The sequence below is a fragment of the Rothia sp. CCM 9416 genome (genome assembly GCF_048513535.1).
GTDB lineage: Bacteria > Actinomycetota > Actinomycetes > Actinomycetales > Micrococcaceae > Rothia.
In genome coordinates this window covers 1-55,962 of record NZ_JBLXXR010000004.1, presented here as the reverse complement: position 1 = coordinate 55,962, position 55,962 = coordinate 1, and the positions used below count along the sequence as shown (strand labels likewise).

General features: G+C 58.4%; 56 protein-coding genes (1 of these 56 only partly in view). 21 read left to right on the top strand and 35 right to left on the bottom strand.

The window, feature by feature from the left end; all coding sequences use genetic code 11:
* On the bottom strand, positions 1-7 hold the 5' portion of the coding sequence (pdxS, locus tag ACN080_RS03220) for a pyridoxal 5'-phosphate synthase lyase subunit PdxS (protein WP_419111038.1). It extends 908 nt beyond the left edge of the window; 7 of the gene's 915 nt are visible here — the first part of the coding sequence; it begins with the start codon at positions 5-7; its stop codon lies beyond the left edge, outside the window.
* Positions 8-207: 200 nt separating this feature from the next.
* Positions 208-804: a hypothetical protein gene (locus ACN080_RS03215; protein WP_419098867.1), complete on the bottom strand. Its 597-nt coding sequence runs from the start codon at positions 802-804 to the stop codon at positions 208-210.
* A 397-nt stretch (positions 805-1,201) separates the two neighbouring features.
* On the opposite strand from ACN080_RS03215, the gene ACN080_RS03210 reads away from it, so the two are divergent.
* From ACN080_RS03210 to ACN080_RS03200, 3 genes are all read left to right on the top strand, one after another.
* Positions 1,202-2,755, top strand: a complete 1,554-nt coding sequence (locus ACN080_RS03210) for a PLP-dependent aminotransferase family protein (protein ID WP_419113031.1) — start codon at positions 1,202-1,204, stop codon at positions 2,753-2,755.
* A gap of 156 nt (positions 2,756-2,911) precedes the next feature.
* Positions 2,912-3,508, top strand: coding sequence for a hypothetical protein (locus ACN080_RS03205; protein WP_419113030.1), 597 nt, complete (start codon positions 2,912-2,914; stop codon positions 3,506-3,508).
* A 94-nt stretch (positions 3,509-3,602) separates the two neighbouring features.
* Positions 3,603-3,986 carry a hypothetical protein gene (locus ACN080_RS03200; protein WP_419098870.1) on the top strand — a complete coding sequence of 128 codons (384 nt, stop codon included), beginning with the start codon at positions 3,603-3,605 and terminating at the stop codon, positions 3,984-3,986.
* A gap of 80 nt (positions 3,987-4,066) precedes the next feature.
* Here ACN080_RS03200 and ACN080_RS03195 read toward each other — a convergent pair whose 3' ends face one another.
* From ACN080_RS03195 to ACN080_RS03180, 4 genes are all read right to left on the bottom strand, one after another.
* Complete coding sequence (locus ACN080_RS03195) at positions 4,067-5,413, bottom strand: flavin monoamine oxidase family protein (protein ID WP_419113029.1); 1,347 nt, start codon at positions 5,411-5,413, stop codon at positions 4,067-4,069.
* Between the two features lie 41 nt (positions 5,414-5,454).
* The gene (locus ACN080_RS03190) at positions 5,455-6,927 is read right to left on the bottom strand and encodes an APC family permease (RefSeq protein WP_419113028.1); all 1,473 of its coding nucleotides are present in this window, start codon (positions 6,925-6,927) and stop codon (positions 5,455-5,457) included.
* A gap of 26 nt (positions 6,928-6,953) precedes the next feature.
* Complete coding sequence (locus ACN080_RS03185) at positions 6,954-8,828, bottom strand: FAD-binding monooxygenase (protein ID WP_419113027.1); 1,875 nt, start codon at positions 8,826-8,828, stop codon at positions 6,954-6,956.
* A gap of 270 nt (positions 8,829-9,098) precedes the next feature.
* On the bottom strand, positions 9,099-9,485 hold the full coding sequence (locus ACN080_RS03180; RefSeq protein ID WP_419105397.1) for a hypothetical protein: 387 nt from the start codon (positions 9,483-9,485) through the stop codon (positions 9,099-9,101).
* A gap of 173 nt (positions 9,486-9,658) precedes the next feature.
* Here ACN080_RS03180 and ACN080_RS03175 point away from each other — a divergent pair, with 173 nt between their 5' ends.
* The 10 genes from ACN080_RS03175 (at position 9,659) to ACN080_RS03130 (ending at position 21,346) form a co-directional block, all read left to right on the top strand.
* Positions 9,659-11,137: a fumarylacetoacetate hydrolase family protein gene (locus ACN080_RS03175; protein WP_419111034.1), complete on the top strand. Its 1,479-nt coding sequence runs from the start codon at positions 9,659-9,661 to the stop codon at positions 11,135-11,137.
* 4 nt (positions 11,138-11,141) lie between these two features.
* Positions 11,142-11,801, top strand: coding sequence for a GntR family transcriptional regulator (locus tag ACN080_RS03170; RefSeq protein ID WP_419098876.1), 660 nt, complete (start codon positions 11,142-11,144; stop codon positions 11,799-11,801).
* 44 nt (positions 11,802-11,845) lie between these two features.
* Positions 11,846-13,351: a 5-carboxymethyl-2-hydroxymuconate semialdehyde dehydrogenase gene (gene hpaE / locus ACN080_RS03165; protein WP_419098877.1), complete on the top strand. Its 1,506-nt coding sequence runs from the start codon at positions 11,846-11,848 to the stop codon at positions 13,349-13,351.
* A 73-nt stretch (positions 13,352-13,424) separates the two neighbouring features.
* Positions 13,425-14,537: a 3,4-dihydroxyphenylacetate 2,3-dioxygenase gene (gene hpaD, locus ACN080_RS03160; RefSeq protein WP_419098878.1), complete on the top strand. Its 1,113-nt coding sequence runs from the start codon at positions 13,425-13,427 to the stop codon at positions 14,535-14,537.
* 158 nt (positions 14,538-14,695) lie between these two features.
* Positions 14,696-15,481: a 2-oxo-hept-4-ene-1,7-dioate hydratase gene (gene hpaH, locus ACN080_RS03155; RefSeq protein ID WP_419098879.1), complete on the top strand. Its 786-nt coding sequence runs from the start codon at positions 14,696-14,698 to the stop codon at positions 15,479-15,481.
* On the top strand, positions 15,466-16,290 hold the full coding sequence (locus ACN080_RS03150) for an HpcH/HpaI aldolase family protein (RefSeq protein ID WP_419113026.1): 825 nt from the start codon (positions 15,466-15,468) through the stop codon (positions 16,288-16,290). The genes hpaH and ACN080_RS03150 overlap by 16 nt, the downstream gene beginning before the upstream one ends.
* Positions 16,291-16,318: 28 nt before the next feature.
* Complete coding sequence (locus ACN080_RS03145; RefSeq protein ID WP_419113025.1) at positions 16,319-16,582, top strand: hypothetical protein; 264 nt, start codon at positions 16,319-16,321, stop codon at positions 16,580-16,582.
* Between the two features lie 331 nt (positions 16,583-16,913).
* The gene (locus ACN080_RS03140) at positions 16,914-18,470 is read left to right on the top strand and encodes an ATP-binding cassette domain-containing protein (protein ID WP_419113024.1); all 1,557 of its coding nucleotides are present in this window, start codon (positions 16,914-16,916) and stop codon (positions 18,468-18,470) included.
* A 245-nt stretch (positions 18,471-18,715) separates the two neighbouring features.
* Positions 18,716-19,933 carry an ATP-binding protein gene (locus tag ACN080_RS03135; protein ID WP_419113023.1) on the top strand — a complete coding sequence of 406 codons (1,218 nt, stop codon included), beginning with the start codon at positions 18,716-18,718 and terminating at the stop codon, positions 19,931-19,933.
* Between the two features lie 879 nt (positions 19,934-20,812).
* A complete protein-coding gene (locus tag ACN080_RS03130; protein WP_419113022.1) occupies positions 20,813-21,346 on the top strand; it encodes a hypothetical protein in 534 nt (177 codons plus the stop codon).
* Positions 21,347-21,477: 131 nt separating this feature from the next.
* Here the strand turns inward: ACN080_RS03130 and ACN080_RS03125 are convergent, their stop codons facing one another.
* The 6 genes from ACN080_RS03125 to paaA all read right to left on the bottom strand — a co-directional run bounded on the left by ACN080_RS03125 (position 21,478) and on the right by paaA (position 26,244).
* A complete protein-coding gene (locus ACN080_RS03125) occupies positions 21,478-22,248 on the bottom strand; it encodes an enoyl-CoA hydratase/isomerase family protein (protein ID WP_419113070.1) in 771 nt (256 codons plus the stop codon).
* Positions 22,249-22,265: 17 nt separating this feature from the next.
* Positions 22,266-23,417: a 1,2-phenylacetyl-CoA epoxidase subunit PaaE gene (gene paaE, locus ACN080_RS03120; RefSeq protein WP_419098883.1), complete on the bottom strand. Its 1,152-nt coding sequence runs from the start codon at positions 23,415-23,417 to the stop codon at positions 22,266-22,268.
* Between the two features lie 14 nt (positions 23,418-23,431).
* Positions 23,432-24,028: a 1,2-phenylacetyl-CoA epoxidase subunit PaaD gene (paaD, locus tag ACN080_RS03115; RefSeq protein ID WP_419113021.1), complete on the bottom strand. Its 597-nt coding sequence runs from the start codon at positions 24,026-24,028 to the stop codon at positions 23,432-23,434.
* Positions 24,029-24,101: 73 nt separating this feature from the next.
* Entirely contained in the window at positions 24,102-24,929 is an 828-nt protein-coding gene (paaC, locus tag ACN080_RS03110; protein ID WP_419098885.1) for a 1,2-phenylacetyl-CoA epoxidase subunit PaaC, read from the bottom strand.
* The gene (gene paaB / locus ACN080_RS03105) at positions 24,926-25,237 is read right to left on the bottom strand and encodes a 1,2-phenylacetyl-CoA epoxidase subunit PaaB (protein WP_419098886.1); all 312 of its coding nucleotides are present in this window, start codon (positions 25,235-25,237) and stop codon (positions 24,926-24,928) included. The genes paaC and paaB overlap by 4 nt, the downstream gene beginning before the upstream one ends.
* A gap of 2 nt (positions 25,238-25,239) precedes the next feature.
* Complete coding sequence (gene paaA, locus ACN080_RS03100) at positions 25,240-26,244, bottom strand: 1,2-phenylacetyl-CoA epoxidase subunit PaaA (protein WP_419113020.1); 1,005 nt, start codon at positions 26,242-26,244, stop codon at positions 25,240-25,242.
* A 296-nt stretch (positions 26,245-26,540) separates the two neighbouring features.
* On the opposite strand from paaA, the gene ACN080_RS03095 reads away from it, so the two are divergent.
* The 4 genes from ACN080_RS03095 to ACN080_RS03080 all read left to right on the top strand — a co-directional run bounded on the left by ACN080_RS03095 (position 26,541) and on the right by ACN080_RS03080 (position 30,321).
* Entirely contained in the window at positions 26,541-27,614 is a 1,074-nt protein-coding gene (locus ACN080_RS03095) for a 3-hydroxyisobutyryl-CoA hydrolase (protein ID WP_419113019.1), read from the top strand.
* Between the two features lie 216 nt (positions 27,615-27,830).
* Positions 27,831-28,247, top strand: a complete 417-nt coding sequence (locus ACN080_RS03090; protein WP_419099436.1) for a PaaI family thioesterase — start codon at positions 27,831-27,833, stop codon at positions 28,245-28,247.
* A complete protein-coding gene (locus ACN080_RS03085) occupies positions 28,244-29,617 on the top strand; it encodes a phenylacetate--CoA ligase family protein (protein ID WP_419104072.1) in 1,374 nt (457 codons plus the stop codon). Before ACN080_RS03090 ends, ACN080_RS03085 begins: the two co-directional genes overlap by 4 nt.
* Before the next feature lie 77 nt (positions 29,618-29,694).
* Positions 29,695-30,321, top strand: coding sequence for a TetR/AcrR family transcriptional regulator (locus ACN080_RS03080; RefSeq protein WP_419111785.1), 627 nt, complete (start codon positions 29,695-29,697; stop codon positions 30,319-30,321).
* A 135-nt stretch (positions 30,322-30,456) separates the two neighbouring features.
* On the opposite strand, the gene paaZ is transcribed toward ACN080_RS03080, so the two are convergent.
* Positions 30,457-32,538 (bottom strand): phenylacetic acid degradation bifunctional protein PaaZ, encoded by a 2,082-nt coding sequence (gene paaZ / locus ACN080_RS03075; protein WP_419113018.1) that lies wholly within the window; start codon positions 32,536-32,538, stop codon positions 30,457-30,459.
* Between the two features lie 146 nt (positions 32,539-32,684).
* On the opposite strand from paaZ, the gene ACN080_RS03070 reads away from it, so the two are divergent.
* Entirely contained in the window at positions 32,685-33,104 is a 420-nt protein-coding gene (locus ACN080_RS03070; RefSeq protein ID WP_419113017.1) for a hotdog fold thioesterase, read from the top strand.
* A gap of 171 nt (positions 33,105-33,275) precedes the next feature.
* Here ACN080_RS03070 and ACN080_RS03065 read toward each other — a convergent pair whose 3' ends face one another.
* The 5 genes from ACN080_RS03065 to ACN080_RS03045 all read right to left on the bottom strand — a co-directional run bounded on the left by ACN080_RS03065 (position 33,276) and on the right by ACN080_RS03045 (position 39,310).
* On the bottom strand, positions 33,276-34,142 hold the full coding sequence (locus ACN080_RS03065) for a 3-hydroxyacyl-CoA dehydrogenase family protein (protein ID WP_419113016.1): 867 nt from the start codon (positions 34,140-34,142) through the stop codon (positions 33,276-33,278).
* Between the two features lie 9 nt (positions 34,143-34,151).
* A complete protein-coding gene (locus ACN080_RS03060; RefSeq protein WP_419113069.1) occupies positions 34,152-34,850 on the bottom strand; it encodes an enoyl-CoA hydratase/isomerase family protein in 699 nt (232 codons plus the stop codon).
* 62 nt (positions 34,851-34,912) lie between these two features.
* Positions 34,913-36,121 (bottom strand): thiolase family protein, encoded by a 1,209-nt coding sequence (locus tag ACN080_RS03055; RefSeq protein WP_419113015.1) that lies wholly within the window; start codon positions 36,119-36,121, stop codon positions 34,913-34,915.
* 176 nt (positions 36,122-36,297) lie between these two features.
* Positions 36,298-37,629: an MFS transporter gene (locus ACN080_RS03050; protein ID WP_419098895.1), complete on the bottom strand. Its 1,332-nt coding sequence runs from the start codon at positions 37,627-37,629 to the stop codon at positions 36,298-36,300.
* Between the two features lie 265 nt (positions 37,630-37,894).
* Positions 37,895-39,310: an aldehyde dehydrogenase family protein gene (locus tag ACN080_RS03045; RefSeq protein WP_419098896.1), complete on the bottom strand. Its 1,416-nt coding sequence runs from the start codon at positions 39,308-39,310 to the stop codon at positions 37,895-37,897.
* Positions 39,311-39,458: 148 nt separating this feature from the next.
* On the opposite strand from ACN080_RS03045, the gene ACN080_RS03040 reads away from it, so the two are divergent.
* Positions 39,459-40,418 (top strand): helix-turn-helix domain-containing protein, encoded by a 960-nt coding sequence (locus ACN080_RS03040; RefSeq protein ID WP_419113014.1) that lies wholly within the window; start codon positions 39,459-39,461, stop codon positions 40,416-40,418.
* Between the two features lie 37 nt (positions 40,419-40,455).
* On the opposite strand, the gene ACN080_RS03035 is transcribed toward ACN080_RS03040, so the two are convergent.
* From ACN080_RS03035 to ACN080_RS02985, 11 genes are all read right to left on the bottom strand, one after another.
* On the bottom strand, positions 40,456-40,866 hold the full coding sequence (locus ACN080_RS03035; RefSeq protein WP_419098898.1) for a hypothetical protein: 411 nt from the start codon (positions 40,864-40,866) through the stop codon (positions 40,456-40,458).
* A complete protein-coding gene (locus tag ACN080_RS03030) occupies positions 40,859-41,431 on the bottom strand; it encodes a hypothetical protein (RefSeq protein ID WP_419113013.1) in 573 nt (190 codons plus the stop codon). Before ACN080_RS03030 ends, ACN080_RS03035 begins: the two co-directional genes overlap by 8 nt.
* A gap of 1 nt (position 41,432) precedes the next feature.
* Positions 41,433-41,996, bottom strand: coding sequence for an RNA polymerase sigma factor (locus ACN080_RS03025; RefSeq protein WP_419098900.1), 564 nt, complete (start codon positions 41,994-41,996; stop codon positions 41,433-41,435).
* 100 nt (positions 41,997-42,096) lie between these two features.
* A complete protein-coding gene (locus ACN080_RS03020; protein ID WP_419104080.1) occupies positions 42,097-42,714 on the bottom strand; it encodes a hypothetical protein in 618 nt (205 codons plus the stop codon).
* A gap of 1 nt (position 42,715) precedes the next feature.
* Complete coding sequence (locus ACN080_RS03015) at positions 42,716-43,369, bottom strand: DUF6286 domain-containing protein (RefSeq protein WP_419104081.1); 654 nt, start codon at positions 43,367-43,369, stop codon at positions 42,716-42,718.
* Complete coding sequence (locus ACN080_RS03010; protein ID WP_419098903.1) at positions 43,366-43,737, bottom strand: hypothetical protein; 372 nt, start codon at positions 43,735-43,737, stop codon at positions 43,366-43,368. The genes ACN080_RS03015 and ACN080_RS03010 overlap by 4 nt, the downstream gene beginning before the upstream one ends.
* 69 nt (positions 43,738-43,806) lie before the next feature.
* Complete coding sequence (locus ACN080_RS03005) at positions 43,807-44,001, bottom strand: hypothetical protein (protein ID WP_419098904.1); 195 nt, start codon at positions 43,999-44,001, stop codon at positions 43,807-43,809.
* The gene (locus ACN080_RS03000) at positions 44,001-44,480 is read right to left on the bottom strand and encodes an Asp23/Gls24 family envelope stress response protein (RefSeq protein WP_419104082.1); all 480 of its coding nucleotides are present in this window, start codon (positions 44,478-44,480) and stop codon (positions 44,001-44,003) included. The genes ACN080_RS03005 and ACN080_RS03000 overlap by 1 nt, the downstream gene beginning before the upstream one ends.
* A gap of 203 nt (positions 44,481-44,683) precedes the next feature.
* Complete coding sequence (locus ACN080_RS02995) at positions 44,684-46,942, bottom strand: heavy metal translocating P-type ATPase (RefSeq protein ID WP_419113012.1); 2,259 nt, start codon at positions 46,940-46,942, stop codon at positions 44,684-44,686.
* A gap of 153 nt (positions 46,943-47,095) precedes the next feature.
* Complete coding sequence (locus ACN080_RS02990; RefSeq protein WP_419104084.1) at positions 47,096-47,308, bottom strand: heavy-metal-associated domain-containing protein; 213 nt, start codon at positions 47,306-47,308, stop codon at positions 47,096-47,098.
* 15 nt (positions 47,309-47,323) lie between these two features.
* Positions 47,324-47,650 (bottom strand): metal-sensitive transcriptional regulator, encoded by a 327-nt coding sequence (locus ACN080_RS02985; RefSeq protein WP_419113011.1) that lies wholly within the window; start codon positions 47,648-47,650, stop codon positions 47,324-47,326.
* Between the two features lie 98 nt (positions 47,651-47,748).
* Here ACN080_RS02985 and ACN080_RS02980 point away from each other — a divergent pair, with 98 nt between their 5' ends.
* A complete protein-coding gene (locus ACN080_RS02980) occupies positions 47,749-49,794 on the top strand; it encodes a glycoside hydrolase family 15 protein (RefSeq protein WP_419113010.1) in 2,046 nt (681 codons plus the stop codon).
* A 44-nt stretch (positions 49,795-49,838) separates the two neighbouring features.
* On the opposite strand, the gene ACN080_RS02975 is transcribed toward ACN080_RS02980, so the two are convergent.
* Positions 49,839-50,561: a LysE family translocator gene (locus ACN080_RS02975; RefSeq protein WP_419113009.1), complete on the bottom strand. Its 723-nt coding sequence runs from the start codon at positions 50,559-50,561 to the stop codon at positions 49,839-49,841.
* Positions 50,562-50,717: 156 nt separating this feature from the next.
* Here ACN080_RS02975 and ACN080_RS02970 point away from each other — a divergent pair, with 156 nt between their 5' ends.
* Positions 50,718-51,242, top strand: a complete 525-nt coding sequence (locus tag ACN080_RS02970) for an NUDIX domain-containing protein (protein WP_419113008.1) — start codon at positions 50,718-50,720, stop codon at positions 51,240-51,242.
* Positions 51,243-51,347: 105 nt separating this feature from the next.
* Here the strand turns inward: ACN080_RS02970 and ACN080_RS02965 are convergent, their stop codons facing one another.
* The 5 genes from ACN080_RS02965 to ACN080_RS02945 all read right to left on the bottom strand — a co-directional run.
* Positions 51,348-52,322, bottom strand: coding sequence for a bile acid:sodium symporter family protein (locus ACN080_RS02965; RefSeq protein WP_419113007.1), 975 nt, complete (start codon positions 52,320-52,322; stop codon positions 51,348-51,350).
* 11 nt (positions 52,323-52,333) lie between these two features.
* Positions 52,334-53,791: a M48 family metallopeptidase gene (locus ACN080_RS02960; RefSeq protein ID WP_419113006.1), complete on the bottom strand. Its 1,458-nt coding sequence runs from the start codon at positions 53,789-53,791 to the stop codon at positions 52,334-52,336.
* Between the two features lie 100 nt (positions 53,792-53,891).
* Complete coding sequence (locus ACN080_RS02955) at positions 53,892-54,152, bottom strand: hypothetical protein (RefSeq protein WP_419098914.1); 261 nt, start codon at positions 54,150-54,152, stop codon at positions 53,892-53,894.
* Between the two features lie 247 nt (positions 54,153-54,399).
* Positions 54,400-55,539, bottom strand: coding sequence for an acetate/propionate family kinase (locus ACN080_RS02950; RefSeq protein ID WP_419098915.1), 1,140 nt, complete (start codon positions 55,537-55,539; stop codon positions 54,400-54,402).
* A gap of 27 nt (positions 55,540-55,566) precedes the next feature.
* Positions 55,567-55,962 (bottom strand): phosphate acyltransferase (locus tag ACN080_RS02945; protein WP_419113005.1); only part of this gene is annotated, 396 nt, incomplete at its 5' end.

The window sequence follows — 55,962 nt, the reverse complement described above, 5'->3', positions numbered from 1 at the left end:
CAGTCATGGTGACCAGTCTGCGCCCAGATCTGGTCTAAGGAAAGGTCCAGACAAACACATTCTTTTTAGACCAGATAGTTTAAGGCCTGGGTTTACCCCAGGCCTGGATTTTCTGCCCCTCTCAAACTCCAGGCCAGGCACTTAGTCTCTGGGGGTGAGACTGGAGTGCCTGGCCTGGGAGGGGTTCCCTGTAAACCTGGGAACTTTTTAGGCTTCGGGGCGGTAGAAGTACTGATCTGGTGATTTCATGCTTTCCTGGCCGTTAACGGTGGCGGTGTACTTATAACGGTACTTAACCCTCAAAGTGCTCCAGTCACGATCATCTTGGCCGGTTGCAACAAAGAGGTAGCTTGGGAAGGGCGTGGTGCCCTTCCTGGCTGCCAGACTTCCCTGGTAGTAGGAGGTATAAGCGTATTCTGTAATACCTTGACGTGTGACCACGTTACCCTGGGTGTAGTCGCGGGTAGGGGTGGCCCAGCCATTGGACTCTACGCTAGTGAACTGCAGATTATCTTCTGGTAGCCAGTAAGTCACCGCTACGTTGGTGATGATATCTGTAGGAATGGTGAAGTAAACAGCTACGCTGTAAGGATTTCGCTCATCGAAGGTAGTCAGCCAGTAGCGCTTACTGCCGTCGTAGTTAGCGTCCTGATCTGAATTGTGGTAGGCGTGACCGTTGCCGCTGACAGCGGGCTGCTTCTCGCGGGTAGAAGCGGCATAGGCCGGGATGCTGGCGGATGCTAGGACCATGGGTGCGGACCAGGCCAAGGCCCGGCGGCTAACATGAGGGGTGGGGGAGGACATCTTTACCTGCTTAGAGATATTTAGGATAGTTTAAGGTGTTTGGCCCATGCTATCAGCTCCTTCTGGTTCGGGTGATGGAGATAGGCATCTCTCGGTGAGATGTTGGCAACAAATAATAAATTATTCTTTGCATCTGTAATGCCTAATAGGAGCCATATTTACAGATATAGCAAATAGGGCTGGGTGCTCAGAATCCTTCCGAGTTCGTATCCGCAGCCTGGGAATAAGGGCAGGCCCCTTACGAGACCCCCAGCACCTCACTGGGCCCAGGGGGAAGGAGCCCAGGAAGTGTCATCTTCTGACCCTTTAGCACCTATTCCAGGTTCGCTGAGAGGCTATATCCTAGGGTTCCTATCTGCCGATACACTAGAGAAGGGAAGAGCAGAAGGGGGGGCACGTGGCTCAATACTCAGGGGATAAATACCTCCCCCTTAGCCTGAGCAGGGGCACAGGGCTCTCCTTACACACCCAGATCGCTGAGCAGATCCGCGCGCTGATTGTCTCTGGCCGTCTCAGGGCCGGTGACCACCTGCCATCTAGCAGGACGCTAGCCCACCAGTTAGAGGTTTCACGGGGCACAGTGGTCTTTGCCTATGAACAGCTGACCGGTGAGGGGTACCTGTCAAGTAATCGTGGCGGAACGCGGGTCTCACGCACACTACTGGCTCACTGGCCCCAAGATCCTGCTCAACCCTCCGGCGCCGGCCAAGAATACCTCATCCCAGGGCCAGCTAGCGTCCAAGTCCAGCAGCCAGAAACAAGCCCCCCTCAGGGCAACTTTTTTGACCTGAGGCCCGGTCAACCCGATACCTCCCTGCTGGCCAGCGCCAGCTGGCGAGCGGCCTGGCGAACCGCCGTGGCAGCCCCTCTGAGCAGCCACCCCCCGGCTGGGTCGCTAGCCCTACGCTCAGAGTTGGCAGAGCATCTGAGGCTCATACGGGCCACCTACAGGGACCCAGAGGAGCTACTGATCACCGCTGGTGCCAGGGAGGGTTTTCGCCTGCTTCTTACGGCTCTGCGTGCTCGGCAGCGTAAGCGCCCCTTGAGGGTGGCAGTAGAAAATCCCGGTTACCCTAACTTGCGTAAAATCCCCCAAACCTTTGGGCACCAGATCATCCCTATACCGGTTGATTCCTGCGGTCTGATTCCGGACTGCTTACCTGTCGGTAAAGATCGCCCGGATCTAGTCTTGCTGGCACCTAACCACCAGTACCCCTTGGGCACCTCCATGCCGGTGAGCCGTCGTCTGGATTTACTTGCCTGGTCTGCGGAGCAGCAAGTGCTCCTCGTGGAGGACGATTATGATTCTGAACTGCGCTACCGAGGTGACCCTCTGCCCACCCTGGCCGCTCTTGACCGTTCCCCCCTGCTATCTTCCCAACTAGTTTCTGGTAGGCAGAGCCAGCAGGGTCGAGTCCTTACCCTAGGTTCTTTTTCTAAGTTGCTAGCTCCCGGTCTTAAGCTGGGTTACCTTCTAGCACCCCCGCAGCTAGCTCAAGAATTACTGGATCTTCGGGATACTCTGGGTAACCCCGTGCCCTGCCTGGTTCAAGATGCTCTAGCTCATTTTCTGGCCCGGGGCGGGCTGCGAAGCCATACTGCCCGGATGAGTAGGGTCTACCGACGGAGGCGGGAGCTCGTTCGTGAGGCTCTGGGGCAGATTCCCGGAGTGAAGTTGGTTCTGATGGAAGGTGGTTTGCACGCCATGCTGATCCTGCCGGGGCAGGGAGGGCTCACTGAGACCTGTGCCTTGGAGCGAGCCCGTGAGGTGGGGGTAGTTTTGGCCCCTCTGAGCGACTACTGGTCCCAGGAAAGTGAGCTGTCCCCTGGCTCTCCCCTGGGGTTAGAGCACTCGCAAGGGCTAGTTTTAGGGTTTGGTGCCCTTAAGGACCAGGACCTTGCTCTTGCTCTAGAGCGCCTGCGTTTTATCTTGATGCGCCCTTCAGTCTAAGAGAGCCTGTTGATGTCTTCAGAGATTTACCCTGGCCTGTCGGCCCTTCTGCTCAGCCCCAGAGAGCTACTCATCCCCTGGGTGGGAATATCTTCGTAGCTAAGCCTGTGCTATCTTCCAGGCCACAGGGTCGAGGGAGGGCGGTAGACTAAGAGGGTGATTGAGGAACCTAAGAACAAATCTGAGCTCCACCCCACCGACCGGCTACTGGCCGGGGCACTTGCAAGCCCTACCCTGGTTCAGGCCCTGGTCTTCCTGGCCTTTGGGCTGGTTACCGTTTTTTGGCAGGCCCCGACCCTGACGGTCATTACTATAATGCTGGCGCTCTACCTGCTGGGCTATGCGGGAGCCTCCTACCTGACGGCGCGTGCGCTTGCTCCTGCCGGGGACAGGGTTTCTGCTCAGGGGTTTACTTCAATAGCCTTAGTTCAAGCCGCCGGTGGCGCTCTGATGCTTCTGGCGCCGCGCGGGGAGTTCTGGCTCACCCTCATAGGGGCCCTGGTTCTTGGCCTGACCGGTGTTCTTAAAGTTCTAGCCGGTATGCGCTCTCAAGAGTGGAACCCTGCCGCCCGTGACTGGCAGCTGGAAGGCCTGATCATCACTCTGTCTGCGGCCGCCCTACCGGTGGTCTCAGAGATCGGAGACAAGGCCATTATGGGAACCGCCGGTGGCGGTGCCCTGCTAGCAGGTGTTTTTGTGCTGATCGGGGCGCTTACTCTGCGCGCTCAGGCAAACAAACCCCAGGAGCCCTAGCAGGGCTACCTGTGACCCTAGCGGTGGCGGGGCGCATAAAACCCTTGGCCACCCCGTAGACTGGTGGGACTACCAATTCAGGAGGAAGAAGTCTGTGGCTCAGAAGAGTGAACCAACCCGGTCAGGGTTTAAGGCGCAGGTGACCGGCCCGCTCATTATCGCGGCGGTACTAGCAGCTGTTGCCTTTGCCTGCACCTTTATTTTTGCTACCGGCGGTACGGCCAACCGGCCTCAGTTCGTTTTGGCGCTGACCATCGGCGGTGCTGTTTTTGTGGTCACCCTGGTCATGTGCGCCACCCTTATCTTGGTGGAAAAACCCAATGACCCCTCCTTGGGCCAAGGTACCGGTGTTAACCGTTCCTCCGCCAAGCTCTACGCCGAGGCACGCGCCCGCCGTGAAGCCGAAGCCAAACGCCGAGAAGCTGAGGAAAAAGAACGCCTGGCCCAGCGTATCGACGAGGCCAACAAAAAGAACTAGCCCTACCTGCCGGTCAGAGGCAGATAGGGCCAGTCGCTAGTGGAGGGCACTAAGTGCATATTTTCAGCTGGCGCTAGATCCTAGGATTCCTGAGCGGCAGAACCTAGATCGTGGGCTACCTTACGGCTGGTGCGGTAGGCGGTTTCAATGGCTCCGTCTACTACCACACCTCGCCAGCCGCGAGCATAGTCGGACCCAGCAAAGTAGATGCGGCCCATATCCTGTTCGAAATGGTGCCAGCCATCGGTAAATTGCCCCTTCTTCAAGGTGGCCCAGGCTTGTCCGCTCCAGGGGTCATCGACCCAGTCATGACCAGTGCAGTCGATGGCTTCAAGGTCGGGGCGCCACTGGTTGAGGATTTCTTGGGCATCCTCAAGGCTGTTGAGGTCTACCTGGCTGTGATCGGAGCCAAAACCTACGCAAATGGTGGTACCGTCGTCCAGAAAGAACTCGCTGCGGAAGACATTAATCTTTGCGGGGCTAGGGGCGTAGCCCAGAATCTTATGATGGCCCTTGATTTTAATCCAAATCTTGCAACCGGTGGAGTTCCACTTCTGCTGGATCAGAGAAGGAATTTTATCCGGTAGCTCAGGTGAAAAAGTCAGGTTGCCTAGCGCCCCCAGCGGGACGGTAACTACGACGGCATCTGCCTCGACCAGCCGGCCATCTTCTAGGGTTAAGCGCACCTGCTGGTCGCTATGCTCCACCTTTTTGACCGGGGTCTCTAAATGGATAGGGCAGGTGAGGTCTTGAGCAATAGCCTGGTAGATACCTTGCATACCATTGGTCAGTTTAAAACGGAGGGTCTGTTCATCCATGAGCGAGAGACGGTGGTCGCTCAGAGCCGCCCACTGCTTAGCCATCAGTGATGACCCCTGGTGGGGGTTGCCGATGTAACCAGCAGACCAGTAGGCGTTACACAGATCCTTCTCTTCCTGGCTGAAATCTCCCTCTTCGAGAGGGTCAAGAACACTGTCTTGATCCGCCTTGAGGAAGGCTTCTTGCAACTGCTCTGAGGCCTTTGAATCGGGCCTCAGGATGGCCAGGGGGTCTTGGGGGTTGGGGAAGAAGTCACGAGAACCTTCAAAGATTTTTGCCTGTGGCCTAGCAAGGCGGGCATCCATCTGACTTTCAGTACCTGAAATGACCTGCCCCTGGCTGACCCAGTAGGCATCACAGTCTGAGGGGCTGGGGTAGATGGTCTGCTGGTAGCGGGTAATCTCAGCCCAAATATGGGGTTGCATCCAGTGGACCCAGGTGGCACCTAGTTCCAGGTCTTGACCCATGCGGTTTTCCGTCCAGGCTCTGCCCCCGATGCGGTTCCGGGCTTCAAAAACTTCTACCTGGTAGCCCAGGGTTTGAAGTTCTCGGGCGGTCACTAGGCCGGCGAAGCCAGCTCCAATTACTGCTACTTTTTGTGTGGTCATGGTGGGGACCTTCTTTCTGTGGCACCTCAGTAGCCTGAGCCTCATGAGGGCTGGCTACCGGGGTCTGTTGATTCCTGATGGTCAAGGTGGCGGATGGCCTGGTAGACATCGGGCCTGCGGTGTTTGAGGTAGTGGCCCCAGGCCAAACCCAGTACCCCGGAGCCCATGATGACTGCTGGCATGACATAGACCAGGGGGGAGCCGTCTTGGGAGCCGATCATGATGTCAAAGTTCCAGAGAATGAGGAAGGCAACTACCGCAAGGGCCAGCGCCGAGACTCCGGGGGCTATGAGGCGCACCCAGAGGGAATGGTCGGCTGGATTGTGGGCGAACCAGCAGATGACTGCTACTGAGGTGATGGTCAGTAGAAAGACCAGCCCAAAGGCTGCCGCGTTGGTGAACCAGGTAAAGAGGGTCAGTACCGGGTAGAGCTCCCCGTGCTCAGAGTTTTGGCCCAGGACGGCAAAGATCAGCAGGACCAGTAGGGCTAGGACGGTCTGTAGAGCTGACCCGTAGAGAGGGGAACCTGATGTGCTCGCCCGCCCTAGTAGGCCTGGCAGCACGCGTGACCTGCCCAGGGAGAAGAAATAGCGGGCAGCAGCATTATGGAAGGCCAGCAGGGCGGCAAAAAGACTGGTGATGAAGAGAGCGTTAGCGGTGTGTGCCAGGGCGGGTGAGCGTTCAGCCAGCCAGACAAAAACCAGATCTGGCCCGTATTCCTGAGCCTGAGCGATGATGGCGCTTGGCCCCACTCCCATGGCAAAAGCCCATGCCGTGCCAGCGTAGAAGAGGGCAATGAGGGTCACTGCAATGTAGGTTGCTCTAGCAACAGTTCGTTTGCGGTCTTTGACCTCTTCTGAATAGATAGCACCGGATTCAAAGCCCATAAAAGCGGCAATGCTAAAGGCTAAGAGAACTCCGATGCCGGTGGTGAAAAAATCCTGTGGCTCGATGGTCTGGCTAGAGATCCCCTCGGGTGGCTCTGTGAGGGCGAGGGCGCTGACGATGATAACTACCAGGAACTCGAGGGCTACCAATAGTCCCAGGATTTTTGCTGACAGGTCAATGCTGGCAACTCCGAGCAAACCTACACATACCCAGCCCAGCAGGGCCGCGACCCACCAGGAGATGTGGATGCCAAAGAGGGTGCTGAGAAAGGCGGCCAGGGAGAAGCCAAAGAGCCCGTAGAGGCCGCACTGCATGAGGTTATAGGAGACCAGCGCCAAGATGGCAGCGGCGATTCCCTGGCGGTTACCCAGCCCTTCGGTGATGTAGGCGTAGAAGGCCCCCGCGTTGGAAATAGAGCGGCTCATGGCCACGTAGCCTACGGTGAAGAGCAAGATGATGAGCCCGATGGCTAGATAGCCCAGGGGCACCCCCAGAATCCCTGCAACAGCAAAGTTGGTGGGGACTCCACCGGCTAGCACGGTCAGTGGTGCCGAGGCCGCAATAATCATGAAGACCAGGGCCGTGGTTCCTATGCCCGGTCGGGTCTGCTGAAGGTTCTGGGGCACTGGGGGCCTCCCATCTGTGAGTAGTCTTACTGGAAGACTCCGTTGAAGTAGTCGCTGATGCCCTGCAGGTCATTGAGGGGTAGCACTGCGGCCACGTACTGGTCGGGGCGCACGATGATGACAGCACCATCGCGGCTAATAGCGCGTTGCTCAAAGATATCTTCTTCTGGCAGGCGGCAGTAGATGTTCTCCCAGTATTCCACCTGGTGCTGGCCAACTAGCGGGCGGAAGGCTGCTGGTACATCGGTGACCTCAAACTCGGTGTGGACCTGTTGGTAAATCACCAGGGGCTCAATGAGCGCGTCAAAGTCTTGGCCCTGGGCCCGGAACTTCACGAAAGGTGATTGGGGGTCCGAAACGAGGAAGTTGCTCAGGGTTCGTACCGCAGAATCTTCTGCGGCGGGGTGGGCTGCATCTGCAAAGACGTAGAGCCGGTAACGACCGTCGGCAGTGGCCTCGTGGCCCAGGTGCCGGGGGTAGGAATTCTCCCGCCGATTGACCCGGGCCGAGCGGAAACGCTTACCCACCGGGAAGCCTTCAGCCAGGTGCTGGTGCTCGGTGCCACCGGTCAGTAAAGAGGGCTTATAGCAGGTCATAAAGCCGGCCGGGAACTCGGCTGTCTTGACGTAGAACTCTTCGAGGTATTCGGGGCTGGGGAGGTCTTCGGGTTTGGTGGCCATGAGGGTTGACCACTCTTTGTCAAAGTTGATCAGGTCCTGGGCTACTTCCTGGCGTTCTTCCGAGTAGGTTTCGAGCAGGGCTTGGGGGGCCCGGCCGCTGAGGACATGCCCCAGCTTCCAGGCGATGTTAAAGCCATCTTGCATGGAGACGTTCATGCCCTGGCCTGCTTTGGCGGAGTGGGTGTGGCAGGCATCACCGGTGATGAAAACCCGCGGGTGGGTTTCTTCTGTGCTGCGGTCATCGAAGTGATCTGTCAGCCGGTGGCCTACTTCGTAGACCGAGTGCCAGGCAACCTCTTTAACGTCGATGCTATAGGGGTGGTAGATGGCGTTGGCGCGGTCAATGATCTCTTCGATGGGGGTGGAACGTACAGCGTGGTTATCATCTGCTGGGACTTCGCCAAGGTCTACATAGACCCGGGCCAGGTGCCCACCCTCTCGGGGGATATGCAGAATAGATCCCTGGGCTGAGCTGATAGCGCACTTCATGCGCCAATCGGGAAAGTCAGTATTGACGATGACGTCCATGACGCCCCAGGCGTGGTTGGCGGCGTCCCCGGTCAGCTTGCGGCCGATGGCCTTGCGCACAGCTGAGCGGGCTCCATCGCAGCCGATGATGTATTTGGTGCGCACGCTAAACTCCTGCCCCTGCTGGGGGCCAGCGCTGTGGCACAGGCGGACTTCTAGGGGGTATTCCTGGCTTTCGTCGGTGCTCAGCCCCAGAAATTCAATGCCGTAGTCGGGGGTGATTCTGCCGGGGGAGTTGCGGGCGTATTCTGCGAAGTAGTCCAGCACCCTGGCCTGATTGACGATTAGGTGGGGGAATTCGCTGATGTCGTGGGGGTCATCGACGGGGCGGGCACCGCGAATAATGTTTTGGGGGTTTTGGGGGTCGGGCTTCCAGAAGCTCATTTCGGTGATGTGGTAGGCCTCCCGGATGACCTCTTCGGCAAAACGGAAGGCCTGGAAGGTTTCGACCGAGCGGGCCTGGATGCCGTCAGCTTGCCCGAGTTCTAGGCGGCCCTCACGGCGTTCGATGATGCGGGTATTGACGGTGGGGAATTGGGAGAGTTGGGCTGCGGCGATCATGCCGGCAGGGCCTGAGCCGACGATGAGCACATCCATTGTTTCTGGCAGGTCGCTGGGGCGGTCGATGCCGTAGTCAGCAGCTTCTTGGATGCGCGGATCGCGGGAAATATAACCGTTGTGGTGGAAGTGCATACTGCTCCTTACGGTGTGTTGGGGTACGTCCTTGTACGCCTTAGTTTGGGTGTGTTGGAAGACCCAAGCCCCCAGGGGTGTGATGTCGGTAACTAATTTGAATCATATACGATACCAGACCGGGCAACAAGGGATAGGTGCTCTTTTTGCTGAGGGAGTGCTGGCTCAGGCCCGAGGGAGCTGCCCTTACTGGCTGTGCTGGCCTACCCTGATCCAGGAACGGCCTTCTAGGCTCTGGTGACTAAACTTTTACAGGGCCTTTCTAAGGGCCTATTCCGTGGGGTGTAGGCCAGAAAGTTTCTTTTTGATGAGTTCAAGGAGGGCCTGGGGGCTCTTGTTGCAGCCCTGGAGTTCCTGGGAGGTAACTAAAATACGGGACTCTTCCCCGCAGATGTAGGCGATAGCGGGTGCCTGCTCATCTGGTATCAGGGTTTTGAGCTGGGGGGTGCCTTGGTTGAGGTGCAGGGTTCTCAGGGGCAGTGGTAGGGTCTGGCAGGCTTCTTTCCACTCTTTCTTGCCCAGGGGATTGTAGCCGTGGGTGATGTCGCAGAGGGCGCAACCTTGGCGCCCGCTGACTTTCCTTAGGATGTAGGATAATTCTCCTTTGATTCCAGCATCGGCTGCATAGACTCCGATGAGGTATGGCTCCTTCATCATTTTTCCTTTCAAGAACAGAAGCGCCGAGGCTTTTGCTTTGTTGTGTGGAGGGGACTAGCTTGCCTGCTTGAAGGCTAGCTACCCTCCCCCTTGTTGTGACGCTGATTACTTGCTAATGTGTGAAAATAATATACGATTTTCGGTGAAATACCAGAGCTCGAGGAGGAGACTCTATGGCAGATCAGCCCACACCCCTACCCGCAGCCCCCGGCAAGATCATCGCTGTGCACCTGGCCTACGAATCCCGAGCCGCCCAGCGAGGCCGCCGGCCCTCCACCCCCTCCTACTTCTTCAAACCCACCAGCTCCCTGACCGGATCAGGTGAAGTAGCCCGCCCCCAAGGCACCGACTTACTGGCTTTCGAGGGCGAAATCGCCCTGATTGTAGGAAAGGAAGCCCGCTGGGTCAGCCAGAGCCAGGCCTGGGACCACATCTCCCATATCACCGCAGCTAACGACCTAGGAATCTACGACTACCGGGCCGCCGATAAGGGCTCCAACGTGCGCTCCAAAGGCCGTGACGGTTACACACCGGTAGGGCCTAACTACATTGATGCTTCTACCGTCCAACCTGACCAGCTGCGTGTGCGCACCTGGGTCAACGGCCAACTCCGCCAGGAAAGCGGAACCACCGACCAAGACCTAATCTTCCCCCTGGCCCAGTTCGTGGCAGACCTATCCCAGCATATGACCCTAGAGCCCGGCGACATTATTCTCACCGGCACCCCGGCAGGTTCCTCGGTGCTGGTTCCCGGCGACCTAGTCGAGGTGGAGGTAGATGCCCCCACTGCCCCCGGTTCCCCCACCAGCGGCAAGCTCTCCACCCGCGTTATCGAAGGGGAGGGGAACTTTGACCCGGATCTGGGCAACCTGCCTGCCACCACCGAAACCCAGGTTGAAGAAGCCTGGGGCTCCCGCCAGGAAGCAGGCCTACCAGAGAAGCCGGCCCTCAGCCAGGAAACCCGCGCCCTGCTCCAGGAGCTACCCACCGCTGGCCTCTCGGCCCAGCTCCGAGCCCGCGGCCTCAACAACGTTGTGATTGAAGGGGTCTACCCCCAGACCCCCGGAACCAAGCTGGTAGGTACCGCCAAAACCCTGCGCTTTGTCCCTAACCGTGAGGACCTCTTCAAGAGCCACGGTGGCGGCTACAACGCTCAGAAACGCTGTTTTGACAGTGTCCAAGCCGGGGAAGTCATCGTCATTGAGGCACGGGGAAGCTCCCAGTCAGGCACCCTGGGCGACATCCTAGCCCTGCGGGCCCAGCACCGGGGAGCTGCCGGTGTTGTGACAGACGGCGGTGTACGCGACTACGCAGAAGTCCAAAGGATCGGCCTGCCCGTCTTTAGTCAGGGCCCCCACCCGGCTGTCCTGGGCCGCCGCCACGTCCCCTGGGAATCAGATGTTGCCATAGCCTGCGGAAACGCCACCGTCTTACCGGGAGACGTCATCGTAGGTGATGATGACGGGGTTATCGTGATCCCCCTAGATCTGGTCGATGAGGTAGCCGCCGCCGCCCAGGCTAAGGAAGAAGAAGACGCCTGGGTAGCCCAGCGCGTAGCCCAAGGCAACCCCGTGGATGGGCTCTTCCCGCCCACCGGACAGTGGAAGGAAGCCTACCAGGCCTTCGTCCAGTCCCAGCAGGGAAGCGAATAGCCCTGTGAGCCACCAGAGAAGGGCTAGGCTGTCCAAAGCGGAGAGCGCCTACCAGTGGATCCGAGAGAAAATAGTCGGCCAAGAGTTCGCCCCGGGCCACAGGCTCACCCTCTCGAGTCTGGCCGCTGAATTAGAGATGTCAGTGGTCCCGGTGCGTGAAGCTATCCGTCGCCTTGAAGCCGAAGGCCTAGCCACCTTCGAGCGGAACGTAGGTGCCCGGGTTGCCATGGTTGACCAGTCCGCCTACACCCACAGTATGCAGGTGCTGGGCCTCTTAGAGGGGCGGGCTACAGCCCACTCAGCACCCCACCTGAGTGCCCAGAAACTCGAACAGGCACGGGAACTGAACACCCAGATGGAGGCCCTCCTTGAAGACTTTGACCCCAAAGCCTTTACCGAACTCAACTACCGCTTCCACCAGATCCTTTGCTCAGCCTGCCCCAACGACAGGCTCCTCGAGCTAGTTGCCATTGAGTGGGACCGCCTCAGCCATCTGAGAGAATCAACCTTCTCTTTTGTACCCGCTAGAGCCCAGGAGTCTGTCAGCGAGCACAATCGCATGCTGAGCCTCATCGAATCCGGGGCCAAGGAACAAGAGATTGAGGCCGTTGCCCGCCAGCACCGTCAAGCGACCCTCTCCAGCTACCTCAAGAGCACCCACTAAAAATTTTTCATTCTTCAGATTCAACACCACCAAGGAGTTAGCCCGTGAGCACACCCAACACCACCCTCCCCGCAGGTCTACCCGACCGAATCCAGCACTACATCAACGGTCAGTTCGTTGACTCCCTAGACGGCGAAACCTTCGACGTACTCAACCCCGTGACCAACCAGCCCTATATCCAGGCCGCCAGCGGTAAGAAAGAGGACATCGAGGCCGCCGTAGCTGCCGCCCGCCAAGCCTTCACCAGCGGCCCCTGGCCCACCATGCTGCCACGCGAGCGCGCCCGGGTGCTCATGAAAATCGCTGACATTGTGGAATCCCGTGAAGAAACCCTAGCCCAGATGGAGTCCTTCGACTCCGGCCTACCCATCACCCAGGCCAAGGGCCAGGCTCGCCGTGCCGCCGAGAACTTCCGTTTCTTCGCCGACCTGATCGTGGCCCAAACCGACGACTCCTTCAAAGTGCCGGGCCGCCAGATCAACTACGTCAACCGCAAGCCCATCGGTGTCGCCGGCCTGATCACCCCCTGGAACACCCCCTTCATGCTGGAATCCTGGAAGCTAGCCCCCGCCCTGGCCACCGGTAACTGCGTGGTCCTCAAACCCGCCGAATTTACCCCCCTCTCAGCCTCCCTCTGGGCAGGAATCTTTGAGGAAGCCGGCCTGCCGGCAGGTGTCTTCAACCTGGTCAACGGCTTCGGTGAAAGCGCCGGAGACGCCCTGGTTAAACACCCGGACGTTCCCCTGATCTCATTCACCGGCGAATCCAAGACCGGCCAGATCATCTTCGCCAATGCCGCCCCCTACCTCAAGGGCCTGTCTATGGAGCTGGGCGGTAAGTCACCGGCCGTTGTCTTTGAGGACGCTGACCTAGAGACCGCCATTAACGCCACCATCTTCGGGGTTTTCTCCCTCAACGGCGAGCGCTGCACCGCAGGCTCCCGCATCCTGGTCCAGCGCAGTATCTACCATGAGTTCGTGGAACGCTACGCCGCCCAGGCCAAGCGCGTCAAAGTAGGCCTACCCTCAGATCCGGCCACCGAAGTCGGTGCCCTGGTCCACCCCGAACACTACGAGAAGGTCATGTCCTACATCGAGATCGGCAAGAGTGAAGGCCGCCTGGTCGCCGGTGGCTCCCGCCCCGAAGGGTTTGATCAAGGCAACTTTGTGGAGCCTACCGTCTTTGCCGACGTAGCCCCCGATGCCCGCATCTTCCAAGAAGAAATCTTCGGCCCCGTCGTTGCCATCACCCCCTTCGACACTGATGAAGAAGCCCTAGAGCTGGCTAACAACACCAAGTACGGCCTGGCCGCCTACATCTGGACCTCCAACCTACAGCGGGCCCACAACTTCTCCCAGGCAGTAGAGGCAGGCATGGTCTGGCTCAACTCCAACAACGTCCGCGACCTACGCACCCCCTTCGGCGGTGTTAAGGCCTCCGGCCTGGGCCATGAGGGTGGCTACCGCTCCATCGACTTCTACACCGACCAGCAGGCCGTACACATCAACCTGGGCGAGGTCCACAACCCCGTCTTCGGTAAAGCCAACTAAGCCAGTTAGCACCGGTGCCCGGTAGCCTGGCGAGGATGCCAAGCCACCGGGCCTAAGAAAAGAAAGCATAACCATGTCACCCAATTTTGTTGATTACCCCGTTATTACACCCGATGAGAACGCCCCCGATATCGTCCGCTGCGCCTCCATGGAGCTGGTGGTCACCGACCTAGAACGCTCCCGCGACTTCTACGTCGATGTCCTGGGCCTTGTCGTCACCGAAGAGGACGAGAACACCATCTACCTGCGCTCTCTAGAAGAGTTCATCCACCACAACCTGATCCTGCGCAAGGGAGAAACCCCGGCTGTTGCCGCTTTCTCCTACCGGGTCCGCACCCCAGAGGACCTGGATAAGGCCGAAAAGTTCTATGAATCCCGCGGCTGTGAGGTCCGCAGGAAGAAAGAAGGCTTCGTCAAAGGCCTGGGCGATTCTGTACGCGTCCTTGACCCCCTGGGCTTCCCCTACGAGTTCTTCTACGATGTGGAACACGTCGAGCGCCTGGCCTGGCGTTACGAACTGCACACCCCCGGTGCCCTCGTCCGCCTGGACCACTTCAACCAGGTCACCCCGGATGTGCCCCGGGCTATCTCCTACATGGAAGATCTAGGTTTCCGCGTCACCGAAGACATTCAGGACCAGGCCGGCACTGCCTACGCCGCCTGGATGCGCCGCAAACCCACCGTGCACGATACCGCCATGACCGGCGGTGACGGCCCCCGCATGCACCATGTGGCCTTCGCAACCCACGAGAAGCACAACATTATCGCCATCTGCGATAAGCTCGGTGCCCTACGCCTGTCCGATCACATTGAGCGCGGCCCCGGCCGCCACGGTGTCTCCAACGCCTACTACCTCTACCTACGCGACCCGGACGGTCACCGCGTTGAGATTTACACCCAGGACTACTACACCGGTGACCCCGACAACCCCCGCGTGACCTGGGACGTCCACGATAACCAGCGCCGTGACTGGTGGGGCACCCCGGTCGTGCCCTCCTGGTACACCGATGCCTCCCGCGTCCTCGACTTGGACGGCAACCTGGTGCCCCTGGTAGAACGCACCGATGATTCTGAACTGGAACAAACCATCGGCGCAGACGGCTTCTCTTACACCCGCTCAGATGAGGGTGAGGAATCCATGCCTGACTGGAAGAAGGGTGAATACAAGCTGGGCCACCAGCTCTAAAGACCGAAAATACAATAAGTTCGGTGCTTGAGGGATATGCTCTAGCCAACTAAGCCTCTTGGGACTCGCGCGGAGCGCTCGTCCCAATTCACGCCAGACCCAGCCAGTCGGCGGTGAGCATATCCCTCAAGCACCTCCCGCAGTATTGAAAGCTAGCTATGCTCACTGAAGAACAACTCACACAGATTGCCGATGACCTGGCCCAGGCCGAAAAGAACCGCACCATGATCCCGCGCCTGACCGCCAGCTACCCCGAGATGACCGTGGAAGATTCCTACGCGGTGCAACAGATGTGGCGCGCTCGCGGTGAAGCCGCCGGTCGTAGGCTGGTGGGCCGCAAAATTGGGTTGACCTCCAAGGTCATGCAGGAGGCCACCGGCATTACCGAACCGGACTACGGTGTTATCTTCGCCGACCAGGTTTATGAGAATGGGTCGGTTATTGAGCACGCCCAGTATTCCAATGTGCGGATTGAGGTGGAGCTGGCCTTCGTCCTCAAAGAAGACCTGGCCGGCCCCCACGCCACCATCTTTGACGTTCTGCGTGCCACCGAGTACGTGGTTCCTGCCCTAGAGATCTTGAGCTCTCGCATTGAGATGGAGGGCCGCACCATTGTAGATACCATCAGTGATAACGCGGCCCTGGGTGCCATGGTCTACGGAGGCAACCCGGTAGACCCGGCCTCCGTTGATTTGCGCTGGATTTCGGCTTTGCTCTACCGCAACGAGCAGATTGAGGACACCGGGGTAGCAGCCGCCGTACTCAACCACCCGGCCAATGGGGTTGCCTGGTTAGCCAATAAGCTGGCCGCCCACGGGGACAGTTTGAAGGCCGGTGAGATAATTCTGGCAGGCTCCTTCACCAAGCCCATGTGGGTGCACCCCGGCGATACCGTGCACGCCGACTACGGGGATTTGGGGGCAATCACATGTCGCTTCATCTAAACCCGCCTTTTGCTCAGACCCTGCGGGACTTGGGCCGCCCAGCGGTCGGCATGTGGGTCTGTTCCGGGTCGCCGGTGGCCGCCGAGATTTGCGCCGGTTCGGGCATGGACTGGCTCCTGGTGGACGCCGAACACGGGGTTGTGAGCCTAGAGACCGTCCAAGAGCTTTTGCAGGTGGCGGCGGCCTACCCGGTGCAGAGTGTGGCGCGCCTGCCCTCCCTGGACGTGGTTGCTATCAAGCAGTTCTTGGACGCTGGTGCCCAAAACCTGCTGATCCCTATGGTCGATGATGCGGCTGCCGCTGAACTGGCGGTGGCCGCCACCCGCTACCCGCCTGCCGGTGTGCGCGGGGTGGGTTCTGCCCTGTCCCGGTCGGCCCGCTGGGGTGGGGTAGCTGGCTACCTGACCGAGGCTGAGAAGTACATTTCGCTTTGTGTGCAGATTGAGTCTGCTACCGCTGTTGAGAACGCGGCAGAGATTTGTGCGGTGGAGGGCCTAGCCGGGGTCTTTGTGGGGCCTTCTGATTTGGCGGCCTCTATGGGGCTGTTGGGCCAGCAGAATCACCCGGACGTGGTGGCTGCGGTGAAGCGGGTAATCGGGACGGCTCGGGCGGCCGGCCTGCCTGTGGGCGTGAACGCTTTTGACCCGCAGATAGCGCAGGACTACCTGGATGCTGGTGCTGACTTTATTCTGGTAGCCGCCGATGTGCAGTTACTTGCCCTGGAGTCTAAGAGGCTGGCGGCTCGCTTCATCAGCGGTTATTCTGCTGATTCTCAGCCTGCCGGGGGCGGCACGGACGTGGGCTACTAGCCCCAGAACCGTTTTTGAAAAATATCTGTTGGGTATTGATTTTGGAAAACAAGCAAGTATGGTTAACGATAATCACATGTGTGATTATAAACACCATTTGGTGAATGGAGTGGCTATGCCGTTGTACCTGGAAGAACTGATTTCTGAAGAGGAAATCCACGATCTCGATACGCCAACGATGTCGCAATCGCCAGCCAACTGTGTTGCTTGTACCAAATGTGGTGGCGGGGTTATAAGGTCGCGCGCAGATGAAATCTTCTCAGAGGTTGATGAACTGATTCGTGAACTTTAAATGTCTTCGGTCTTGATAGACATTCTGACATATTAGATTCCAGTGGATCTGCAATTAACATAAATATCTATCATGCGCTCAAGTCAGCATTTATGGAATTTTGTGAGAGACAGTCTCTAGTTTATGCGTGGAGGTTCGGAAGTAGCTATGAATTGATTCATCCTAAATCACTTCAATCCGGTATAGCTTATGAATCCAGAGACATTTCTCTGTTTGAGGGAATTCATGTCATTCTAACACTGCTTGTAGAAAAATGCGGAAAAGTTAATTATGCGGTTGGATGCTCAGCGTCCGATTCTCCTGTACCTTTTGGATAGTTTGTGGAAGAAGTATGAAAATTATTGATGTTGTTAAGATGGCAACGCGTAATCTATTTAGGGTTTCAAAATTTTTAACATTTATTTTATTGTTAATTTTTGTGCTTTCGGCAGTACTGGGCACCACCGTGCCTCTGTTCCTGGGTCGAGGTATGAGCATGGCCTTGGGTCAGCAGTCTGTGCAGACCTTCCTGCTGATGACCGCCATTTTCTGTTTCCTCTGGTTCCTAGCCTCTGGTATCAAATACCTGGCCTACCCCCTCTACGGAAAACTGGAACAAAAAGCCCAAAGTGCGGTAGCCGTTGATGCTTTAGCCACCAGCTACGCCACCGAAAAAAGAGGGCGGTCAGAGCAGGAAGACAGCGAAATAGCCTTTGCTATTGATGCCCAAATGACTGTTTTCCGGGAGGTCTTTTCAACCCTTGCTCTATCCCTAGTTCCGGCTGCGACCGTGCTGGTTACCGGTACTCTTAGCCTCTGGAGCATGGGTGGCTGGCAGACTGCCCTCATCTACATGGGTGGGCTGATTGGATTCGTCTTTGCCTCAACTCCATTGGTGCGGCAGCACCAGAAAGCCCAAGGTGAATTTTTCTCTGCCTCCATGGAAAACTTCGGTATCCTTTCTACCGCTGTGGGCTACTGGAAAGAGGTTGCAGTTTTTGGGCTCACTCATCATATGTCTGGACTCTACCGAGCCAGCCGTGTGCCCGTGGAAGAAAAAGGGGCCCATTCCTACCGCATGACGCGTAGGCTCTACCTCTTTCAGTCCGCTTTTCTCACCCTGCTACTCTTCGCAATCTTGACGGTCTACATGCTGGTAAATCAGGATGCGGATCCCTACCAGCTGGTTGGTGGGTTCATTGCGTTGGCTGGTGTTTGTTTATATTCAATTCAGGCAATACAAAACGTGGCTTTTGATTTTTCTGCTCTGGCTTCTAGCTATGCGCAGTATGAGGAGTCGAGAGAGAAAATTCAGGCTCGGGTCCTGGGTGGTGGGGAGCAAGCTTCTGCTGTCTTGAGCTTCTCACCACTGGTGGGGGTTACTCGCGGTGTTGCTTGGGTGCGAGGTGATAGTGGTTCCGGAAAGTCCAGGTCACTTGAGGCCTTGTTGGGTTTCAATGCATTACTTCCGGTGGGAGGCTTTGAGACGCAGGGCTTTAGTGAGCTACGCTATCTGCCCCAGGCCAGTAACCTAACTTTTGAAACAGCTATAGAGATAGTGAGAGCTGGACGGAAATATCTCGATACCGATGAGATTTCTAATTTATTACGCACTTTGGGGCTGGCTGATTTTGCTGAGGGTGGTACTCGTAGTGCGACCCTGCTGGGAGGGTTTGGGGCAGTTTCCGGCGGGGAGGCCCGCCGGATTGCCCTAGCCCGCACCCTCCTGGGCTCTGATGGTGCTCTGTTAGTGCTGGATGAGCCGACTACTGGTGTGGGATCCAAACATCGTGCCATCGTATGGAAGTTGGTAAGGGAAGTAGCCAGAGAGAATCTGGTGCTGGTGGTAACTCACGACTCTGAAGCTCCTGTGTTACCGGGTGATATCTTGCTGGACGTTCCCTCCTAGTCTATGTAGCTCAGTGGCCTGCTTCATCAGCGGTTATTCTGCCGGCTCTCACCCTGCCGGGGGCGGCACGGACGTGGGCTACTAGCCCCACCCTCATCGAGATGCGCGGGTTTCCTTCTAGATGCGCGAGGAACCCGCTCGCTTGGAAGGAAACCGCGCACGTCCCAGCCCAAGGCACACTGGGTATTTCAGGTATACCCGAAATTAACCGTCAAAACAGTTGTAATTTCGGGTATAGTCGAAATATGGCTGAACTGTTTGCGCGTGACCGATACCTTGAATTCCTGACAAACATTGACGACCCCGCCCTCGTCCGCATCATCACGGGAGTACGTCGCTGCGGTAAATCAGCCCTCCTCAGTATGTACCGAAGCTACCTCATCGCCCAAGGTGTAGGCCCCTCACAAATCCTCACCATCAACTTTGAGGATATGGCCTACGATCACCTGCGTAATGCTCAGTCCTTTCACGACCACGTCCTGGACGCCATCAATAACAGCGAGATCCGCTACCTCCATATTGACGAGGTCCAAGAACTCAGTGACTGGGCCCGGGTCATTAACTCACTGCGAACCCGGGAGAACCTAGAAATATGCGTTACCGGCTCGAACGCCTCCCTGTTCGTCTCAGAATCAATGACCTACCTCGCGGGCCGCTACATTGAAATCCCCATGTACCCGCTGTCGCTTGCAGAGTTCACTCGCTTCCGCCAAAAAATTGGGGTGACCTACACGGGGGTTGAGCAGGCCTACCAGCAGTGGCTTCGCTGGGGCGCTTTTCCCGCTTCGGCAATAACGCACGATGAGGAAACCGTCAGGCAGCTCAACAGCGGCCTTTTTGACTCAATCTTTACGCGCGATATTGCCTTGCGGGGGCAGATTAGGGATACAGAGACTTTTCTGCGTGTTGCCCGTTTTGTCTTCGACAACGCAGGTTCTGAGCTCTCAACTCTCTCTATTGTGAAACAGCTCAGGGCCCAGGGGCGCGGTGCGTCGTCAGAGCTGGTGGACCGCTACCTGCAACTCATGGTGGATGCACACCTGCTGTACCGGTGCCGCCGGTATGACACTCAGGGTAAGCAATGGTTGCGGACTAGCGGGAAGATGTATTTCGTGGACCCTGGCCTGCGCAATTCTCTTCTGGGGTCACGCGACTTTAACCGGGGCCGGGACCTAGAGAATATGGTGTTTTTGGAGTTGAAGCGGCGCGGCTTTGAGGTGATGACTGGCCAGGTGCCCGGTGGCGAGATTGATTTTGTGGCGCGCCGTGATGGGCACGCTCTCTACCTTCAGGTGGCTCTTTCTACCGATTCTGAACAGACTTTAGCCCGTGAGCTGGCTCCTTTTGATCGCCTTCCGGCGGGGGCTCATTGTCTTTTGCTGACAGGCGATAGATTCGCCCCAGCAACGGGTGAGGTGAAGTGGCGGGACGTGTTTGATGTGCTAGCGGGTGCTCCCCTGTAGCGGGCAACCCCTCATCGAGATGCGCGGGTTTCCTTCTAGATGCGCGAGGAACCCGCGCATCTGGAAGGAAACCACGCATGTCCCAGCCCAGGTGGCCTTACTTCCCCCTAAAGACCGGCTTGCGTTTCTCGGTGAAGGCGGCGAAGCCTTCGGTGTAGTCGGCGGAGGCGCACAAGTCGCCTTGGGCGCGGTTCTCGGCTTGAATTAAGTATTGACTTTGTTTTTTTGAATAGTTAGTGATTGAAAATCACAGTAGTACAAAAACAATCTCTTTCGAAGAAGGTGCAATGATGTATTAGACGATAAATATTTTCTTATTTCACTGAGGGTTATTCAAATGTAAGATTGAAAGGTAATTTCAGTGAAGCTAGCTACTAAAATTAACCCTCTTTCTTGGCTCAGTACTGCTTGCTTTCTTGGCTCAGTACTGCTTGCTTGGTTTGTATAACTTTCTTTTCATACCTACTAGCGGAAATCCTAGTTACTGATAGAGAATTTGTTCAGGCTGTTGTTGCCCCACAATCTCCTGGGTACTATCCTGGGGTCCCTACTGGAATCGGTTGCATGGGATATACAGAGCGTGTGCATAAGAGTGGTGGAATGGCTTCTGTGCATTCAGGCGTTAAAGGTTGTGGCCAAAGCGTTGAGTTTATGGCTGCTGGTGCAGAGATTATGAAAAAGGGTTGGGGGTATGGCACCGGAGGTCATTCCATGCTAAGGAGGGTAAGAATATAAGAAAAATTGATGTTAATTCAAAGCGGGTTTGTGGGTCTTCTTCTATGCAGACTTATAGGGGCAATGGGTATCATAGGGTTGTATATTAAGGAAAAACATATATTCAGCGCACATCAAGTGATATTGAAACAAGGTTTGACTGCAATGCGTAAGTTTTTCGGGTTTCTGACGGTGCTACCCCTCTTGACTCTGTTCTCTTGCGGCGGCGGGTTTAGCGACTACCATGAGGCCCCTCTGGTGGCAGAGGAAGAGTTCCAAGAAGACATACCAGAGTTAAGCGTGAACGGTGAACCTCTTGTGCCTTTCTACTACGAATGGCACTCAGCGAGCCTGAGCGAAACAAAAGAGCTCGTGCAGGATAAGCAACTCATTCCTGTTCTTGGTTCTGCCGGTGAGTCCAACACTGTGAGAATCACCTTTGATGCTGAACCCGTGTTCGCTGAGATTAATATCTTTCGAGGGAAGGCTGAGGACGTTAACCTCGATGGGGATCCTGACCAGCTCGTTGAGGTAACCCCGGACATGCTAGAGGCCTTTGCTGAAGGCTACTTACTGGAACACAAGCTGGCAGAGCCCGGGCCGCAGGTAGTCACCATGACCTACCAGTTCCACACGCCGCCCGGTTACGAGCAAGAGGGCATGACCAATATCGTCGCCTGGATTGTTGAGATCTCCTAGAGCCCTCTTTCTCAACGGCAGGTGCCGGCGCAGGTGCTTGTCACCCTCATCGAGATGCGCGGTTTCCTTCCAGATGTGCGAGGAACCCGCGCATCTGGAAGGAAACCACGCATGTCCTAGCCTGGGTGGCCTTACTTCCCCCTAAAGACCGGCTTGCGTTTCTCGGTGAAGGCGGCGAAGCCTTCGGCGTAGTCGGCGGAGGCGCACAAGTCGCCTTGGGCGCGGTTCTCGGCTTCCACGGACTCCCAGAGGCCCACCCGCGCGTCGCGTACCTGCGCCACCAACTGCTTAGAGGCCAGGAAAGCCCCCGTAGCACCGGCGGCTACCTGTGCCACCTTGGCGCGGGTAAAGTCCAGCAACTCATCGGCAGGCACCACCCGGCTAAAGAGCCCAGCGGCCACAGCCTCAGCACCGGACATTAAATCGGCGGTATAAATCAGATCCAGGGCCCGGTGAGCACCCAGACGTTCCACAAAGAGAGCATGGCCGCCAGAGTCCAAGGTGGCCCCCAGCTTGGCGAAAGGCGAGCCAATCTTGGCAGTATCAGCCACATAGACCACGTCCGTAGCAATGGCCAGGCCCAGGCCAACACCCAGGCAGGGGCCTTGAACCGCCGCGAAAGTGGGGGCGGGGAAGGCACTCATCTTCTTCAAGAGCGGGCTAACCTTACCGGCCAGGTAGTCGTAGGCATCATCCTCGGCAGGAACCAACCCGGCAATGTCCCTCCCGGCGCAAAAGCCGCGCCCCTCCCCGCGTAAGAGCAGGGCACGCACACCGGCTGTAGCGGCCTCATCGTAAGCAGCCGACAGGTCAGCTAGGGCCGCCTCGTTCAGGGCGTTCATCTTAGCCGGGGCCTTCAAAACCACCTCTGCAATACCGCCCTCTACAGTCAGCTCAATCATGCTCATGGTTACCCCTCCTAGGCATCAAAGTCCACGCTGACAGCATCGGAGCAGGGGCGGGACTGGCAGGTGAGAATATAGCCGGCATCTACCTCGTCCTTTTCCAGGGCGTAGTTTTCGTCCATATCCACCTGGCCGCTTATGACCTTAGCCCGACAGGTGCCGCAAACACCGCCGGCGCAGGCGAAGGGAACATCCGGGCGTACCCGCAAGGCTGCGTTCAAAAGGGTCTCATGGGCTGAAACAGGGGACTCCACAGAAGCTGAGGTTCCATCCAGAGTGAAAGAAATGGAGTAGTTTTTACCGTCCGGGTCTGTTTCCACGGAACGGCCCTGCTGGCCAGCAGGTTTCTCTGGCTTACCGGTGGTGAACAGCTCAAAACGTACCTTGTCCTGATCCACTCCACGCTCGGCCAGGGTGTCCCGGCAGAGCTGGACCAGTTCGAAAGGCCCGCAGAGGAACCATTCATCGGCCCTGTCTACCTGGATGACGTGATCGAGTAGGGCCTGGAGCTTCTCATCGTCAATACGGCCGCTCATGAGCGGGTTGATGCGCTGTTCGCGGGAGAGCACATGGTGAACCGCGAAGCGGGTGGGGTAGCGGTCTTTGAGGTCCCCGATTTCTTCGGCAAACATGACATCCAGGGCGGACTTGTTGGCGTAAACCAGGTCAAAGGTGCTGGCTTGGCTGGCCGAAAGTACAGCCCGGGCGATAGCCATGATGGGGGTGATGCCGGAGCCAGCGGCAAAGGCTACCAGGTGTTGCCCCCCGTTGGCATCCGCCTCCTGAGCTATGTGCTGGGGGTCGTTAAGGCTGGTGACGGTGCTCTGAGAAACAAAGGCCCCCTGGGGGTTCATGACGTCGATGATCTGCCCTGGGGTGAGGGTGTCATTGGCCCAGTTAGAAAAAAGACCGCCGAAGTCCCTTTTGATAGCGACCTTAATTTCACCGGGGGTAGGCTCGGCGCAGATGGAGTAGGAGCGGCGAACCTCTTGCCCATCAATCTGTGCGCGCAGGGCTACATATTGGCCGGGTAGGTAGTTGTAGTCTTCTACCAGGTCATCGGGCACGGAGAAGGTCACTTCAACGGAGTCCTTGGTGAGTTTGCGTACCCCGGCAACGGTCAAGCTGTTAAAGCTGGCTCGGCGGCGGGTGGGTGTCTCGGTCATAGCGGGTGCAGTCCTTAGTGAATCTTGAAGTAGTCAAAGGGCTCGCAGCAGGCGGTGCACTGGTAGAGAGCCTTACAGGAAGTGGAGCCAAAGCGGGTGAGTTCTTTGGTAGCTAGGGAGTGGCAGCGGGGGCACTTGACCGCCAGCCCCAGGGTCACCGGCCCCGCGGCGGCTTGCCCGTTGGGTGGGGCAATACCGTACTCTGCCAGGCGGTCTTTACCTGCCTGACTCATCCAGTCGGTGCTCCAGGCCGGGGAGAGTACCAGCTCCACCTGCGGTATCTGCTGGCCGTGATCTGTGAAGACCTGGCGGATGCTGGCGGTAATACTTTCCATGGCCGGGCACCCGGAGTAGGTGGGAGTGATGACGACTATCGGCTGGCCGTCCTTGCCGTAGCGGGCCGCGCGTAGGATGCCCAGGTCGGCTATGGAGAGTACCGGGATTTCGGGGTCAGCTACCTTGGCGGCTAGCTCCCACAGGGTAGCGTCAGAGCCGGCGGGCGCCGGGACGGCACTTTCGGCCTCCCGGGGTGGGGCTGCGTAGCCGGAGTCCTGGTCAAAGCCGAAGCTGAAGTCAATTCCGGCGCTAGCGGCTTGGCTAGCGTTTGTCATCGGGGCACCTCCTTGTGCGTGTGGTCAGCTAGCGGGGGCGGTAGGGCCGGGAGCACCGGGGTGCTCCCGGTTTTTACCAGGTGGCGCCAGGGTGGGCGCGGGCCAGTACCTGCATCTCTGCCAGGATGTGCCCGCGGTGTTCGCTCATGACTCCGGAGCGGTCGCCGCCGCGAGCCTGATCAAGGTTGGGCACCTCTAGCTGAGCTTCACCGATGATGGTGTGCAGGCGCTCTTGGAACCTTTGGCGCAGGCTTGAGGGGGCCACCGCGATACCCGCTAGTTGGTCTACCGGGTCAAAGTCGTAGAAGAGCTCATCAATGTAGGGCCACATGTAGTAGAGGCCCTCCTGCATACGGCGGTTTGACTCCTGGGTGCCCATGCCCAGTCGCAGGGTCCAGGCGGTGGCGTGGTCCTGGTGATAGGCCACTTCTTTCAGGGCCTTGGCGGCAATGGCGGCCAGGGTGGGGTCCTGGGAGTTGACCAGCTGGGAGTAGAGCTCGTGTTGGTAGTAGGAGAAGATGAGCTGGCGGGCGATAGTCTGCCCAAAGTCCCCGTTTTCCTGCTCGGTCAGGCGGGCCGAACGGAATTCTTCTTCGTCGCGGAAGTAGGCCAGGTCGTCTTCGGTCTTGCCCCAGGCTGTTCCTGCGTAGGTCAGGAAGAAGCGGGCGTGCCCAATCAGGTCCAGGGCGATGTTGCCCAGGGCTATATCTTCTTCTAGTTCTGGTGCCCGTGAGATCCAGTGGGAGAGGCGCTGGCCTAGCATGAGGGCGTCGTCGCCCAGGGCTAGGGCGTAGCGGGCTACTGCATCACTGGCCTGCACTCCGGAGGCGGTGATGTCCTCAGCCAGGATTGATTCTCCTTGGCTGTGGTGGGTTGCTGAGTCTGAGGAGGCCATGCTCATAGGTGCTTAACCCCCTCGCTGGTGGTGTAGTAGGTGGCGTGGCGGTAGCTCTTACCCTGGGCCGACTCAAAGAAGCCGCCCTTGGAGTCGGGGTCTGAGGCCAGGATTGCTTGGGCAGGGACCACCCAGATGCTGGTGCCTTCGTTGCGGCGGGTGTAGAGATCACGGGCGTTACGCAGGGCCATGGTGGCATCGGGTGCGTGCAGGGATCCTGCGTGAACGTGGGAGAGGCCGCGTGATGAACGGACGAAGACTTCCCAAAGGGGCCATTCGTTGGAGTCGGGTAGGTGTGTGATGTTCTCGGTCATCTTTATGCTCCCAGGAGTTCTGCGTGTTGCTCTGCTGTTTTGCGTGCGTAGGCGCCGGCTGCTTCGCGTACCCAGGCGCCCTCCTCGTGGGCGGCGCGGCGGCGTTGCATACGCTGGACGTTGCAGGGGCCTGCCCCGGAGATTACGGAGTGGAATTCATCCCAGTCCAGGGGGCCGTGGTCGTAGTGGCCGCGCTCTTCGTTCCATTTGAGGTCCGGGTCGGGCAGGGTCAGGCCCAGAGCCTCGGCCTGGGGGACCAGCATGTCAATGAAGCGCTGGCGTAGCTCGTCGTTGGAGAAGCGTTTGATGTTCCAGGCCATGGATTGCTGGGAGTTGGGGGAGTCGGCATCCGGGGGGCCGAACATTTGTAGGGCGGGGCCGTAGAAGCGGTTGACGGCGTCCTGGGCCATTTTCTTTTGGGCTTCTGTGCCGTGGGAGAGGGCGTAGAGAATTTCCCAGCCCTGGCGCTGGTGGAAGGATTCTTCCTTGCAGATGCGGACCATAGCTCGCCCGTAGGGGCCGTAGGAGGCGCGGCAGAGGGGGACCTGGTTGCAGATGGCGGCTCCATCGACTAGCCAGCCGATAGCGCCCATGTCAGCCCAGGTACGGGCGGGGTAGTTGAAGATGGAGGAGTATTTGGCTCGGCCCTCAAGCAGTTGTTCGTTGAGGATGTGGCGGGGGGTGCCGAGGGTTTCAGCGGCGGAGTAGAGGTAGAGCCCGTGTCCGGCCTCATCCTGCACCTTGGCCATGAGGATAGCCTTGCGTTTGAGGGAGGGGGCGCGGGTGATCCAGTTGGCTTCGGGTTGCATGCCGATGATTTCGGAGTGGGCGTGCTGGGAGACCTGGCGGGTGAGGGTCTTGCGGTACTTTTCGGGCATCCAGTCGCGGGGTTCGACGCGGGAGTCCTCTGCGATGAGCTGGTCAAAGTAGGCCTGCTCGGTGCTGGTGTCCCCTGGTGCGGGTTGGTCTACTGCTGTGAGGTGAGGGTTAGTTGTCTCTGTGGTCATGGGCTGGCTCCTTGCGGGGTGTGGGGGAGGGGCTTCCCCCAGTCAAAAATAATTACTGACCGTTCGTTCAGAATATAGTGTTTCGTGGGTCACGGTCAAGAAACCGGGTGGCGTGCCGGGCCAGCTGATGGGTTTTCTCTCTGGGGGTGTGAACTGACGCTGTCTTGCTCAGAGAGAGGTGGGTAGAGTGGGCAGTGGCGAAAAGTATTTATCGGGGCTAGAGACAGGCCCCCGCTGGCGGCAGTGTGGCCGACCTGGCGGCTGGGTCTTGGGCCCAATCATTGAGAGGAAAGATCATGGTGGACGTAGCAGATCAGAGCCTTCTGGTGCAGCAGTGCGGGAGCCTGGGGGTGATTACCCTCAATAGGCCCCGTGCCGTTAATGCCTTGAACTACCAGATGATGCAGGGCCTGAATGCGGCCTTGGATCGGTTTGAGGCTGATCCGGGCGTGTGTGCCGTGCTGGTGCGCGGGGCTGGTGAGCGTGGCCTGTGCGCCGGGGGAGATATCGTAGCTCTCTACCGGGCCATGAAGGATGCCCCGCAGGAGGGTGTGGAGTTCTTTCGCTACGAGTACGCTCTCAACCTGCGACTTTCCCGCTACCCTAAGCCCTATATTGCCCTGATGGACGGTTTGGTGCTGGGCGGGGGCCTGGGGGTTTCTGCCCACGGTTCTCACCGTTTAGTGACTGAGCGGACCCGCGCCGGTATGCCCGAAACGGTGATTGGTTTTAGCCCGGATGTAGGTGTTCTTAATATTCTGGCCCGGGCACCTCAGCATCTGGGGGTGCTGATGGCGCTGACTGGTTTGCATGTGGGCGGGGCCGATGCCCTAGCAGTGGGTTTGGCTGACTTTTTTATTCCCTCAGCTAGGGTTGATGACCTGGTGGGAGAGCTATCTGGGGTGGCTGACAGTTCTGAGGTTGACGGTGTGCTGGCCGGGATGCAGGTTGACGCTGGCGCTTCCCCGCTGGCTGCCCAGGCCGCCTGGGTGCAGCAGGCCTTTGCCGCTGATTCGGTAGAGCAGATCAGGGAGGGCGTGCGGCAGGTGGTTGCGGCTGGGGGAGAGAGAGCTGAGTTTGCTACAAGAGTTCTGGGGGCTATGGAGCAGAATAGCCCCACGGGCATGAAGGTGGCTTTGGAGGCGGTACGCCGTGCCGCCACCCAGAGCTTGGCTCAGACCCTCAATCAGGATTTTGTGACCACCTGTAGGGCTATGGAAGGGCACGATTTGAGTGAGGGGATTCGCGCCCAGGTCATTGATAAGGACCGGAACCCGGCCTGGTCCCCCGCTCGCCTTGAAGAGGTGGGCGGGGGCACGGTCCTGGCCTTCTTTGAGCCAACCGATGCGGGGGAGCTGGGGCTGGCTTAGGAGAGGAGAGGAGAGGGGGTGCGGTCACCTAAACCCTCGGGGGCAGGTGGGGCTATTCTCCTAGGCTCTGTGTCTGTAGAGGGCTTTGCGGTGCCGGATAACAAGACCCCCTAGAGTGTTGCACATCTCACTAAAATGTGAAACAGTGGGTCTAAGCAATAACTGACCGAATGGTCACTAAATTCTTGTGGAGGTTATGTGGCCCCCCAGCACCCCATGCTCAAGCAGGACCAGGCCAGTCACTGGATGGGCATCCGCCTGCTCACCGTTGAGCCAGGCCATGCCATCATCGAAATGGACATCCGAGACGAAATGGTCAACGGCTTCGGCATGGTGCACGGGGGCATGACTTTCGCGTTCGCAGATACCGCCTTTGCCCTGGCCTGCAACAGCAGTGACCCAGAGGAACTAGCCCAAAGCATCACGGTCGGAACAGGCGTGGACATCAACTATCTTGCACCGGCCTACCGAGGGCAAACCCTGCAAGCAGAAGCCACACTCACCCACCGCACCGGGCGAACCTGCCTGGTCGATGTCACCGTCACCTGCAAGCAGAAGCTCATCGCTGAGTTTCGCGGGCGCGGGCGGTCAATCACCCCTCCAGCTCCCACCACGGAAGGACACCCAGCATGAGCACCACCCCGCACTCTACCTGTAGCGTAGAGAACCCCTACAGCCCCGCGCCCCGCGCCACAGACCCAGCCCAGCCCGACCCCGAAGAGCTGGCCAGCCGGGACCAGATCGAAGCCCTACAGTTTGAGCGCCTGCGCTGGACCCTGCACTACGCCTACGAGAACGTCCCCGCCTACAAGGAACTCTACGACTCCCACGGCGTTCACCCCGGCGACTTTAAAGAACTCGACGACCTCAAACTCTTCCCCTACACCGACAAAGAGTTCCTCCGCAAGGCCTACCCCTTCAAAGCCTTCGCGGTGCCCATGAGCGATGTCCGCCGCATCCACGCCTCCTCGGGTACTACCGGCCAGCCCACCGTGGTTGGCTATACCGAAAACGACATTGCCACCTGGAGCTCCCTGGTGGCCCGCTGCTTCCGTTTCTCCGGCATTAAACCCGGCTACAAGGTGCACAATGCCTACGGTTACGGCCTCTTCACTGGTGGGCTGGGTGCCCACTACGGTGCCGAACGCCTGGGTGCTGCCGTTATCCCCATGTCCGGTGGCCAGACTGAGAAGCAGGTTCAGCTCATCCGAGATTTTGAACCCGATGCCATCCTTTCAACTCCGACCTATCTGCTGACCATTGCAGATGCCTTCCGTAAACAGGGGATTGACCCGCAAGAAACTTCCCTCAAAACCGCTGTGCTTGGTGCCGAGCCCTGGACTGCGGAAATGCGCCACGAGATTGAAAAGACCTTCGGAACCCTCAAAGCCTGCGACATTTACGGGCTATCTGAGGTCATGGGCCCCGGTGTGGCCGGGGAGTCCTTTGAAACCCAGGACGGCTCCCACATCTGGGAGGACCATTTCCGCCCCGAAATCATCGACCCCTTTGATGACACTGTGCTTGATATGGGCCGCCCCGGTGAGCTGGTCTTTACCTCCCTGACTAAAGAGGCCCTGCCCATTATCCGCTACCGCACCCACGATTTGACCCGCCTCCTGCCCGGTACCGCCCGCCCCGGCCACCGCCGCCTGGGGCGCATCACCGGTCGTAGCGATGACATGATTATCTTGCGCGGGGTTAACCTCTTCCCCTCCCAGGTGGAAGAGCTCGCCCTGCAGCAGCCTGAGCTCTCGCCCCACTTTGCCCTGGAACTGACCCGCCCGGGCCGTATGGACGAGATGACTGTGCGCATTGAACGCCGCGAAGAGGTCACGCTCGAAGCCGCCCAGGAAGCTGGCAAGCGGCTCCTGCACGATATCAAAACCAAGATTGGTTCCACCTGCCAGATTGAGGTGCTAGACCCGGAGGTTCTGCCCCGCTCGGTAGGTAAGATTCGCCGTATCTACGACTACCGTAACAAGCCCAAGGGCAATGAGTAGGCTGGTCCGCTTAAGTTAGCATGTAGGGAGCCCCCGCTAGATGGGGGCTCCCTACTGCTGATGTGAGAGGACCACCCGTGAGCGCCCAGCCTACCGTCACCACTCAGACCGGTGCCCGTGTCAAACGAGGCCGCCCCGGCTACGACCGCCAAGAGGTACTGCGGGTCTGCGTTGAGGCTTTCAACGAGCACGGCTACGATGCCACCAGCATGGACATGCTGGCTAAACGGCTGGGGCTGACTAAGAGCGCAATCTACCACCATGTCACATCCAAAGAGGAGATCCTGCGCACGGCCCTGGACCGGGCCCTCGATGCCCTCGAAGAGGTTTTTGAAGCCGGTGAGGTGCTAGAAGCTGACCCCAGAGAGCGCCTAGAGTTTGTGGTCCGTCAAACCGTCTTTGTGCTCGCTGAACACCTGCCCTCGGTCACCTTGCTCCTCAGGCTCAAGGGCAACACCCCGGTGCAAGAGGCGGCCCTGGATAAGCGCCGTGCCCTGACCGTGCGCCTTGCCGCCCTGGTCGCGGCGGCCCAGCAGGCGGGGCAGGTGCGGGAAAGCGCGGACGCCCGCACCCTGGCCCGCCTGATTTTCGGCATGATTAACTCCCTGGCGGTCTGGTACGACCCGGATCGCGGAGGGGACATTGAGGCCCTGGCCGACGCCGTAGTCGACATGGCCTTCCGGGGCATTGCGGTTGAACCTTAAGGCCCAAGCTAGAAGGGGAAAGAAAGTAGTCAAACTGAGTATTCCATTACCTCACGATCCCAGCTAAGAGCTAGGAGGGGCACTGGTCTTGTGCAACCGGCCCCTCCCGTTTCCCGTCTCTAGTACTGAGAGTTTTTAGTCCTCGCTCATCTCCTGCATAGGCCAGGTTTTAGCGACCAGGGTGAGCACATCGTAGGTGGCGACGACTTCGTCCTTCTGATTGTGCAGAACAGCGTCCCAGGTGACCTCGCCGTAGTCGTCGGTAACGCGCGGAGTAATCTTCTTAGCGGTCAGTGTCACCCTGATAGCGTCATCGTAGGTGACCGGTGTGATAAAGCGCAGATTCTCCAAGCCGTAGTTAGCCAGTACCGGGCCCGGTTCAGGGTCCACAAAAAGGCCTGCCGCCCACGAAACCAGCAGGTAGCCGTGAGCCACCCTGCGCGGGAAGAAGGGGTTAGCGGTAGCTGCCTGCTCATCGGTGTGGGCGTAGAACATATCCCCGGTTTCCTGCGCGAACGCCGTGATATCCTCCAGGGTCACCGTGCGCAGGTCAGAAGCGAACTGATCCCCGATCTCCAGCTCCGCCAGAGACTTGCGGAAGGGGTGGACCCCCTGCCCGGCCTCCACCTGGGCACGAGTCACCGTGCGAGCATCCGCCCCGCTATGCCAGACCCCGGTCAGGGCAGTGAGCTTATTGGGTGAGCCCTGAAGGGCAGTGCGCTGCATGTAATGCTTGATAGCGCGCACACCGCCCAGCTCCTCACCGCCACCGGCCCGGCCCGGCCCACCGTGAACCAGATGAGGCACCGGGGAGCCGTGCCCCGTAGAAGTCTTAGCGTCCTCACGGTCTAGAATCAGTACACGCCCGTGGTGGGCGGCAATGCCCAAAGCCAGTTGGCGGGCCACAGCATCGTCGTGGGTGCAGACTGTAGCAACCAAGGAACCAGCGCTCAGAGCTGCCAGCTCCACCGCTTCTGCCACATCCTGGTACTCAAGTACGGAGGTCACCGGCCCAAAAGCCTCTACCGCGTGAACCTCAGGGGTTCGAGCATCAGCAAAGGTCAGCACAGTCACCGGGTAGAAGGAGGGGCCCTCGGGGGCCTGCCCCTGGAAGGCGACCTGACCGCCTGCGGCAACCAGCCGCTCTACCGCTGCGCTGACCTCCGCTTTCTGCTCGGGTGAAGCCAAGGAACCCATGGTCACGCCCTCAGTCTGTGGATCGCCCACTACAACGCGGCCCGAAATTTTAGCGGCAAGAGCTTCAACGACCTCACCGGCACGTCCCTGCGGGACCAGCACCCGGCGGATAGCCGTACACTTCTGACCGGCCTTAGCGGTAATCTCCACCATGACCGACTTAATGAAGGCCTCAAACTCCGGGGTATCAGCGGTAGCGTCCGGGCCTAGGATCGCGGCGTTGAGTGAATCAGTCTCGGCAGTAAAGTGCAGTCCCTTAGTCTGGACGCTGGGGTGGGAACGCAGAGTCTGCGCTGTGGCAGCTGAACCGGTGAAAGCAACATGATCCCGGTAGTCCAGATGATCCAGCAGATCGCGGGCAGAGCCAGAGATGAGCTGTAGGGAGCCTTCCGGTAGCAGGCCGGAATCCAGCATGATGCGCACCGTGGCCTCAGTAACATAGCCGGTGGGGGTGGCTGGCTTAACAATGGTGGGCATCCCGGCAATAAAGGCAGGGGCGAACTTCTCGAGCATCCCCCAGATGGGGAAGTTGAAAGCATTAATTTCTACCGCAACACCGGGCAGGGTGGTGTAGATATGTTCACCGATAAAGGAGCCATCGCGTGAGAGCGGTTCCAGGGCACCATCAATAATGACCTGGGCGTTGGGCAGTTCCCGGCGGCCTTTGGACGAGAAGGTAAAGAGTGTGCCAATACCACCGTCTACATCGATGTAGTGGTCGCGGGCGGTTGCGCCGGTGGCAAAGGAGAGCGCGTAGAGTTCCTCCTTGTGCTTGCCCAGGTGCAGGGCCAGCTCTTTGATGATCAGGGCGCGTTCATGGAAGGTTAGTGCGCTGAGGTTGGCCTGGCCCACGGTGCGGGCGTAGTCGATGGCCCCGGCGGTGTCGATGCCCTCGGTGGAAACCCGGTAGATGACCTCACCGGTGACGGCCTTGAGGACGTCCTGGGCCTTGGAGGGGTTTTGGGGCACCCACCAGTTACCCTTGATGAAGCTGGGGACTAGAGGGGCAGTGCTCGTCATGGGGGTTCCTTTGCTCGGTCAGGTGGTAACGCTAGGGACAGCCCGGCAAATAAGTGACCGAGCGTTCAGTTATTGCTATAAACTATAGTTCACATCACACTTGAAAGAAAGTGCCCAGCCCGCCGGGCAGAAAGGAAAGCAAAAGCATGACTCAGGATGCACGCTCCGCCGACCAGGTGGAACTCTGGAAGATTAGGCTGGGGGAGCTGGATCAAAAACTGGGTGTGGAAGTACTCGAAGAGTCGGCTCAGCGGGTTGTTGCCACTATGCCCATTGAGGGGAACCGTCAGTCGCTGGGGCTACTGCATGGTGGAGCCATGCTCGCCCTGGGCGAGGCCGTGGGCTCCTGGGCAGCCGTTATTCACGCGTCCAGCATGGGCAAGGTCGCTGTAGGTGTAGATGTCAACGCCACCCACCACAAATCTTCCCGGGCCGGTACCGTGCGCGCAGTAGCGCAGGCCATTCACCTGGGGCGCTCGCTGACCACCCACGAAGTTATCATCACCCACCAGGAGAGCGGGGACCGGCTCTGCACCCTGCGAATCACCAACTTCATCAAGGGGTAGTTTCTTTATAAAGTAGCCCGCCCGGGTGGGTCCGGCAAATTCCTGCTGGGTCCATAAAATGGGTGCCCCGCTGGAAAGATGGATGCCCAGACGCGTCAGCCCCGCCCGGTTCTCCGGAAGCTGACTTGTTGCGGCTTCTCGAAGACCGGGCCTCAGCGTAAGGGCAGGCACCTAGCTGTAGTCGTAGAAGCCCCTACCGCTTTTACGGCCTAGCTCGCCACGGGCCACCATGTCGCGCATGAGCTGCGGGGGTGCGAAACGTTCACCCAGCTGCGATTCCAGGTACTCAGCAATGCCCAGGCGCACATCCAGGCCCACCACATCGGTCAAAGCCAGCGGACCAATGGGGAACTTGTAGCCCAGCACCATAGCGTTATCAATATCCTCAGGGCTTGCTACGCCCTCTTCAACCATGCGGATAGCCTCCAAGGCGATAGCCACACCCAGGCGGGAGGACGCAAACCCTGGGGCGTCATTGACCACCACGGGGGTCTTGCCCAGGCCCTCAACCCAGGTGCGTGCAAGGGTTTTCAGTTCATCGGAGGAATGCTTAGACTGCACTACCTCCACCAGTTGTGAAGCCGGTACGGGGTTGAAAAAGTGCAGGCCAATAAAGTGAGCTGGCCGTTTTAGTGATTCTGCCAGCCCATCAATGGACAGCGATGAAGTATTAGAGGCCAACCATGCGCTTTCATCAAGCTCTTCCTCTACCGCGCGCAGGGCCGAGACTTTCAGGTCCCAGTTTTCGGGTACGGCTTCTACGACGAGTTGGCGGTCAGAAAAATCAGCGTAGCTCAGAGAGAGGCTTAAACGTTCGGTCAGTTCATCCAGATTGCCATCGAAGGTGCCGCGCTCTAGCGACTTAGCCAGGTCACGTTCGACCCTCTCGCGGGCGGCCTGGGCGCTGAGCTCGTCACGCTCCACCACCAGAACCTGCGCCCCAGCCAGCAGGAAGGCGTGGGCGATGCCGGCACCCATGCGTCCGCCGCCCAGCACGCCTACGCGGGCGGGTACTTTAAGTTCGTGAATTTCGGTCATGGGACACCTCTACTTCTTTTTGCGGTCTAAAAAGGCCTGCATGCGGTCAAACTTGGCCTGGGATTCAAACAAGATAGCCTGGGCTAGCTCATCAATGTGCGGGTGGGCCTGCCGGGGGGCGGCAAACACCCGTTTGGTGACGCGAATAGCCAGGGGGTCCTGGGCGGCTATGCGGTTGGCTAGGGCGTGCGCGGCGGGGAGCAGGTCATCCGGTTCGTGCAGCTCTGTGACCAGGTGCAGATCCAGGGCCTCCTGGGCATTGAGGATACGCCCGGCCAGCAGGATCTCCAGGGCCACCGGCTCACCGACCAGCTCTTTGAGCCGCCACAAACCACCTGCGGCGGCAATGATGCCCAGGTTGGTTTCTGGCTGACCCATCTTGATGTAGGGGGTGCCCAGCCGGAAATCGGCGGCGTAGGCCAGCTCCGCCCCGCCGCCTAAGGCGTAGCCGTCAAGAGCGGCAATGACCGGCATGGGGAGCTTATGGATGCGGTCAAAAATCTGCGAGTTAACTCCGCGCAGGGCATCGTCCCGGCGGCGTTCACGCAACTGGGCGATATCGGCACCGGAGGCAAAAATGCCCCGTCCCTCTACCTGGCAGCCGGTCAGAATCAGAATCTTGGGGGTGTTTTCCAGATAGGCGCATACTTCGTGGAGCTCAGCGACCATGGTTGCGTCAATAGCGTTATGTACCTGGGGGCGGTTCATGCGCACCAGCAGGCGATCTTGGCTTTCCTCAAGGGTGAGGGCGGTGAAATGTTCAAACACGCTTAGACCCTTTCAAGTAGCAGGGCCGCGCCCTGGCCTACACCGATACACATGGTTGCCAGGCCACGCTGGGCCTCCTCCCGCTCCATGCGACCTAAGAGGGTGATGACGATACGGCAGCCGGAGGATCCCAGCGGGTGGCCCAGGGCGATAGCCCCACCGTCCTTGTTAACGATTTCTTCGTTGAGGCCCAGTCGGCGTATGGAGGCAAGGGACTGGCTGGCGAAGGCTTCGTTTAGTTCTACAGCGTCAAGATCGGCTACAGACCAGCCTGCACGTGCCAGCGCCTTCTCGGTAGCGGGGACCGGGCCTAGGCCCATGATTTCGGGGGCAAGACCGGCGCTGGTACCGGTCACCACGCGGGCGCGCGGGGTCAGCCCGTACTTTTTGAGGGCGGCCTCGGAGGCGACCAAAATTGCAGAAGCACCGTCGTTGAGGGAGGATGAATTACCTGCTGTTACTACTGACCCACCGCTCACTACCGGGCGTAGGGAGGCCAGCACTTCTGTGCTGGTGCCTGGGCGGGGCCCCTCATCGGTGTCAACAAGGGTTTCGCGCCCCTTACGATCCCGGACGGTGACAGGGACAATCTCGTCACGGAAACGACCGTCCTTGATAGCTGCCAGGGCGCGCTCATGGGAACGGAGGGCGAAAGCATCGCAGTCTTGCCGGCTGATGCCCTCTTGCCGCGCTACTTCCTCGGCGGTTTCGGGCATGGAGTAGGTGAACTTGTCACGGCTGGCAAAGGCCGGGTTGATAAAACGCCAGCCGATAGAGGTATCAAAAACCTGGCCGGGCTTAGCGAAAGCGGTTGCCGGTTTTTCCATGACCCAGGGGGCCCGCGACATGGACTCGGTGCCGCCTGCTATGACCAGGTCAGCTTCCCCTGCCTTAATCATCTGGGCCGCTAGGGTAATGGCGCTCATGCCGGAGGCGCAGAGGCGGTTGACGGTAATCCCGGGGACGGTATCGGGGTAGTCATTCAGTAGCCAGGCCAGGCGGGCAACGTTGCGGTTTTCTTCACCTGCGCCGTTGGCGTTGCCCAGGATGACCTCATCGATAGTGGCGGGGTCTATGCCGGTCTTCTCGACGAGGTCTTTGATGACCAGGGCGGCCAGATCATCGGGCCGGATGGAGGACAGGGCGCCTCCATACCTGCCAACGGGTGTGCGGGAGCCTCCCACGAGATAGGCCTGGGGTGTCTGGGACATTCTTACTCCTTTGTGAGAAGGCATGAGTCATAGAGCCAAATAACTGACCAATCGTTCAATAAATCTTGTCATTTTATGTGACTTAGGTCAAGTCTTGTGGTTGGGTGCTGGGCGGTCTTAAAGCCAACCGCCAGCCCTCTGGTCGGGGGCTGGCGGTTACTGTGCTCAAGTGTTACTTAGTGAACCCGGGAGCTTTCATCTGCTGGGTGCAAATCTATCTCCTGGATCCCTCGAGGTACCTTGCTGACGGCAATCAGGGAGACGACCGCTAGCAGGGCGATGTAGAGACCAATAATCCAGGACTGGCCGGTTTGCTTGAGAATCATCTCTGCAATCATGGGGGCAAAGGCACCGCCGAGAATCGCACCGATGGCATAGCCAATGGAGATACCTGAGAAACGGACGGAGGCAGGGAACATCTCAGCATACATAGCGGACTGGGGGCCGTAGGAGGGGCCCAGGGCCAGGGTAAGTACCAGGATGGCCAGGGTGAAGAGGGCAAAGTTGCCGCTATCAATCAGGAACCACATGGGAATAGCCCACAGGGCCATAAGACCATAGCCTATTTGGAAGGTTCGAACGCGGCCCACTGTATCAGACATCCAGCCGCCCACCATGGTGAAGATAAGCCAGCTGAGGCCACCAATGATGGCTGCGGTCATGGCTTGTCCACGGCTCATATCCAGGTTCTTGACGCCGTAGGAGATAAAGAAGGCGATCACCAGGTAGCCTGCGGCATTGTTGGCGATAAAGATTAAGGCGGCCAGGATGACCTCACGCTTGTTGCTCTTGAAGAGCTGTTTCAGGGGTGCTGATTCCTTCTTCTTGAGGGTTTGCATCTCCTTGAAGACGGGGGATTCCTCAACCGAGTGGCGGATGTAGAAGCCAACCAAAATCAAGATGATGGAGGACCAGAAGGGAATGCGCCAACCGAAGCTTAGGAACTGTTCTTCGGTGAGGATGGCGTTGAGGAGCAGATTGACCAGGGTTGCCAGAATCATGCCCAGGGGCACGCCAATCTGTGGGAAGGAGCCAAAGAAGCCGCGGCGGTGGCGGGGGGCGTGTTCTACAGACATGAGGGCCGCACCGCCCCATTCGCCACCGGCAGAGAAGCCCTGAATAATGCGCAGCAGGACGATGAGTAGGGGAGCGGCTATACCGATTTGGGCGTAGGTGGGTACGCAGCCTACACCTACGGTTGCTAGCCCCATGAGCAGGAGGGTCAGGACCAGGGCGATGCGGCGGCCGAACTTATCGCCGATATGCCCGGCTACTACTGCCCCCAGGGGGCGGAAGATGAAGCTGATACCTAGGGAGGCCCAGGCGACGATCTGGGCTAGGGTGTTGTCCTCACCTTCGGGTGTGAAGTACTGTTTGGCCAGGATCAGGCCGGCTGCTTGGGCGTAGATGAAGAAGTCATACCACTCAATGGTTGTGCCAATGAGGGTTCCGGCGAGGACCTTTCTTTCTTCTTTATTTATTTTGTGTGCTGTGGCGGGTGAAGACATCTGCGTCTCCTTGTGTGTCATGGTCAAGTCAGGGGCCTTTATGAGGCGGGCATCACAGTGCCTTGCAAGAAATCATATATGAAAACTGGGCTTGGCACACCCGGGGCGCACTATTTTTTTACCATTTGGTCAGTAAATAAGGTCAGGCAGGGTGACGGACTGCCCTCACCCGAAGGTTTGCCTCATAGGGTGGGCTCGCGGTACACAAGGGCCCCGGCCCGCTCCACAAGGAGATAGGCCGGGGCCCTCAAAAAATGATGGCGCCCTACTCGCAAATAACCTGGGGTAGGCCCATGTGCTTGAGCCCCTCAACACCAAACTCGATGCCGTAGCCAGACTGCTTGATACCACCAAAAGGAATACGGGGATCAATAGCGCCGTGCTTATTAATCCAGACGGTACCGGCCTCAATCTTGGACGCAACCTCGCGGGCCCGCTCAATATTAGGAGACCAGACCGAAGCGCCCAGCCCTACATCCAGCTTGTTGGCTTCCTCAATGGCCTCTTCCAGGGTGGAGTAACGAACAATCGGCAGAGCCGGGCCGAACTGCTCCTCAACCACCAGAGGATTATCGCCATCAATATCTGCAACCAAGGTAGTGGGGTAGAAGAAACCCTTGGCGCTCTCGTCGGGATCCCCACCCAGCAGAATACGGGCGCCAGAGTCCTTAGCTTTCTGGACCAGATCAGCAACAATATCGTACTGGGCCTTATTCTGAAGCGGCCCCAGAACATTCTGCTCGTCCAGACCAACACCCATAGGCATCTGCTGGGCAACAGCTAGCAACTCTTGGCAGACCTGATCATAGAGTGAGTCGGGTACGTAGAGACGCTTCAGAGCGGCGCAGGTTTGGCCGGTATTAATAAAGGCTCCCCAGAAGAGACCTTCAGCAATAGCCTTGGGGTCAGCATCATCAAGAACGATACCGGCATCATTACCACCAAGCTCCAGGGTGAGCCGCTTGAGTGTATCTGCTGCCGAGGCAGCAATTTTTCTACCCGTAGCGGTAGACCCGGTGAAAGTAATCTTGTCAAAGCCGGGGTGGGTGCTCATAGCTGCACCGACACCGCGATCAGCGGCAATAATCTGGACCACTCCCTCGGGCAGGACCGTATTGATAATCTCTACCAGGGCCAGCACGCTCAAAGTGGTGTACTCAGAGGGCTTGAGTACAATAGTGTTGCCCATACGCAGGGCTGGGGCAATCTGCCAGATAGAAATCATCAGCGGCCAGTTCCAGGGGCCAATGCCACCTACTACACCGATAGGCCGATAATTGAGGACAGCCCGTGTCTCTTCATCATCTACCAAGACCTCCTCATCCATAGCAAAGGAGGCTGTAGCCCGGGTCCAGGCCACGCAACCACCGACCTCAAAACGGGCGTTAGGTCCGTTCAGGGGCTTGCCTTGCTCCCTGGAAAGGAGCTCAGCCAGCGGCTCAGCGCTTGCCTCAATGGCATCAGCCATCTTCATCAGGTAGTCGCTACGCTCAGCGTGCGAGAGGGCACCCCAGGCTGGCTGGGCCGCCCGGGCTTTCTCGACCAGCTCGTTGAGGACGTCTTCGCCCTGCACCGGTGCAAGACCAATGAGCTCTTCGGTTGCCGGGTCAAAAACCTCTCGGCTGCCACCGGTGGTGACGCGCTCAAGAAGTTCCTGGTAGGTGGTGGGTAGTGACGACACTGTCAGCTCCTTAGTTATGTATGAACAGTTATATCCATGGTGGGATTGGGCTGCAGGGTTGCGTTAGGTGGGGAGCGCACAACCCTTGGCCTGGTGTGCTACGCCTCACTTCCGCTAAAGTGTGAGAAGCCCCCCAGAAAGGTAATCCATGCGCCAGCCCGTTCAGCAGTCTTCCCCCTACCACTTTCGGCACCACGACCCTATGGGCTTTACCCAGTGGGTTGAGCGGGTCCGGGAGACTTTTGGCCCCCTGGAGATCAAAGCCCCCAACCCAGGTAGCTTTAGGGCCAGCGCTCGCACTGCCTCCCTGGGGGAAATTATGCTCTTGGACATGCGCACACCGGCCCATTCAGTTAGCAGGGAGCCTGAGCCCTCAGAGCAGGTACAGGGCGGCTACTGCAAACTCAGCCTGCAATTAGAGGGACAATCCCAGGTAAGCCAGGACGGCCGTAGGTGCACCCTTAACCCCGGCGACCTTGCTCTCTATATCACCAAGCGTCCTTATCGACTTGATTACACCGGTCCCCAACGTAGCCTGGTCGTACTTTTCCCGCAGAGCTTCGTACACCTCAGCCCTGAATATACCGACCTGATAACGGCCACTCCGGTTTCTGAATCCCAGGGGCTTGGGAAATTCGCGGTTCCGCTTTTTGAGCAGCTAGCGACCAATCTGGAGGAGCTAGGAGGGCCTCACGCCTTAGCCTTGGTACGCTCTGCCCTAGAGATGGTCATTACAGTTATGATTGCTGAGTCTACACAAGCTGGGCGTCAACCGGCACACACAATATATCACCGAGCAGTAGCCTACATAGAGGAGCACCTGGACGACCCAGATCTAGGCCCCAGCAAAATAGCTGAAGCTCTCTATATTTCTCTACGCCAACTCCACAGCCGTTTTTCAGCCCACCAGCAGACAGTCTCTGCCTTTATTCGTGTCCGCCGTCTGGAAAGAATCCGAGAGGACCTAGCAAACCCGCGCTACAGGGCAGAGTCCGTGCAGGCCATCAGCGCCCGCTACGCCCTCTTTGATCCCTCCTATGTGAGCAAAGCCTTTAAAACTCAGTACGGTCTAAGTCCCTCAGCTTACCGTTCACAGATTCTTGGCTAGCTAGACCGGGTATCAACCGGAGAACCTCAGAGTCAGCTTATGAGCAACTAACGACTTCAAGATGGATAGGGTGGCCGGGTAGCTCGGCAGCTAGGGCTAACCCCACCTCTTGGGTAACCTCAACTACATTGTGGCTTGCACTGATACCCAATCTAACCTTGACTTGGGCAGGCAGGGAGCTGGCTTGCTCAGCGTCGTGCTCTAAAGCTTGGGCCCTTTCGGTATCTTCCGTCAAGAGCGGGGCACGGACCAGGTCTATCAGGTAAGGAGTACGCGGGTATAGCTTATGAGCCCCTGGAACCTGCAGAACTAGCTGCCGCAAGCGGTCAAGGTCAAGCTCCCCAGCGCTCCTGTCGTGAGGTTTACTAGCCCCTTCTTGTTCCTGAGAGGCCGGGGCATCAGCAGGCTCAAGGTAGATTTCCTGGATGGGCGCACTTGGGCTAGTCATTGAGGGATTTTTCATGAAGGTCCTGAATCGTGATATTGATTGCGACAATATTAAGCTTGCTGCACCGTTCCAGTGATTCCTGAATACTAGAGCGCAGGGCTTGGGCCAAATCTGGGATAACCAGACCTATCTGAACAGATGCTGTCACATTGACTTCCACAGGAGCCCCTGGGGTCTCAATGTCACCTTCTAGCCGGCACTGGCCGATGATTACTTCATCAAGTTCATCTGCAACAGCTCTTACAGCTGCCACAACAGCCCCTTCGTCCTGGCGGATGCGTACAGCCTGGTGTGGTGAGGGAAGGGGGATTGAACGGCCTGCCTTGGCTTCTAGAACCAGATTGCTCAGGAGGTTCTCCGCCCAGCTCAAATCCTTCTCTAGCTCTTTAACCTCGTGGTCAAAGTCTTGGCTAGCGAGGGAGTGAAGCTTGTGAAGAGAGGCGACTTTGCGGTCGCACTCCGGGCATGAATCAATATGACGTGTTAGCTGTGGCTTCTGTGAGTCTGTCTCTAAATCATCAACCCAGCTGCTCAGGGCGCTTAGAGGAATACTGCAGTTAGTCATTTTAGTTCTTTCCCTCCATCTCTTCGAGGAGTGTGGCCCGTGCACGTGCGAGTTTGCCCCGGACGCTGGGTGTGCTCATCCCCAGGGATTGAGCAATTTCTTGGTAGCTACAGGCGCCGTATTCACGCATGATCCAGACTCGCTGCTGATCTACCGGTAGTTTCTTGAGGGCCTGGCTGAGCGTATCAATCTCAGAGCGGCTCATTGCAAGGTCCTCAGGACTTGCTGAACCATCACTGAGGTGGTGGTAGTCATCGATATCCGCGTTAGGTTTGCGCTTCCTGAGCAGGTCGATACTTTTGCGACCGGTCAGTTTCATCACCCAGCTTTTAAACTGAGCGGGATCCTGGAGGGTATCAAGCTTTTGCCAGGCCTGTAGAAGAGAATCTTGGAGGGCATCATCCGCATCCGCTGAGTTACCGGTTAGTCGAATAGCATAGGCCCGCATCATGGGTAAATATGGTTGTACCAGCAAGCGGAAAGCCTGCGAGTCACCATCAACAGCTCGCTGCAGAAGTAGGCTTGGCGCTAACTCCGCGAGGTGACGGTTGCTCAGTTCTGTCACTACAGACTCCTGAAAGTATTGACGGGGTAAACCCCCTATGGCTAAGCGCGATGCTCTGGGGGGACAGTGCACCGCGCTTAGAATTTAGAGACAATTTATTTTACCGAACCCGCTGGGTCTCGTCTGCGAAGGTGGACCGCAGTCCACCGGTCACTCGGACCAGTAAGGGAATCTTGTGACCCAAAAGCTGATCTAAGCCCGCAACAACCTGGGCTGCCCTTTTTTCGAGGCTGGCGATGTCAGCACCCTGTCTGACCTCAAGTTTGACCGAGCAGGCTGAGGAGCGCTTGAGCTCCTGGGAGCTGACGGATACCGAGAGGATGTCGGGGTGACTTTCAAAGCCATCGGTGATGGCCTGCTTGATGAACTTATCGGAGATAGTGGTTCGTCCAGCGGTCTGGGTGTCCTGCTGACTGAGCAGGGTCTTTGATTTCTTAGGCTTCTGAGCAATTATTCCCATCATGAGGGCGATTACAACTAAGAGAAGTAAGAGAACAAAAAGCAGGGTCAGTAGGCTTGTCTGACCGTCAACGGTGTTGAAGGCAACCCTATCAAAGGCAGCTCGGGCAGGTTCCTCCAAGGGCTGTACATACTCGGCCCATAGATCTTGAGCTTGGGGCACAAGGGGAAGGCAAAGGCTCACAAGCCCTAGGACAAGTAAGACCAACCCCAGCACAGCTAGAAAGAAACGGTTTAGTTTTCTGGGAGTGTTACCCATTTTATATAGCTCCCTGCTTCTCAATAACTACCTTGGTACCCGGCTGGTCCTGCAAGGCCAGGTTGGCTACTGTCTGCTTAACCAGCTCATGCACCTGCTGCTGATCCAGCGGCCTGCCAGAGGTCGGCGTTACAGTAACTTTAATCTGGCGAGGGCTAACACTGGTTACTACCTGGTCCTGGTCAAGGCCGGTGCGAGCACGCACACTTGCGCTGATGGATGAGGCCAGGGCTTTATTATCAACCACCATAGCGAAGCGCCCTGAACGAGCACTGTGGCGGCTCAGGCGCCCCGGACGGAGGCTGAGGGCAAGCAATACCAGCCCCAGTAGAACTAGAACTGACCCAATGATGACGCCCCAAAGAGGGCTGAGAAGCTCATCGAGCTTAAAGAAGCCTGAAAAGAGATCCTCGCCGGTGATGAGGAGGGGAGGTTGGCCCAGGGCCGAAAGAACAAGTTCTGTGCCCAGCCAGGAAAGGCTCAAAATGAGTACAGTGTTGACAATGACTGTGGTCAGCCAGCGGGATGAGTGAGTCTCCTGGCGGGCCAGTAAGCGCTCATAAGGGCCAGCTTCTTGCCGTGAACCGATGAAAGAGGCCTGGTCAACCTGGCCTGAGGTCTGCTGATGCTGTGGTGTAGAGTTTTGTTGCTTCATTGCACCCTTGCCTTATCACTGCTGGGGCTAGTTGTTCCATCGAGTGCTATGTTGATTGATCCCACTTCTGAGCCACAGAGCTGAGTAAGTTGCCGGGCTATACGAGCCCGCGCCTGGGCAAGAAGATCAAAAATAGTTCCCTGCCCGTGGGTACCTTGAGCAAGAGCTTTTGCATCATGGATTGGGCCAAGCGGGTAGTCAAGGTTGATATCTACCCCCAGCTTGCCAGCATCATCAAAAATTGATGACTGGACATGATCGGAGGGTACACCAAGTTCCTGAGCCGCTACCGCATGAGACATAGAGACAAGAGCTTTCTTGCGTACTCTCGTGCTACCGGGGCCGCTATCGGTGGTATTTTTATTCATTAAAGGCCTGATCTATCCTATGCGCAGGTGGTTGAGTAACCACCTGCGCATGAATTTGGAATTCTGGGATTAGCGTGATGATGAATTCTTACGTACCGAATCCAGCATGTTACCCACTGAAAGATCTGAGCTCTGCACCAGGTGCCCAATCGTGGCACCTGCGGCCATCAGCACAGCAAAGAGGACAAACCCTCCAAAACCGTAGCGGAGGCCAGCAAAGGCCAGAAGGGCTCCTATGAGAGCGCCTGTGAATTCTTTAGACATTACTTAACGCGGCTTTCCTGCTCATCGTTCTTCTGCTCAGCGTCCTGGTCATCGCCGGGTACGTGAACATCAAGGACCTCAATGTTTACTTCGGTGACCTCAAGGCCAGCCAGTGACTGGATAGCCTCTACAACAGCCTTACGGGCGTTCTCGGCAACATCGTAGATGGGGTGGGGGTACTCAACGATGATGGACAGATCAACAGCAGCCTGAGTCTGGCCTACTTCTACGCTGATACCCTGCTTGAGGTTGTTGTCCTGGCCAACAGCGCTACGCAGAGCACCCATGGCACGAGCGGCACCGCCACCCAGATCGTAAACGCCTTCAACATCGCGCAGTGCGATACCGGCAATCTTGGCGACAACACCGTCATTGATGCTGGTGGTCCCCTGACCGGTTGCTGCACCGGTGTTCTTGACGGGAGCCTGGTTCTTCTTTTCAGCCAGGGTTGCGGGGGTGGTTGCAGGTGTCTGGTTCATATTATTTCCTAATTTCTGTTAGGTAGGTATTAAGGTGACAGCGCAGGTTGCGGAATCCGAAGAAACCGCAACCTATGCCAGTTGCGCTGTCATAGGTTAAGACGGGGTGAGCCCGGCAGATGTCACGCAGATTTCTAAAATTTTTTAATTTCTTTTTAGAACTGGCTGTGCCTGAGCCCTCTCCTACCTTTCAATCTAGCTGTTTATCCCTTGAAACCCAATAGCCTGGCAGAATTGAATACTACAAAAACTGACGAAAAGGCCATAGCGGCGGCGGCAATCATGGGGTTGAGCAGTCCAGCGGCCGCCACCGGAATTGCTACCGTGTTATAGGCAAAGGCCCAGAAGAGGTTGCCCTTAATGAGGCGCAGAGTAGCCCGAGAGAGCCTGATGGCGGTGGGCAGGGCGGCCAGATCACTGCGCATAATGGTCATATCTGCCGCTTCCATGGCCACATCGGTACCTGAACCCATAGCAACACCCAGGTCTGCCTTGGCTAGGGCGGCGGCATCGTTTACACCGTCACCGACCATAGCGACTCCCCGCCCGCCTTCTTGCAGGCGGGTAATGGTGGCTAGCTTATCGTGCGGGCTGACTTCTGCAAATACGTTCTCGGCTGCAATGCCCACCTCGGCGGCGATAGCCCGCGCTACCGGCTGAGCATCACCTGTGAGGAGGACGGGGGTCAGACCCAGTTCTTTAAGCTGGGTCAGCGCGGCAAGGGCATCGGGCTTGGGGGAGTCTTGGAGCGATACTAGCCCGGCAACCTGCCCATCGACAGCCAGAATCACGGTAGTCTGACCGGCCTCCTGCTGGGTGCGCAGGGCCTGGTCCTGGGCCTGGCTCAGCTCAACACCTTCACCGCTCAGAAAGCTCTTTTGCCCCAGGACAATATGACGGTGCGCGCCCTTGTGCAGGAGGGTTGCTCGCACGCCGCCACCGGGGGCTGACTCAAAATCGGTGACCGAGGGAAGAGTGTGGCTGCTTCCCTGTTTGTGGGCTGTGTGCGCGGCGGCTTCGACAGCGCGGGCAATGGGGTGCTCGGAGTGAGCCTCCGCCGCCCCGGCTAGGGCCAGCAGGCTGGTGGCGTCGTAGCCTGGGAAGGGGAAAACTTCGGTCACAGCCAGCTCACCGGTTGTCACGGTTCCGGTCTTATCCAGGACGATAGTACCTACTTTTTTGGTGTTTTCTAGTACCTGGGCTGAGCGAATCAGAATGCCGAGCTGGGACCCGCGCGAGGTGCCAGCTAGCAGGGCGGTAGGGGTCGCTAAACCTAGGGCACAGGGGCAGGCAATGACCAGGACGGAGACAGCGGCGGTGAAGGAATCGTTGATATCGCCGGTCACTAGGAGCCAGCCAGCCAGGGTGAGCACAGCTACCCCAATAACTATGGGAACAAAGACCGCCGATACCCTATCGGCTAGGCGGGCAATGGGAGCCTTGGTTGTTTGGGCTTGGGCTACGGTGCGGCTCATCTGCGCCAGGACCGTCTCGGTACCCACGCGGGTTGCGCGGACGGTGAGCGCCCCGGAGGTGTTGATGGTTGCCCCAATGACGGTGTCACCCACACCGACCTCCAGGGGGAGGGACTCACCGGTCAGCAGGGAGGTGTCCAGGGCGGAGCGTCCCTCGATTACTTGCCCGTCCACCGCAATTTTCTCGCCGGGGCGTACCAGAAAGATGTCGCCGGGGAGCAGGTCTTTGACCGGGACTTCTACCTGTGCACCGCCCTGAAGGATGGTAGCGCTCTTGGCTCCTACACTGAGCAAGGCGCGTAAAGCCTGGGATGAGCGGCGCTGGGTGCGGTGCTCAATATGCCGCCCCACCAGCAAAAAGAGGGTAATCATGGTGGCTGCATCAAAGTAGAGCATGTGTTCCATGCCGTGCCCGCCGTGGGAGCTGCTCGCGTGGGCGGTCATGCCGGGGTTGGTGGCAAGTTGCCAGAGCGAAAAAGCGTAGCTGGCAATAACACCCAAAGAGATGAGGGTGTCCATGGTCAAGGAGCCGTGGCGTAGATTGGTCCAGGCCGGGCGGTGAAAGGGGAGCGCCGACCAGGTGGCCACCGGCAGGGTGAGAGCCGCTACCACCCAGCCCCAGTGGGGGAACTGGAAGGTGGCGAACATAGAGATAAGGAAGACGGGTATGCTCAGCAAGGCCGCCAGGATGAGCTGGGGTAGAAGCCTTGCCTGAGCATCCTCGTCTGGGCACTGGGCCTCATCATTTTTGAGGGAGGCGGTGTAGCCGGCCTTTTCGATGGTTTCGATGATGTGCTCATCGGGCATATCTGCCGGGGCGATTACCCGCGCGGTTTCTAGGGGCAGGTTCACCGAGGGGGCTGTCCCTATCTTTTTGAGTTTGCGTTCCACCCGCCCCACGCAGGAGGCGCAGGTCATGCCCCCTACGCTCAGGGTGACGATGCGAGTGTCACCGGTCAAAAGGTCCGGGGCGGGTGCTGTGGGCATAGCTCTTTCTTTCAGTGCTGGCATTTAGGGGCTGGTGCGCCTTGGTAGCCAACTGGCGGGGCTGGCGGGAGAGCTACCCCTGACTAAGCTGGCTCAGGACTGGCGTTTTAGGGGGGCTTGCCAACGAGGTAGATTTCCCACCCGGTTAGGGGCTTAGGCGACCGGGGTGAACCCGGCTTCTTGAATAGCGGCGGTGACAGCGGCGGGGTCAAGATCGCCGGTGTGGCTGATGGTGACGGTGGATTGGCCGTCCTTGACAACCTCAACCTCAACGCCGGTGACGTTCTGGATCTCTTCGATTTCTTCGCGCACGCTCATGGCGCAGTGGTTGCAGGTGAGGCCGCTTGCTTTGACGGTGGTGGTCATGATTTTCTCCTTGGGTTAGCTCTTGACCAGGCGCGAGATAGCGGCCATGGCTTCTGAGATTTTTTCGTCGAGCGGTTCTTCGTGCCCGGTATCGTGTGCCTGATGGGCGGTGTCGACAAGGCAGTGGCGTACGTGGTCTTCGAGCAGTTGCAGACAGACGCTGTGGAGGGCTGCGTTGATGGCTGAGACCTGGGTAAGGATGTCTATGCAGTAGGTGTCCTCGTGCACCATGCGCTGGATACCGCGCACCTGCCCCTCGATGCGGCGGAGCCGTTTGAGGTAGGCATCTTTATCTGCGGTGTAGCCGTGCTGGTGTTCTACCGGGCAATGTTCTTGGCTCATGCCTCTTAACATATACCCCCATGGGGTATATTTTCAAGGGGTGTTATAGAAATTCTCCAGCCCGGCCCGATACTAAGTACCCTGTTAGACTGAAAGACATGGCTTCTTATATCGAGGACTACGCCCTACTCTCAGACATGAATACCGGTGCGCTTGTTTCGCGTAGCGGTTCCATCGACTGGTTCTGCGCCCCGCGCTTTGACTCTCGGGCCGTTTTTGCGGCTCTGTTGGGCGAGCGCGAGCACGGTCGATGGCTTTTAGCTCCCCTCGAATCGGTCAATCCTGCACCGGTAGAAGAGATCCGCACCGAACGTTCCTACCGCCAAAACACCTTCATTCTGCAAACCGTCTGGTTTGTGGGTGATTCCAGTGTGCGGGTTACCGAATTTATGCCGCTCTCCGGCGGGACCACTATCGTCCGTAACGTTGAGGGCTTGACCGGCGAAGTCACCATGTACCACGAGCTAGCCCTACGCTTTGACTACGGTCGCACTATTCCCTGGGTGACCCGTTACGGTGGTGTCGATACCGCAGGTAAGGCCGACCCATCCACTGACATGCTGGTGGGCATGGCAGGCCCCCATGCGCTGGTCTTCCGGGGCGACTCTCTACCCGAGGGCGACCCTGAATCTAAAGCCGAAACTTTCACCGTCTCGGCAGGCCAGAGCTACACCTTTACCTTGTCCTACTTTGCCTCCAACCACAACCCGCCTGCGCCGGTGGACTACCTCACCGCCTTGACCTACACCCAGGAGCAGTGGGGCGAATGGTCTGATCTCTACATGCCTGCCACTGCGGACGAAGAGCCCCCGGCCCCTGATGACGTCGGCACCACACCCCAGGCCACTGTGATTTCGGCGGTCCGCGATGTGGAGCAGGAGCACGAGAAACCCTCATCCCTACTGGACGCCGGTTCTAACACCGCCGCTCCTGAGGTAGACCTAGAAACCTACCAGGAGCTAGCTCAGACTGCGGCCCAGCAGATTGTTGTGCCTACCGCATCGGGCCGCCGTAATGAGGCTAACCAGCGTTACCGCACAGCTCGCCTGCGTTCCCTGCTGCTGCTGCGCGCCCTGATCTCCCGCGAAACCGGTGCCCTGGTTGCATCGGTGACCACCTCCCTGCCCGAGGTTATTGGTGGCAAACGCAACTATGACTTCCGGTTCACCTGGCTCCGCGACGTTGCCATGGCTATGGACGTTACCCTGGCCCACGGCCACGAACGCGAAACCGCCCAGCTCCGCAACTGGGTTCTGCGCGCGCTGGCTAATAATCCGCGTCAGATTCACGCGGTCTACGGGCTGGCTGGCGAAAAAGACGACATCGAGCGCCGCCTAGCCCTACCCGGTTACGAAGGCTCCCAGCCCGTCCGTTCCGGCAATGGCTCCGGCGACCGTTTCCAGGGTGATGCCCTGGGCCAGGTGCTGGTTACTTTTGCCCACCTGCGCGAGCAGGGGGTGGCCGAGGACCATCTGTCCTGGCCCCTCCAAAAGGCTCTGCTCAAGGCTGCGACCGAGCGCATTGGCCAGCCCGATCGTTCCATGTGGGAAACCTTTGGTGAACCTGCCGTCTATACCCACTCTCAGGCCATGCTCTGGGCGGCTTTCGACGCCGGTGTTTCGGCGGTGCGCGACTTCGGGCTGGACGGGGACGCCGCCGTCTGGGAGCACTGCCGCGATACAGTAGCTGAAGATATCTTGACCAAGGGTTATAACCAAGAGCTAGGGTGCTTTGTTTCTACCTATGGAGGATCAGCAGTAGATAGCTCTCTGCTGCAGCTCCCACAGATTGGCCTCTTAGCCTGGGACGACCCCCGTCTGTTGGCAACGGTAGAGCGAATAGAGCAGACTATCCGTCACCCATCGGGCATGATTTACCGCTACGATAATTCGGATTCTCATGATGGCTTTGAGGGGCAGAGTAACCCCCATTTCGTTTCCTCGCTGTGGTTGGCTGAACAGTATATTCGTTCGGGCCGCGAAGAGGATGGCCGTGCCCTGCTTGATACGGTTCTGGATAAGGCCAATGATTTGGGCTTGATGAGCCCCGAATACTCTTTTGACGAGCAGCGATTGACCGGTAACTTCCCGCAGGCACTTGCCCATATCTCCTTGGTGCGGGCGGTGCAGGCCCTGGGGCTCTAGGGCTTCTGGCCTTAGTTGTGGGGTTTCCTTCTGTCCCTGTGGGCCTAGAGGAACTTGTGGGCGGCCTCCACCAGAATGAGCACCCCGAAAACGAGCAGGACGGCTCCGGCGACTCCGTCAATGACCAGGGCCGCGCGGGGGTGCAGTAGCCACTTCATGGCCAGGGTGGCCAGGGAGATAATGACCGCGAACCAGGCCACGTTAATGCCGCCGTGAATCAAGGCCAGCAGGGATCCCATGAGGACCGGGCTAACGCTGGCAACCATAAAGGGCGGCACGCTAGCAATATAGAAGACCGCGATTTTGGGGTTGAGGATATTGGCGATAAAGCCGGCTAGAAAATCCTTGTGGGCGCTACCTGAGGGGCGGGGCGCCTGGTGTCCGCCGAGTGCGGCCTGACCCAGTTCGCCGGGTGCGGGCTGGGGCAGAGAAGCTAGGGCGGCCTGCTCAGTTTTGAGGGCGGTGACCTGGTTCCAGCGGCGCAGGGTGAGGAGGAAGCTGATTCCCAGATAGATGAGGTAGAGACCACCGGCTACCGTCATCAGGTCGAAGACAGTGGGTGCGGCTGCCATGAGCACGGCTAGGCCGGTTGCGGCGGTGACTCCCCAGATCAGGAGCCCGCTGGTAATACCCATGACGCAGGCGTAGGCGCTTTTCTTGCCCCCGGCCACCAAGGAGCGCAGTACTAGGGCGGTATCGGTGGCGGGAATGATGGTAATCAGGAAGGCGATACCGGCGAAACCAAGGAGTGCCTGTGTGAGAGTCATGGCTCCCACTGTAGGCTAGGTGCGAACAGCGTTCAATACCGTGAAAGCCAATAGTGGTTGTGGGTTTTTATCCGTTCGGCAGGGAAGGTGCAGGATGCACCTTTCCTATCGTTATATGTGCTTATGGCAATCTCAGCTAGGTGAAAGGACAAGCAAATGCGGATTGATGATTTTGGGGAGCGTCTTCGCCCAGTCGGCGTTTTTTATGTTGATGTACACCCCGCCCGGTGGAGGGAAGACGGGAGCCTGGAGTTCTTATTATTACGCCGTTTGAGCACAGATGCCGCGGTTCCTATGCCCGGTGAGTGGCAAACTGTGTCGGGCAAACTGGTGCAGGGGGAACGCATTTCGGATGCTTTCGCGCGTCAGGTTCATGCTAAGACAGGAAGCTGGCCCAGCCAGCTTTTTAAGTTTCGTAATGTAGCACAGTTTTATGATGATAACTACGATACGGTGATGCTGGTTCCGAATGCGGTAGCTATCATGCCCCCTGGGCCTGTGGAGCTTGATGAGACTCTCCACGATCAGTTTGTGTGGCTTCCCTGTGCCGATGCCCTGGAGACATTGATCTACCCCACGCAGAGGTGGGCGGTCGAGACGGCGGCCAAGTTATTGAGCTTGGGTGATGATGGAAAAACTTACGCACGAGAGGGACAGGTTGAGCTAACAGCCTTGGCATAGGCCAGGGGCATAGCAACTACTGTGCCTGGTGTGGTAGCTGCGGGGTAGGTGCCCCGGCAGGAGGGCTGCACCTGCGCCGTGTGAGAGCCGAGCCGGACTTGCTTCTTAGGGGGTTTCGTGCGCCTGCCTGCCCCAGCGGGCGGCTTTAGCCGCGCAGACCATGAGCTGAACCTGGTGGAAAATCATCAGCGGCAGAATGAGGGCACCCACCTGGGCTCCACCAAAAATGACGGCGGCCATGGGCAGGCCCGTGGCTAAGGACTTCTTGGAGCCGCAGAATTGGATAGCGACCCGGTCGCCGTAGCTAAAGTCCAGTTTGCGGGCAAGGACCCCGCTGAGCCAGAGCAGGAACTCCACCAGGAGCAGGGAGAGAACCACCAGAAACAGAATTTGCCAGGGACTAATGCGCCTCCAAATGCCCTGCACAATACCGTCCGAAAAGGCCGCGTAGACCACCATGGCGATAGAAAGCCGGTCAATATGCTTGGTCAGTTTGTTGCGGGCAATTTCTCCCACCCACCGTCGCAGAAGCTGGCCCAGGATAAAGGGCAGCAGGAGCTGAATGGCGATGTTCCCAAAGACTGAGCCAGAGATAACCAGCTGATCACTGCGCATCAGAAGCATGACCAGTAGGGGTGTGAGGACTACCCCGGCAAGGTTGGATGCGCTGGCGCTGACGATGGCACCGGCTACGTTGCCCTTAGCTAGGGAGGTAAAGGCGACCGAGGACTGCACGGTGGAGGGCACCAGGGTCATGAAGAGTAGGCCCAGGTAAAGCTCCCTGCCGATGACCGCCTGTAGGGGGTAGAGGGCAAGACCAATCAGCGGGAAAAGGATAAAGGTGAAGGCCAGGATGGTGCTGTGGAGCTGCCAATGTTTGAGGCCCTGGAGGGCTTCTTGGGGTGAGAGGCGCGCGCCGTAGAGGAAAAAGAGCAAGCCGATAGCTAGCTTGGTGGCTAGGCTGAAGCCCTGCGCGAAGTCCCCCCGCGCGGGTGCAAGGATAGCCAGGATAAGAGCTATCAGGATGAGGGTAATGAGCGGGTCGGGCCGCCAGGTTTTGAGCGGACGTTGAGGAGACACGGTGGTGGTGGCTAGGAATCTGACGGCCTGGGGCCGCCATTTTCTGGTTCTGCGGTGGGAGGGGTATCAGCCGGGGCCGGAGGTGCCTTAGGGTGAGCTGGTGCTTGATTCTGCTGGCCTGGCATGCCCGGCCCCTGTGGTGGCTGAGGTGCTTGGCGCAGGTGCGGGGGAATCCAACCGTTATTGAGCATATCTGCGACTCTACGGTCCCGGTATTGGGCGGGCTTACGGTAGGTTGTTTCTACAGAACCCCAGTGCTGGTTGGCCGGATTTTGGGGGTAAATACCCATGTAGTCAAGGGCCTGGAGGGGGTCAGCCCAGGATTCAGCGGGTTCTGCCGCAGGGATCATGGAGAGGGGGTAGGGCGGGTTGTTCTTGGGCCGCCAGATCAGACGGCCCGGCTCGCTGCGGTCACGCAGGGCGTGGGCGCGCCAGGTCACTGGCGGGTGGGTGGTGGTCAGGTTGTAGGCCCAGGTGAAGAAGCCCCGCTCGTAGACGGCGCGGTTGGCTAGTTCGTGGAAGTTCACATCGTTGACCAGGTATTTACCGGCGGCCAGGACGCAGGTGGTGGTTTCTGCCCCCTCCGGTGCGTAGCGGTAGCCAAAGTTATCGGCGGTGTATTCCTGGGTGCGGGAGAGGAGCTTGCCCGCAATAGGGATCTGCATGAAGAAGGAGGTGAAGATTAGGCGGAAGTAGCCGGTGTGGCCGGCGGCAATATGACCGACTTCGTGGCCGATGATAAAGCGCAGGGCCTCGGGGTTGCGTGCGGCCCCACCGATTTCGAAGAGGTCGGAATAGATGGCGATAAAACGGCGGTGCCCGTGCCCGGCGGCGTAGGCGTTGATGACACCGTTACCGAGTACGACATAGGCATCGGGTACTCGACGCAGGCCCGCTGCCTGGGCCGCTTCAACAACCATCTGGTAGGCATCGGGGAACTGGGTGGGGCTGATGCGCACACCTGTCATGCGTAGCTGGGCGTACATGAGGGCACGGGCCAGGAAGATCCCTAGGGGCAGGTAGATAGCCAGGACAACCAGCTGGCTGACCAGGCTCCCTAAGCCGCTGAAGGCGGGTTTACTGTCGGTGACAAGAGCGATGAAGGATGAGATCAGGTAGACGGCCCCACCCACGTAGGCCAGTAGGGTCAGGGCGTAGGCCATGATGACCAGGGGCAGCTCGGCGGGGTGCCGAATAGCGTTGATGAACTTGAAGGGCAGTAGGGACTGGTAGCCAAAGAGCTTGGGTGCCGGTAGCGGTGAGAAGGGACGTTGGCGCTTGTCTTCGGGCATCCAGCCCTTGCTGAGGTCGTTAGGTAGCGGGTTCTGTAGCCCTGGCTCGTGCGGGCCACTGGGGTGCCCGGCTGTACCTGTTGCTTGGTTGTGCCGGTTACCGCCATCTGCCGGTGGGGTGTTGGGTCTTCCCTGGTTGTCGGGGCCGCTGGTACCGCCTGGGGTGTTCTCGCTCATCTACTATCCTGCTGGCTAGGGTTTGTTTTCTACCCACCACAGTAGCAAGAAAGCTGGCTATGGTGCCTGTTTCTGCGGCTGCCGTGGAGTGGGCGGGTGCTTAGAGCACGGATTCACTGCGAACAACGGTGTGGAGAATCAGCAGGAAAAGGCTGACGGCGCAGAAGAAGATTTGGAGCAGGAGGATTTTTGCCGGGAGCACCCGGTAGGTGCGGGGCAGGTTGGCTAGGGTCCAGAGCAGGCTGGCGGCGTTGAGGGCCAGTACCGGCAGAATCAGGAAGGTCAGGAAGAAGGCTGCGATAGTTGCCACGCCCTGAACATGGATGAGGGGCGGTAAACCTTTTGCTGAGCGGGTAATCATGGTAGAAACTCCCTTGTTTCAGGCTGTAGGGCAAGTATCCCACATCCCTTGAGGCATTCAAACGTTCGGTGTCCCAGTTCACTGCTCTATCAGCCAACTGGATCGGGTCTGGCGTTCAGGGATGTTGGCTGATAGAGCGCTGAGCAAGGTGCTGTTTGAATAAACCTTATAGAGGTCTTAAAGGCGCTGTGCCCGCTCCCTGATAGTTCAGGGCGCGGGCACAGCGTGGCATTTGCCGAGAGGCTGGTTAGGCGACCAGTGCGGCGGTTGCCTCCGCGATAGCCTTCTCCTCGTTGGTGGGAACCACCAGAACGGGGATAGCAGAATCAGCGGTCGAAATCAGGCGGGGCTCGTCACTGCGTACCTTGTTGGCCTCAGCATCCAGCTTGATACCCAGGGCACCTAGGCGCTCTACGGCCAGCTGGCGGAACTGGTGGGAGTTCTCGCCGATACCCGCGGTAAAGACCAGGGCCTTCGCGCCGCCCACAGCAACGTGGTAGGCGCCGATGTACTTAGCCAGGCGGTAGGAGGTCATGTCCAGGGCCAGCTGAGCGCGGGCATCGCCAGCTTCCATTGCCTCAACAACAGCGCGCATGTCGTTGTTGCCAGCAATAGCCAGCAGGCCGGATTCCTTGTTGAGCAGGGCATCCATCTTAGCGGGAGTCATCTCGGGGTCGCGCATCATAATTGAGGTCAGAACCGAGGGGTCAATGTCTCCGGAGCGGGTACCCATGACCAGGCCAGCCAGGGGAGTGTAGCCCATAGAGGTATCCAGGCACTTGCCGCCCTGTACGGCGGTAATGGAAGCACCGTTACCCAGGTGGGCGATGACACCGTTGAACTCGGAACGGTCAAGACCCAGGAAGTCGGCGGCAATGCCGGTGACATAGTCGTGGGAGGTGCCGTGGAAGCCGTAGCGGCGCACACCGTACTTCTCGACCAGTTCTTGGGGCACAGCGTAGCGGTAGACGTGCTCGGGCATGGTGCCGTGGAAGGCGGTATCAAAGACAGCGACCATGGGGACACCGGGGTAGGTTTCCTGCGCGGCCTTGAGACCCAGAACGTGGGCGGGGTTGTGCAGGGGTGCCAGCGGTGAGAGTTCGTCAATTTGGGCGATAATCTCATCGGTGACTAGGACGGGCTCAGAGAAGACGTCGCCGCCCTGGACGATGCGGTGGCCAATAGCGTCGATGGTCTTGCCGTGCAGGGGTTCCACTAGGGCCTGAGCCATGATGTCCAGGGCCTCGGTGTGGGTGGGAATCTCTGCCCCACCGATATTTTCGATCAGGCCCTTAGCGATGACCTGGTTGTCTTCGCCGCTAGCGGAGGTGTCGCGCACCTGGTACTTGACCGATGATGAGCCACAGTTGATAACGAGAACGAGCATGTATGTTTTCCTTTGGTTTGGCGGGCTTTAGAGGGTCTGTGCCTGAATAGCGGTGATCGCTACGGTATTGATGATGTCTTCAACGGTGCAACCACGGGACAGGTCATTTACGGGCTTACGCAGGCCCTGCAGAATCGGGCCAACGGCGACAGCACCGGAGGTCTGCTGAACAGCCTTGTAGGTGTTGTTGCCGGTGTTCAGGTCCGGGAAGATGAAGACGGTAGCCTGACCAGCTACCTGGGAACCGGGCAGTTTGGAGGAGGCAATGGACATATTGGAGGCAGCGTCGAACTGGATGGGGCCTTCAAAAGCGAAGTCGGGGTTGGTTTCCCGGAGCTTGTCGGTGGCCTCAACAACGATTTCTACATCCGCCCCGGAGCCGGAGGTGCCGGTGGAGTAGGAGAGCATGGCGACCTTGGGGTC

What these genes read in the sequence shown, in the direction of transcription:
- ACN080_RS03215 (WP_419098867.1), bottom strand. Translation starts at nt 804, where the DNA reads ATGTCCTCCCCCACCCCTCATGTTAGCCGCCGGGCCTTGGCCTGGTCC.
- ACN080_RS03195 (WP_419113029.1), bottom strand. Translation starts at nt 5,413, where the DNA reads ATGACCACACAAAAAGTAGCAGTAATTGGAGCTGGCTTCGCCGGCCTA.
- ACN080_RS03185 (WP_419113027.1), bottom strand. Translation starts at nt 8,828, where the DNA reads ATGCACTTCCACCACAACGGTTATATTTCCCGCGATCCGCGCATCCAA.
- ACN080_RS03180 (WP_419105397.1), bottom strand. Translation starts at nt 9,485, where the DNA reads ATGATGAAGGAGCCATACCTCATCGGAGTCTATGCAGCCGATGCTGGA.
- ACN080_RS03175 (WP_419111034.1), top strand. Translation starts at nt 9,659, where the DNA reads ATGGCAGATCAGCCCACACCCCTACCCGCAGCCCCCGGCAAGATCATC.
- hpaD (WP_419098878.1), top strand. Translation starts at nt 13,425, where the DNA reads ATGTCACCCAATTTTGTTGATTACCCCGTTATTACACCCGATGAGAAC.
- hpaH (WP_419098879.1), top strand. Translation starts at nt 14,696, where the DNA reads ATGCTCACTGAAGAACAACTCACACAGATTGCCGATGACCTGGCCCAG.
- ACN080_RS03150 (WP_419113026.1), top strand. Translation starts at nt 15,466, where the DNA reads ATGTCGCTTCATCTAAACCCGCCTTTTGCTCAGACCCTGCGGGACTTG.
- ACN080_RS03140 (WP_419113024.1), top strand. Translation starts at nt 16,914, where the DNA reads ATGAAAATTATTGATGTTGTTAAGATGGCAACGCGTAATCTATTTAGG.
- ACN080_RS03135 (WP_419113023.1), top strand. Translation starts at nt 18,716, where the DNA reads ATGGCTGAACTGTTTGCGCGTGACCGATACCTTGAATTCCTGACAAAC.
- ACN080_RS03130 (WP_419113022.1), top strand. Translation starts at nt 20,813, where the DNA reads ATGCGTAAGTTTTTCGGGTTTCTGACGGTGCTACCCCTCTTGACTCTG.
- ACN080_RS03125 (WP_419113070.1), bottom strand. Translation starts at nt 22,248, where the DNA reads ATGATTGAGCTGACTGTAGAGGGCGGTATTGCAGAGGTGGTTTTGAAG.
- paaE (WP_419098883.1), bottom strand. Translation starts at nt 23,417, where the DNA reads ATGACCGAGACACCCACCCGCCGCCGAGCCAGCTTTAACAGCTTGACC.
- paaD (WP_419113021.1), bottom strand. Translation starts at nt 24,028, where the DNA reads ATGACAAACGCTAGCCAAGCCGCTAGCGCCGGAATTGACTTCAGCTTC.
- paaC (WP_419098885.1), bottom strand. Translation starts at nt 24,929, where the DNA reads ATGAGCATGGCCTCCTCAGACTCAGCAACCCACCACAGCCAAGGAGAA.
- paaB (WP_419098886.1), bottom strand. Translation starts at nt 25,237, where the DNA reads ATGACCGAGAACATCACACACCTACCCGACTCCAACGAATGGCCCCTT.
- paaA (WP_419113020.1), bottom strand. Translation starts at nt 26,244, where the DNA reads ATGACCACAGAGACAACTAACCCTCACCTCACAGCAGTAGACCAACCC.
- ACN080_RS03095 (WP_419113019.1), top strand. Translation starts at nt 26,541, where the DNA reads ATGGTGGACGTAGCAGATCAGAGCCTTCTGGTGCAGCAGTGCGGGAGC.
- ACN080_RS03090 (WP_419099436.1), top strand. Translation starts at nt 27,831, where the DNA reads ATGCTCAAGCAGGACCAGGCCAGTCACTGGATGGGCATCCGCCTGCTC.
- ACN080_RS03085 (WP_419104072.1), top strand. Translation starts at nt 28,244, where the DNA reads ATGAGCACCACCCCGCACTCTACCTGTAGCGTAGAGAACCCCTACAGC.
- paaZ (WP_419113018.1), bottom strand. Translation starts at nt 32,538, where the DNA reads ATGACGAGCACTGCCCCTCTAGTCCCCAGCTTCATCAAGGGTAACTGG.
- ACN080_RS03070 (WP_419113017.1), top strand. Translation starts at nt 32,685, where the DNA reads ATGACTCAGGATGCACGCTCCGCCGACCAGGTGGAACTCTGGAAGATT.
- ACN080_RS03065 (WP_419113016.1), bottom strand. Translation starts at nt 34,142, where the DNA reads ATGACCGAAATTCACGAACTTAAAGTACCCGCCCGCGTAGGCGTGCTG.
- ACN080_RS03060 (WP_419113069.1), bottom strand. Translation starts at nt 34,850, where the DNA reads ATGAACCGCCCCCAGGTACATAACGCTATTGACGCAACCATGGTCGCT.
- ACN080_RS03055 (WP_419113015.1), bottom strand. Translation starts at nt 36,121, where the DNA reads ATGTCCCAGACACCCCAGGCCTATCTCGTGGGAGGCTCCCGCACACCC.
- ACN080_RS03050 (WP_419098895.1), bottom strand. Translation starts at nt 37,629, where the DNA reads ATGTCTTCACCCGCCACAGCACACAAAATAAATAAAGAAGAAAGAAAG.
- ACN080_RS03040 (WP_419113014.1), top strand. Translation starts at nt 39,459, where the DNA reads ATGCGCCAGCCCGTTCAGCAGTCTTCCCCCTACCACTTTCGGCACCAC.
- ACN080_RS03035 (WP_419098898.1), bottom strand. Translation starts at nt 40,866, where the DNA reads ATGACTAGCCCAAGTGCGCCCATCCAGGAAATCTACCTTGAGCCTGCT.
- ACN080_RS03030 (WP_419113013.1), bottom strand. Translation starts at nt 41,431, where the DNA reads ATGACTAACTGCAGTATTCCTCTAAGCGCCCTGAGCAGCTGGGTTGAT.
- ACN080_RS03020 (WP_419104080.1), bottom strand. Translation starts at nt 42,714, where the DNA reads ATGGGTAACACTCCCAGAAAACTAAACCGTTTCTTTCTAGCTGTGCTG.
- ACN080_RS03015 (WP_419104081.1), bottom strand. Translation starts at nt 43,369, where the DNA reads ATGAAGCAACAAAACTCTACACCACAGCATCAGCAGACCTCAGGCCAG.
- ACN080_RS03010 (WP_419098903.1), bottom strand. Translation starts at nt 43,737, where the DNA reads ATGAATAAAAATACCACCGATAGCGGCCCCGGTAGCACGAGAGTACGC.
- ACN080_RS03005 (WP_419098904.1), bottom strand. Translation starts at nt 44,001, where the DNA reads ATGTCTAAAGAATTCACAGGCGCTCTCATAGGAGCCCTTCTGGCCTTT.
- ACN080_RS03000 (WP_419104082.1), bottom strand. Translation starts at nt 44,480, where the DNA reads ATGAACCAGACACCTGCAACCACCCCCGCAACCCTGGCTGAAAAGAAG.
- ACN080_RS02995 (WP_419113012.1), bottom strand. Translation starts at nt 46,942, where the DNA reads ATGCCCACAGCACCCGCCCCGGACCTTTTGACCGGTGACACTCGCATC.
- ACN080_RS02990 (WP_419104084.1), bottom strand. Translation starts at nt 47,308, where the DNA reads ATGACCACCACCGTCAAAGCAAGCGGCCTCACCTGCAACCACTGCGCC.
- ACN080_RS02985 (WP_419113011.1), bottom strand. Translation starts at nt 47,650, where the DNA reads ATGAGCCAAGAACATTGCCCGGTAGAACACCAGCACGGCTACACCGCA.
- ACN080_RS02980 (WP_419113010.1), top strand. Translation starts at nt 47,749, where the DNA reads ATGGCTTCTTATATCGAGGACTACGCCCTACTCTCAGACATGAATACC.
- ACN080_RS02975 (WP_419113009.1), bottom strand. Translation starts at nt 50,561, where the DNA reads ATGACTCTCACACAGGCACTCCTTGGTTTCGCCGGTATCGCCTTCCTG.
- ACN080_RS02970 (WP_419113008.1), top strand. Translation starts at nt 50,718, where the DNA reads ATGCGGATTGATGATTTTGGGGAGCGTCTTCGCCCAGTCGGCGTTTTT.
- ACN080_RS02960 (WP_419113006.1), bottom strand. Translation starts at nt 53,791, where the DNA reads ATGAGCGAGAACACCCCAGGCGGTACCAGCGGCCCCGACAACCAGGGA.
- ACN080_RS02955 (WP_419098914.1), bottom strand. Translation starts at nt 54,152, where the DNA reads ATGATTACCCGCTCAGCAAAAGGTTTACCGCCCCTCATCCATGTTCAG.
- ACN080_RS02950 (WP_419098915.1), bottom strand. Translation starts at nt 55,539, where the DNA reads ATGCTCGTTCTCGTTATCAACTGTGGCTCATCATCGGTCAAGTACCAG.